General features: G+C 70.3%; 48 protein-coding genes and 2 tRNA genes (1 of these 50 running past the window's edge). 41 read left to right on the top strand and 9 right to left on the bottom strand.

Annotated elements, in window-relative coordinates:
- From Q1V88_RS05660 to Q1V88_RS05585, 16 genes are all read left to right on the top strand, one after another.
- A protein-coding gene (locus tag Q1V88_RS05660) for an ABC transporter permease subunit (protein WP_300679098.1) crosses the window boundary here: on the top strand, nucleotides 1-500 show its 3' portion. The gene continues 316 nt to the left of window position 1, outside the view; the window shows 500 of its 816 coding nt (coding positions 317-816); its start codon lies beyond the left edge, outside the window; the stop codon is at nucleotides 498-500.
- A gap of 51 nt (nucleotides 501-551) precedes the next feature.
- Nucleotides 552-1,265: a ribonuclease PH gene (rph, locus tag Q1V88_RS05655; RefSeq protein WP_300679096.1), complete on the top strand. Its 714-nt coding sequence runs from the start codon at nucleotides 552-554 to the stop codon at nucleotides 1,263-1,265.
- Nucleotides 1,266-1,269: 4 nt separating this feature from the next.
- The gene (locus Q1V88_RS05650; protein ID WP_300679093.1) at nucleotides 1,270-1,890 is read left to right on the top strand and encodes a non-canonical purine NTP pyrophosphatase; all 621 of its coding nucleotides are present in this window, start codon (nucleotides 1,270-1,272) and stop codon (nucleotides 1,888-1,890) included.
- A 50-nt stretch (nucleotides 1,891-1,940) separates the two neighbouring features.
- Nucleotides 1,941-2,801 carry an alpha/beta hydrolase gene (locus Q1V88_RS05645; protein WP_300679091.1) on the top strand — a complete coding sequence of 287 codons (861 nt, stop codon included), beginning with the start codon at nucleotides 1,941-1,943 and terminating at the stop codon, nucleotides 2,799-2,801.
- Nucleotides 2,802-2,875: 74 nt separating this feature from the next.
- Nucleotides 2,876-3,394, top strand: coding sequence for a ribose-5-phosphate isomerase (locus tag Q1V88_RS05640; protein ID WP_300679088.1), 519 nt, complete (start codon nucleotides 2,876-2,878; stop codon nucleotides 3,392-3,394).
- A 3-nt stretch (nucleotides 3,395-3,397) separates the two neighbouring features.
- Nucleotides 3,398-4,252, top strand: coding sequence for a DNA-formamidopyrimidine glycosylase family protein (locus Q1V88_RS05635; RefSeq protein WP_300679085.1), 855 nt, complete (start codon nucleotides 3,398-3,400; stop codon nucleotides 4,250-4,252).
- Complete coding sequence (locus Q1V88_RS05630; RefSeq protein ID WP_300679082.1) at nucleotides 4,252-5,280, top strand: PP2C family protein-serine/threonine phosphatase; 1,029 nt, start codon at nucleotides 4,252-4,254, stop codon at nucleotides 5,278-5,280. The genes Q1V88_RS05635 and Q1V88_RS05630 overlap by 1 nt, the downstream gene beginning before the upstream one ends.
- Nucleotides 5,281-5,392: 112 nt before the next feature.
- Nucleotides 5,393-5,463, top strand: a tRNA-Gly gene (locus tag Q1V88_RS05625).
- Between the two features lie 38 nt (nucleotides 5,464-5,501).
- A tRNA-Pro gene (locus Q1V88_RS05620) sits at nucleotides 5,502-5,574 on the top strand.
- A gap of 170 nt (nucleotides 5,575-5,744) precedes the next feature.
- Nucleotides 5,745-7,118 (top strand): trigger factor, encoded by a 1,374-nt coding sequence (tig, locus tag Q1V88_RS05615; protein ID WP_300679080.1) that lies wholly within the window; start codon nucleotides 5,745-5,747, stop codon nucleotides 7,116-7,118.
- Between the two features lie 99 nt (nucleotides 7,119-7,217).
- Entirely contained in the window at nucleotides 7,218-10,028 is a 2,811-nt protein-coding gene (locus tag Q1V88_RS05610; RefSeq protein WP_300679077.1) for a LuxR family transcriptional regulator, read from the top strand.
- Complete coding sequence (locus Q1V88_RS05605; protein WP_300679074.1) at nucleotides 10,028-10,876, top strand: hypothetical protein; 849 nt, start codon at nucleotides 10,028-10,030, stop codon at nucleotides 10,874-10,876. The genes Q1V88_RS05610 and Q1V88_RS05605 overlap by 1 nt, the downstream gene beginning before the upstream one ends.
- A 92-nt stretch (nucleotides 10,877-10,968) precedes the next feature.
- Entirely contained in the window at nucleotides 10,969-11,544 is a 576-nt protein-coding gene (locus Q1V88_RS05600; protein WP_300679072.1) for an ATP-dependent Clp protease proteolytic subunit, read from the top strand.
- A gap of 10 nt (nucleotides 11,545-11,554) precedes the next feature.
- Nucleotides 11,555-12,160 carry an ATP-dependent Clp protease proteolytic subunit gene (locus Q1V88_RS05595; RefSeq protein WP_300679069.1) on the top strand — a complete coding sequence of 202 codons (606 nt, stop codon included), beginning with the start codon at nucleotides 11,555-11,557 and terminating at the stop codon, nucleotides 12,158-12,160.
- A 121-nt stretch (nucleotides 12,161-12,281) separates the two neighbouring features.
- Entirely contained in the window at nucleotides 12,282-13,571 is a 1,290-nt protein-coding gene (gene clpX, locus Q1V88_RS05590; protein WP_300679066.1) for an ATP-dependent Clp protease ATP-binding subunit ClpX, read from the top strand.
- A gap of 118 nt (nucleotides 13,572-13,689) precedes the next feature.
- Entirely contained in the window at nucleotides 13,690-14,682 is a 993-nt protein-coding gene (locus tag Q1V88_RS05585; RefSeq protein ID WP_300679063.1) for a hypothetical protein, read from the top strand.
- Between the two features lie 130 nt (nucleotides 14,683-14,812).
- On the opposite strand, the gene valS is transcribed toward Q1V88_RS05585, so the two are convergent.
- Nucleotides 14,813-17,434, bottom strand: a complete 2,622-nt coding sequence (valS, locus tag Q1V88_RS05580) for a valine--tRNA ligase (RefSeq protein WP_300679061.1) — start codon at nucleotides 17,432-17,434, stop codon at nucleotides 14,813-14,815.
- Nucleotides 17,435-17,512: 78 nt separating this feature from the next.
- Here valS and Q1V88_RS05575 point away from each other — a divergent pair, with 78 nt between their 5' ends.
- From Q1V88_RS05575 to rodA, 9 genes are all read left to right on the top strand, one after another.
- Nucleotides 17,513-18,889, top strand: a complete 1,377-nt coding sequence (locus Q1V88_RS05575) for a folylpolyglutamate synthase/dihydrofolate synthase family protein (RefSeq protein WP_300679058.1) — start codon at nucleotides 17,513-17,515, stop codon at nucleotides 18,887-18,889.
- Nucleotides 18,889-19,344 carry a DUF4233 domain-containing protein gene (locus Q1V88_RS05570; protein WP_300679055.1) on the top strand — a complete coding sequence of 152 codons (456 nt, stop codon included), beginning with the start codon at nucleotides 18,889-18,891 and terminating at the stop codon, nucleotides 19,342-19,344. Before Q1V88_RS05575 ends, Q1V88_RS05570 begins: the two co-directional genes overlap by 1 nt.
- On the top strand, nucleotides 19,337-19,747 hold the full coding sequence (ndk, locus tag Q1V88_RS05565; protein ID WP_300679053.1) for a nucleoside-diphosphate kinase: 411 nt from the start codon (nucleotides 19,337-19,339) through the stop codon (nucleotides 19,745-19,747). Before Q1V88_RS05570 ends, ndk begins: the two co-directional genes overlap by 8 nt.
- Nucleotides 19,748-19,750: 3 nt before the next feature.
- Nucleotides 19,751-20,536 (top strand): hypothetical protein, encoded by a 786-nt coding sequence (locus Q1V88_RS05560; RefSeq protein ID WP_300679050.1) that lies wholly within the window; start codon nucleotides 19,751-19,753, stop codon nucleotides 20,534-20,536.
- 150 nt (nucleotides 20,537-20,686) lie between these two features.
- Nucleotides 20,687-21,628, top strand: a complete 942-nt coding sequence (locus Q1V88_RS05555) for a rod shape-determining protein (protein WP_300679047.1) — start codon at nucleotides 20,687-20,689, stop codon at nucleotides 21,626-21,628.
- The gene (mreC, locus tag Q1V88_RS05550) at nucleotides 21,628-22,572 is read left to right on the top strand and encodes a rod shape-determining protein MreC (RefSeq protein WP_300679044.1); all 945 of its coding nucleotides are present in this window, start codon (nucleotides 21,628-21,630) and stop codon (nucleotides 22,570-22,572) included. The genes Q1V88_RS05555 and mreC overlap by 1 nt, the downstream gene beginning before the upstream one ends.
- Nucleotides 22,569-23,129: a rod shape-determining protein MreD gene (mreD, locus tag Q1V88_RS05545; RefSeq protein ID WP_300679042.1), complete on the top strand. Its 561-nt coding sequence runs from the start codon at nucleotides 22,569-22,571 to the stop codon at nucleotides 23,127-23,129. The genes mreC and mreD overlap by 4 nt, the downstream gene beginning before the upstream one ends.
- A gap of 1 nt (nucleotide 23,130) precedes the next feature.
- Nucleotides 23,131-25,230 (top strand): penicillin-binding protein 2, encoded by a 2,100-nt coding sequence (gene mrdA / locus Q1V88_RS05540; protein ID WP_300679039.1) that lies wholly within the window; start codon nucleotides 23,131-23,133, stop codon nucleotides 25,228-25,230.
- Nucleotides 25,227-26,441, top strand: a complete 1,215-nt coding sequence (gene rodA, locus Q1V88_RS05535) for a rod shape-determining protein RodA (RefSeq protein WP_300679037.1) — start codon at nucleotides 25,227-25,229, stop codon at nucleotides 26,439-26,441. Before mrdA ends, rodA begins: the two co-directional genes overlap by 4 nt.
- Here rodA and Q1V88_RS05530 read toward each other — a convergent pair.
- Together Q1V88_RS05530 and Q1V88_RS05525 are read right to left on the bottom strand one after the other, a co-directional pair.
- A complete protein-coding gene (locus Q1V88_RS05530; protein ID WP_300679034.1) occupies nucleotides 26,438-28,255 on the bottom strand; it encodes a TIGR03032 family protein in 1,818 nt (605 codons plus the stop codon). The genes rodA and Q1V88_RS05530 overlap by 4 nt on opposite strands.
- A 101-nt stretch (nucleotides 28,256-28,356) precedes the next feature.
- A complete protein-coding gene (locus tag Q1V88_RS05525) occupies nucleotides 28,357-30,456 on the bottom strand; it encodes a carboxypeptidase-like regulatory domain-containing protein (protein ID WP_300679032.1) in 2,100 nt (699 codons plus the stop codon).
- Between the two features lie 168 nt (nucleotides 30,457-30,624).
- Between Q1V88_RS05525 and Q1V88_RS05520 the strand changes: the two genes are divergently transcribed.
- Nucleotides 30,625-32,577 carry a TIGR03960 family B12-binding radical SAM protein gene (locus Q1V88_RS05520; RefSeq protein WP_300679030.1) on the top strand — a complete coding sequence of 651 codons (1,953 nt, stop codon included), beginning with the start codon at nucleotides 30,625-30,627 and terminating at the stop codon, nucleotides 32,575-32,577.
- Between the two features lie 96 nt (nucleotides 32,578-32,673).
- Here Q1V88_RS05520 and Q1V88_RS05515 read toward each other — a convergent pair whose 3' ends face one another.
- Entirely contained in the window at nucleotides 32,674-33,291 is a 618-nt protein-coding gene (locus Q1V88_RS05515) for a DUF4190 domain-containing protein (protein WP_300679027.1), read from the bottom strand.
- Between the two features lie 151 nt (nucleotides 33,292-33,442).
- Between Q1V88_RS05515 and Q1V88_RS05510 the strand changes: the two genes are divergently transcribed.
- The 6 genes from Q1V88_RS05510 to proB all read left to right on the top strand — a co-directional run bounded on the left by Q1V88_RS05510 (nucleotide 33,443) and on the right by proB (nucleotide 41,193).
- Nucleotides 33,443-34,213, top strand: a complete 771-nt coding sequence (locus Q1V88_RS05510; protein ID WP_300679024.1) for a TIGR03936 family radical SAM-associated protein — start codon at nucleotides 33,443-33,445, stop codon at nucleotides 34,211-34,213.
- A gap of 387 nt (nucleotides 34,214-34,600) precedes the next feature.
- Entirely contained in the window at nucleotides 34,601-37,675 is a 3,075-nt protein-coding gene (locus tag Q1V88_RS05505) for an Rne/Rng family ribonuclease (RefSeq protein WP_300679021.1), read from the top strand.
- 173 nt (nucleotides 37,676-37,848) lie between these two features.
- Nucleotides 37,849-38,151 (top strand): 50S ribosomal protein L21, encoded by a 303-nt coding sequence (rplU, locus tag Q1V88_RS05500; protein ID WP_300679020.1) that lies wholly within the window; start codon nucleotides 37,849-37,851, stop codon nucleotides 38,149-38,151.
- Nucleotides 38,152-38,189: 38 nt separating this feature from the next.
- A complete protein-coding gene (gene rpmA, locus Q1V88_RS05495) occupies nucleotides 38,190-38,444 on the top strand; it encodes a 50S ribosomal protein L27 (RefSeq protein ID WP_300679018.1) in 255 nt (84 codons plus the stop codon).
- A gap of 83 nt (nucleotides 38,445-38,527) precedes the next feature.
- A complete protein-coding gene (obgE, locus tag Q1V88_RS05490; protein WP_300679015.1) occupies nucleotides 38,528-40,087 on the top strand; it encodes a GTPase ObgE in 1,560 nt (519 codons plus the stop codon).
- On the top strand, nucleotides 40,087-41,193 hold the full coding sequence (proB, locus tag Q1V88_RS05485; protein ID WP_300679013.1) for a glutamate 5-kinase: 1,107 nt from the start codon (nucleotides 40,087-40,089) through the stop codon (nucleotides 41,191-41,193). The genes obgE and proB overlap by 1 nt, the downstream gene beginning before the upstream one ends.
- A 9-nt stretch (nucleotides 41,194-41,202) precedes the next feature.
- Here proB and ppk2 read toward each other — a convergent pair whose 3' ends face one another.
- Nucleotides 41,203-42,093, bottom strand: a complete 891-nt coding sequence (ppk2, locus tag Q1V88_RS05480; RefSeq protein ID WP_300679218.1) for a polyphosphate kinase 2 — start codon at nucleotides 42,091-42,093, stop codon at nucleotides 41,203-41,205.
- Nucleotides 42,094-42,335: 242 nt separating this feature from the next.
- Between ppk2 and Q1V88_RS05475 the strand changes: the two genes are divergently transcribed.
- The 3 genes from Q1V88_RS05475 to Q1V88_RS05465 are packed head-to-tail and all read left to right on the top strand — an operon-like array spanning nucleotide 42,336 to nucleotide 45,639.
- A complete protein-coding gene (locus Q1V88_RS05475; RefSeq protein WP_300679012.1) occupies nucleotides 42,336-43,535 on the top strand; it encodes a cysteine desulfurase family protein in 1,200 nt (399 codons plus the stop codon).
- Entirely contained in the window at nucleotides 43,532-44,644 is a 1,113-nt protein-coding gene (mnmA, locus tag Q1V88_RS05470) for a tRNA 2-thiouridine(34) synthase MnmA (RefSeq protein WP_300679009.1), read from the top strand. Before Q1V88_RS05475 ends, mnmA begins: the two co-directional genes overlap by 4 nt.
- The gene (locus Q1V88_RS05465; protein WP_300679006.1) at nucleotides 44,641-45,639 is read left to right on the top strand and encodes a methionine synthase; all 999 of its coding nucleotides are present in this window, start codon (nucleotides 44,641-44,643) and stop codon (nucleotides 45,637-45,639) included. Before mnmA ends, Q1V88_RS05465 begins: the two co-directional genes overlap by 4 nt.
- A gap of 25 nt (nucleotides 45,640-45,664) precedes the next feature.
- On the opposite strand, the gene Q1V88_RS05460 is transcribed toward Q1V88_RS05465, so the two are convergent.
- Entirely contained in the window at nucleotides 45,665-47,305 is a 1,641-nt protein-coding gene (locus tag Q1V88_RS05460) for an MFS transporter (protein ID WP_300679004.1), read from the bottom strand.
- Between the two features lie 3 nt (nucleotides 47,306-47,308).
- Nucleotides 47,309-47,935: a TetR/AcrR family transcriptional regulator gene (locus tag Q1V88_RS05455; RefSeq protein ID WP_300679001.1), complete on the bottom strand. Its 627-nt coding sequence runs from the start codon at nucleotides 47,933-47,935 to the stop codon at nucleotides 47,309-47,311.
- Between the two features lie 216 nt (nucleotides 47,936-48,151).
- On the opposite strand from Q1V88_RS05455, the gene ligA reads away from it, so the two are divergent.
- The 3 genes from ligA (at nucleotide 48,152) to Q1V88_RS05440 (ending at nucleotide 51,827) form a co-directional block, all read left to right on the top strand.
- Nucleotides 48,152-50,374: an NAD-dependent DNA ligase LigA gene (gene ligA, locus Q1V88_RS05450; RefSeq protein ID WP_300678998.1), complete on the top strand. Its 2,223-nt coding sequence runs from the start codon at nucleotides 48,152-48,154 to the stop codon at nucleotides 50,372-50,374.
- A gap of 1 nt (nucleotide 50,375) precedes the next feature.
- Nucleotides 50,376-50,756: a DUF1801 domain-containing protein gene (locus Q1V88_RS05445; protein WP_300678996.1), complete on the top strand. Its 381-nt coding sequence runs from the start codon at nucleotides 50,376-50,378 to the stop codon at nucleotides 50,754-50,756.
- Between the two features lie 126 nt (nucleotides 50,757-50,882).
- On the top strand, nucleotides 50,883-51,827 hold the full coding sequence (locus Q1V88_RS05440) for a hypothetical protein (protein ID WP_300678993.1): 945 nt from the start codon (nucleotides 50,883-50,885) through the stop codon (nucleotides 51,825-51,827).
- A gap of 71 nt (nucleotides 51,828-51,898) precedes the next feature.
- On the opposite strand, the gene Q1V88_RS05435 is transcribed toward Q1V88_RS05440, so the two are convergent.
- Together Q1V88_RS05435 and Q1V88_RS05430 are read right to left on the bottom strand one after the other, a co-directional pair.
- Nucleotides 51,899-52,417, bottom strand: coding sequence for a GNAT family N-acetyltransferase (locus Q1V88_RS05435; protein ID WP_300678990.1), 519 nt, complete (start codon nucleotides 52,415-52,417; stop codon nucleotides 51,899-51,901).
- 59 nt (nucleotides 52,418-52,476) lie between these two features.
- Nucleotides 52,477-54,186 carry a hypothetical protein gene (locus tag Q1V88_RS05430; protein WP_300678988.1) on the bottom strand — a complete coding sequence of 570 codons (1,710 nt, stop codon included), beginning with the start codon at nucleotides 54,184-54,186 and terminating at the stop codon, nucleotides 52,477-52,479.
- 92 nt (nucleotides 54,187-54,278) lie between these two features.
- Here Q1V88_RS05430 and gatC point away from each other — a divergent pair, with 92 nt between their 5' ends.
- From gatC to gatB, 3 genes are read left to right on the top strand one after another with little or no spacing between them, the layout of a single operon-like run.
- Nucleotides 54,279-54,578 carry an Asp-tRNA(Asn)/Glu-tRNA(Gln) amidotransferase subunit GatC gene (gene gatC, locus Q1V88_RS05425; protein WP_300678985.1) on the top strand — a complete coding sequence of 100 codons (300 nt, stop codon included), beginning with the start codon at nucleotides 54,279-54,281 and terminating at the stop codon, nucleotides 54,576-54,578.
- Between the two features lie 5 nt (nucleotides 54,579-54,583).
- Nucleotides 54,584-56,098: an Asp-tRNA(Asn)/Glu-tRNA(Gln) amidotransferase subunit GatA gene (gene gatA / locus Q1V88_RS05420; protein WP_300679215.1), complete on the top strand. Its 1,515-nt coding sequence runs from the start codon at nucleotides 54,584-54,586 to the stop codon at nucleotides 56,096-56,098.
- Nucleotides 56,099-56,100: 2 nt separating this feature from the next.
- Nucleotides 56,101-57,606: an Asp-tRNA(Asn)/Glu-tRNA(Gln) amidotransferase subunit GatB gene (gatB, locus tag Q1V88_RS05415; RefSeq protein ID WP_300678982.1), complete on the top strand. Its 1,506-nt coding sequence runs from the start codon at nucleotides 56,101-56,103 to the stop codon at nucleotides 57,604-57,606.
- Nucleotides 57,607-57,671: the final 65 nt, after the last annotated feature.

Raw genomic sequence — 57,671 nt, 5'->3', positions numbered from 1 at the left:
CCTTCGCCCTGGAGCCGCGTCGTGGCCGGGTGATCCTGGCCAAGCTGGTCGTGGGCATGGTGCTGACCGCTGTCACCGTCGTGGTCGCGCTGGTCATCGGGCTGGTCTGCAACGCGATCTTCGCCGCCACCGGTGGGCACACCACCTGGTGGGACCAGGACTTCACCAACGGTCTGATCGGCTTCGCGATCAACCAGTGCCTGGCGATGTTCATCGGCTTCGCCCTCGCGGCGCTGCTGCTCAACACCGCCGCGGCGATCGTGGTCTTCTTCGCCTACTCCTACGTGCTCCCCGGCATCCTCGCCGTCGCTGCCAACGCGATCGGCTGGTTCGAGCACGTGGACAAGTGGATCAACCTCTCCAACGCCCAGGCGCCGCTGTACGACTTCTCCACGATGACCGGCTCGGAGTGGGCCCACTTCGTGGTCGCGACCCTGATCTGGGTGGGTCTGCCGCTGGCGATCGGCCTGCGCCGGATCCTGCGCGCCGAGGTCAAGTAGACCCCGCCACCCTTTCCGCCGGTCATGGCCCTCACCCCTAGGGTGGGGGCCATGACTATTCTCCGTGCCGACGGGCGTGCCAACGACGAGCTGCGCCAGATCACGATCACCCGCAACTGGCTCGACCACCCCGCCGGCTCGGTGCTGGTCGAGTTCGGCAAGACCCGTGTGCTCTGCGTCGCCTCGGCCTCCGAGGGCGTGCCGCGCTGGCGTAAGGGCTCGGGCCTGGGCTGGGTCACCGCCGAGTACTCGATGCTCCCCGGCTCCACCCACGAGCGCTCCGACCGTGAGTCGATGAAGGGCCGCGTCGGCGGTCGTACGCACGAGATCTCCCGCCTGATCGGCCGCTCGCTGCGTGCCGTGATCGACTACGAGAAGCTCGGCGAGAACACGATCAACCTCGACTGCGACGTGCTCCAGGCCGACGGCGGCACCCGCACCGCTTCGATCACCGGCGCGTACGTCGCCCTGGCCGACGCCGTGAAGAAGCTCGGTGTCGAGGGCGCCTTGACCGGCTCCGTCTCGGCCGTCTCGGTCGGCATCATCGACGGCCAGCCGCGCCTGGACCTGCCCTACGAGGAGGACTCGCGCGCCGAGACCGACATGAACATCGTGATGACCGGCACCGGCAAGTTCATCGAGATCCAGGGCACCGCCGAGGGCGCCGCCTTCGACCGCGCCGAGCTGGACTCGCTGCTGGCGCTGGGGGAGAAGGGGTGCGCCGACCTGACCGCACTCCAGCGCGCCGCCCTGGCGCAGGACTGACGTCATGCCGCAGGTCTTCGTCGCCTCGCGCAACGCCAAGAAGATCGCCGAGATGGAGCGCATCCTGGCTCCGCTCGTCCCCGGCGTCCAGGTACTCGGCCTGGGCGACCTCGACGCCAGCCAGCTCTACGACGAGCCGGTCGAGGACGCCGCCACCTTCGAGGGCAACTCGCTGCTCAAGGCGCGGGCCGGGTTCGCCGCCACCGGGCTGCCCTCGGTCGCCGACGACTCCGGGATCTGTGTCGACGCCCTCAACGGGATGCCCGGCGTCCTGTCGGCGCGCTGGAGCGGCAAGCCGAAGTCCGACGAGCGCAACAACACCCTGCTGCTCGAACAGCTCGAGGACGTCCCCGACGAGCGGCGTACGGCCCGGTTCCGCTCCACCGTCGCGTTCGTCTTCGGCGAGGGTCCCGAGGGCGAGATCGTGGTGGCCGGCGAGATGACCGGCCGGGTGCTGCGCGAGGCGCACGGCGGCGGTGGCTTCGGCTACGACCCGCTCTTCGTCCCCGACGCCGCCGACGGTCGTACGGCGGCCGAGCTGAGCCCCGAGGAGAAGGACGCGATCTCGCACCGCGGCACCGCCATGCGCGAGATCGCCCCGCGGATCGCCGCGATCCTTTCCTGAGACGCACATCCCAGTCGCGGGCACGCCCCGCGACTGGGATGCTGTCGGCCATGCACGTGGCCGAGGACGACGACTACCGCCAGACCCTCACCGACCGCGAGGAGCTGCGCCGCGACGCTGCCGGCCAGCAGCGCGAGCCGGTCGCCTGGGTCGAGGACCTGGACGCGTCCGGGGTGCGGGCCCGGCTCTACGTTCCGGCCGGCGCGGACGACCGCGACCCGTGGGCGCGCGGCGTGATCGTGCACCTGCACGGTGGTGGCTTCGTCTTCCACGACGTCGACACCCACGACGGCCCGGCCCGGCGGCTGGCCAACCGGACCGGGCGCAGCGTGCTCTCGGTGGACTACCGGCTCGCCCCCGAGCACCCGTTCCCCGCGGCAGTGCACGACGCCGATCATGCGGTGGCGTGGGCGGCCAGCCAGACCCGGACGGTGATCGTGCACGGCGACTCCGCCGGCGGCAACCTCGCCCTGGTCGCGGCACTGCGCAACCCCGGCCTGGTCAGTGCCGTGGTGCTGGTCTACCCGTTCCTCGACCCCGCCAGCGAGCAGGCCAGCTACCAGGTCCAGGACTGGACCTGGGACCGTGACGAGGCCCAGTGGTACTGGTCGCAGTACCTCGACCTGGCCGCCGACCCGACCCTGATCGCCCACCCCGACGCGGCGCCGCTGCACGCCCCGGGGCTGGCCGCGCTGCCTCCGACCCTGGTGATCACGGCCGAGGCCGACATCGCCCGGGACGAGGGCGAGCTGCTCGCTCAGCGGCTCCAGGAGCTCGGCGTGACCACGGTGGCGCAGCGCTTCGGCGGCGTACCGCACGGCTTCTGGCGCTCCCTGGACTTCCGTCGTGAGGGCGACCTGGCACGGGCCGCGACCGGGGCGTTCCTCGACGACGTACTGGACCGTTCCTGAGCCGCTGAGGCTCACCGCCGCCGTGCCGGAGACCGGGGTCGTCGTGCGCGGGCGGGACTGAGAGAATCGTCCCCATGCGCGTTCACCTCGGTTGCGACCACGCCGGTCTCGACCTCAAGAGCCACCTGACCACCCGCCTCACCGAGCTCGGCTACGACGTCGTGGACCACGGCCCGTTCGTCTACGACGCCCTCGACGACTACCCGGTCTTCTGCATCCGCGCGGCCGAGGGCGTCAAGCGCGACCGTGACGCCGGCCTGGACTCGCTCGGTGTCGTGATCGGTGGCTCGGGCAACGGCGAGCAGATGGCCGCCAACAAGGTCACCGGCATCCGCGCCGCCCTGGTCTGGAGCGACGAGACCGCCAAGCTTGCCCGCGACCACAACAACGCCCAGGTGGTGGCCGTCGGTGGCCGGATGCACAGCCTGGAGGACATGACCCGCTTCGTCGAGATCTTCCTCGCCGAGCCGTTCAGCAACGACGAGCGTCACGTCCGCCGGATCGGCCAGCTCGAGGCGTACGACGCCGACGGCGTCCGCCCCGCCCTGCCCGACTCCGCGAAGGGCCTCGGCCCGGCCGAGGACCAGGACTGACCGGTGCCCGAGGGGCACACCCTTCATCGACTCGCCCTGGACCTGTCAGACGCCTTCGCCGGCCGACAGGTCCGGGTCGGGTCGCCCCAGGGACGGTTCGACACCGAGGCGCGCCAGCTCGACGGCGCCCTGGTCGAGGGCGCCGAGGCCTGGGGCAAGCAGCTCTTCGTGGAGTTCACCGGTGAGCGCTTCGTCCACATCCACCTCGGGCTCTACGGCAAGCTCCACCTGACGTCGTACGACGACCAGCCCGAGCCCCCGGTGGGCCAGGTCCGGCTCCGGATCGTCGGCGCCGGGACGGTGGCCGACCTGCGCGGAGCGACCGCCTGCGACCTGTGGACCCCGGCTCAGGTCGAGGCCTGCGTGGCCAAGCTGGGGCCCGACCCGCTGCGCGCCGACGCCGACCCCGACCGTGCCTGGGCGCGGATCCACCGCACCGAGCGCTCGATCGCCAGCCTGCTGATGGACCAGAGCGTTCTGGCCGGGGTGGGCAACGTCTACCGCGCCGAGGTGCTGTTCCGGCGCCGTCTCGATCCGCGCCGACCGGGCTCGTCGCTGCGCAAGGCGCAGTGGCAGGAGATCTGGGAGGACCTGGTCGCCCTGATGGCGATCGGGGTCGAGCGCAACCGGATCGACACCGTCCGCGACGAGCACACCCCCGAGGCGATGGGACGCGACCCGCGCCGCGACGACCACGGTGGCGAGGTCTACGTCTACCGCCGCACCGGGCAGCCCTGCCACGTCTGCGCCAGCCCGGTCAGGACCGCAGAGCTGGAGGGACGCAATCTCTTCTGGTGCCCGGGCTGTCAGAGGCCCTACCGTTCGCGTACGAGTGGCCGGAGTGTGGGGAGGGCGTAATGCGGTGGCGCCGTGAGTTCGCGGGGGAGACCGGTCTGCTGATCGGGCTGTGGCTCTTCGCCGTCGTGTCGACGGTTCTGATCATCACCCAGGAGTCCTGGGCCTCGCTCAACCTGCTGTTGATCCCGATGGTGATCGGCAGCCTCGTGCTCAGTCCGCGACGGCTGTCGTGGTTCGTGATCGGGATGCTCGCCCTCGACGTGGTCGGGCTGGCGGGCCGGGACAACACCACGCCGTTGACCGCGACCGCGGTGATCTGCGTCTTCCTGGTCGGCCTGATCATCCTGCTCTCGGCGTTCCGTCGCACCCGTCTCGGCGTGGCCGGGGCGCAGGGGGAGTCGATGTTCGTCGAGCTGCGCGACCGGCTGCTGCGCCAGGCGAAGATCCCGGCGCTGCCCGAGGGCTGGCTGGTCGAGTCGGCGCTCACCTCGGCCGGCGGGACCCTGTTCGCCGGCGACTTCATCGTGGCGGCCCGCACCGAGGAGCGCTTCGAGGTCGCCCTGGTCGACGTCTCGGGCAAGGGCGAGGACGCCGGCCCGCGCGCACTGCTGCTGTGCGGTGCCTTCGGTGGCCTGATCGGCTCGGTCCCGCCGGCGGCGTTCCTGCCTGCGGCCAACGACTTCCTGCTCCGCCAGGAGTGGGACGAGGGGTTCGCCACCGCCGTCCACCTCAGCGTCGACCTGGGCACCGGGGACTACGAGCTGCGCACCGCCGGGCACCCACCGGCGCTGCTGCGCCACAGCGGTCGCTGGGACCGGATCGCCAGCGGCGGCGTCTTCCTCGGACTGATCCCGCACGAGCAGTTCGAGCCCGCTCGCGGCCGGCTCGACGAGGGCGAGGCGATCATGGTCTATACCGACGGCGTGGTGGAGGAGCCGACCCGTGACCTCGACGTCGGCATCGACCTGCTCGCCGCCGAGGCCGAGGAGCAGATGCGGGTCGATCTGGTCGGTGCCGCCCAGCGGCTGGTGACCAAGCTCGGTGCCCGCGACGACGACCGGACGATGGTGGTCGTGCACCGGCTCTGAGTCGACCGGCGGCCCGAACGGTGAGACACCGGGGTGCCGCTTTCAGGTCCCGGTGCGGCGTATGGCACGATTGGGCCGCTGTCAGGGGCGAGTGATCGGCCGGTGACGAAGCGGGGATGTAGCTCAATGGTAGAGCCTCAGTCTTCCAAACTGATTACGCGGGTTCGATTCCCGTCATCCCCTCGAAAGCGGGCGCTGCCACGCACGGAGCCCCGCCTTTCCGGGGCGTAGCGTAGTGGCTAGCGCGCCTGCTTTGGGAGCAGGAGACCGCAGGTTCGAGTCCTGTCGCCCCGACTCTGGTTCCTGGCGGCTCCCCTCGGTTCGTGGTGGCGGACACACCCGGGTAGGATCGGCCGACGGTCGGAGGACTAAGACGTCGTCTGGGAGGTCGGGCTGCTTCAGCCCGGTGTCGCGGTCGCGTCGCCCGACTGTCGCACCGTCCAGACCAACCAGAGGAGAAACCTGTGAAGAGCGCCGTCGAGACCTTGAGCCCGACCCGGGCCAAGCTGACCGTCGAGGTGCCCTTCGAGGAGCTCAAGCCGAGCCTCGACAAGGCATACAAGCAGATCGCGCAGTCGATCAACGTTCCCGGTTTCCGGAAGGGCAAGGTCCCCGCTGCGGTCATCGAGCGCCAGTACCCCGGCGCCGCCCGCGACCAGGCCCTCAACGACATCCTCAACGAGAAGTACGTCGAGGCTCTCCAGGCCAACGACATCACCCCGCTGGCTCAGCCCGAGGTCGAGGTCACCAAGTACGACGCCGACGGCCCGCTGGAGTTCACCGCCGAGGTCGACGTCAAGCCCGTCTTCGAGATCCCGGCCTACGAGGGCCTCGAGGTCTCCGTGGACGCCACCGTCGTCACCGACGAGGACGTCGAGGAGCAGGTCGAGGCGCTGCGTGAGCGCTTCGGCACCCTGAAGGACGTCGAGCGCGCCGCCGCCGACGGTGACTTCGTCGTCATCGACCTGGCCGCCACCAAGGACGGCGAGGCCGTCGAGGGTGCCGAGGCCGTCGGGATGAGCTACCAGATCGGCAAGGGCGGCATGCTCGACGGTCTGGACGAGGCCGCCACCGGTTTGTCGGCCGGCGAGGACAAGACCTTCACGTCGACCCTCGTGGGCGGCGACCTGGTCGGCCAGGAGGTCGACGTCAACGTCAAGGTGAACCAGGTCCAGGAGCAGGAGCTCCCCGCGATCGACGACGAGTTCGCCCAGCTTGCCTCCGAGTTCGACACCCTCGACGAGCTCAAGGCCGACATCCGCGAGCGCCTCGGCCGGGGCAAGCGCCTCGAGCAGGCCGCTGCCGCCCGTGACGCCGTCCTCGAGGCCCTCCTGGAGAAGGTCGAGATCCCGCTCCCCGAGGCGCTCGTCGCCGACGAGCTGACCCAGCGTCGCCAGCAGCTGGAGCAGCAGCTCCAGTGGGCCGGCCTGACGATGGAGAAGTACCTCGAGGAGGAGGGTCAGACGATCGACGAGTTCGAGGCCGACCTCGAGCGCCGCGTCCGTGACGCCATCGCCGCCCAGCTGCTCCTCGACGACATCGCCAAGGGCGAGCAGTTCGAGGTCACCCAGCAGGACCTGACCCAGCACATCATCCGCTCGGCTCAGAACTCCGGCCAGGACCCGCAGCAGGCGTTCGCTCACATCCAGGAGCACCCGCACCACCTCCAGGAGTACGCCGCTGAGATCGTCCGCGGCAAGGCTCTGGCCAAGGTGGTCGAGGCCGCCTCGGTGAAGGACTCCGAGGGCAACGCCGTGGAGCTGAAGAACCTGCTCCCCGACGGCACCATCGGTGAGCCGGCCGCCGAGGCCGACGCCGAGGAGACCGCCGCGGAGTGATCCGCGCGCAGCTCTGAGAGCTCACGACAACCCCCACGACCCGACGGTCGTGGGGGTTGTTCGCCTCTCCAGGGCGCCTGGGCTGCTTAGACTGCGCGCGTGACGGGCTCCCCGCAGCTCGCCGACGGCCTGCTCGAACGCGAGGCCGAGTGGCGACGGATGCAGGCCCTGCTGACCGCCGTGCAGGCGGGGCAGGGCGCCCAGCTCTGCCTGCTCGGACCTCCCGGCGCGGGCAAGTCCAGTCTCCTTGCCGCCCTGGTCGAACGCGCCCGCGCCGACGGCCTGCGGGTGCTGCTCGCCTCGGCCGGACCGTTGGAGTCGCGCTCGCCGTTCGGTCTGGCCCGCCGGCTCTTCACCCGTGAGCTCGAACGGCTCACCCCGGCCGAGATCGCCGGCGTCTCCACCGGACTGGCCCGCACCGCCGTCGAGCACCTGATCGGCTCCAGCGCCGAGCCGGTCGAGCTCGGCGACATGCTCGCCAGCCTGACCTGGCTGCTGCGAGCGCTGGCCCGGCTCGGTCCCGTCCTGGTGGTCGCCGACGACGTGCAGTGGGCCGACGAGGAGTCGGTACTGCTGCTCGGCTCACTGCGCGAGCAGCTCGACGGACTCACTCTCGGCGTCGTGCTCGCCGCCCGGGAGGTGAGCGCCGAGACCCGTCAGCCCGCCCTGGCCGAGGTGGTCGCCGCCGGTGAGGTACTGCGCCCCGAGGCGCTCACCGCCACCGCCGTCGGCGCCGTGCTGGCCTCCTGCTGGGGCGGCGAGGTCGGTGCGGAGGTGGCCCAGGCCGCGCACGAGGTCAGCGGCGGCAACCCCTTCCTGGTCACCGCCCTGGCCCGCCTGCTGGCCGAGCGGGCCCCCGGCGAGCGGGGGGTGGCGGCGCTGCGGGCCGCGGTACCGGGCACCGTGATCGACGCCGTCGTGCAGCGGATCGCTGCATTGCCTGAGCCCGCGCGCGACCTGGCCCGCGCCGTCGCGATCCTGGACGGATCCACGCTGACCCTGGCCGCCGCCCTGGCCGGGACCGACCTGGAGACAGCGGCGCTGGCTGCCGACCGGCTCCGGGCCGCGGGGATCTTCGCTGCCGAGGGAGCACCGACGTTCCGGCACGGGCTGCTGCGCTCGGCGACGTACGCGACGATCGGGCACGACACCCGTGAGGCGCTCCACCGGCGCGCGGCAGCGCTGCTCGCCGGGACCGACCTCAACGCCGCTGCCGCCCAGCTGCTCTCGGCCGAGCCGACCGGCGACTGTACGGCGGCCGACGTGCTGGCCCGGGCCGGGCGCGACGCCCTCGACGCCGGTGCCCCGCAGTCAGCGGTGGCACTGCTGCGCCGGGCGGTGGCCGAGCCGCCTACCGCCGCCGAGCTGCCCCGCCTGCTGCTGGACCAGGGGCTGGCCGAGATGCGGACCCTCGACGCGGCCTGCGTGGAGACCCTGGACCGGGCGCTCGCCGTGGTCACCGCACCCGAGGACCGGGCCGAGGCGGCGCTCGCCCTGGCCCGGGCCTACGCCTACGCCGGCTTCCATGCGCTCGCGGCCGACGTGCTGGCCGAGGCCTGCGACGCGCTGCGCGGCACCGACAGCGAGCTGGAGCTGGAGGTCGAGGCGGCCTTCGTCGGCACCGCGATGCTGGTCTCCGAGCGCCGGGTCGAGGCACGCCGCCTGCTGGCGGCCCGCACCGACCTGACCGGGAGCACCCGCGGGGAGCGGCTCTTCCTGATCCAGCAGATGATGGCGGCCTCGGCGGCCAACCAGCCCGCCACGGTGCTCTTCGACCTCGCCGAGAAGGTGATCGGCGACTGGCCGACCAGCGACCAGTCACCCGAGTCGACCGAGTGGGTCTGGCCGCGTCTCCTGCTGGCGGCGATGGGGCGGCTCACCGAGGTCCGCCGACTCACCGACGACGGCTTCGCCAAGGCCGCCGCCAACGGGTCGATGGTCGGCTTCCTCAGCGCCACCTTCGTCCGCGGCTCGGTCGAGCTGTGGAGTGGGGACCTGATCGAGGCCGAGAGCCGGTTCCGGGCGATGCTGGAGCACGGTCGCGCGCTCAACGGCGGCGTGCTGGTGGAGACCCTCGCCGGGGGAGGGCTGGCCCAGGCGCTGGCCTTCCAGGGCCGGGTCGAGGAGGCGATGGCGCTGCTGGCGCCGTTCCCCGAGGAGTCCGGCGCCGACGCCCCGATCGAGGGGATGTCGATGCTCGCCTTCTGCCGGGCCGTGGTCCGCCAGCTCGCCGGTGACGACGAGGGCGCGCTCGCCTCGGCGCTCTACCTCGGCCGCCTGGTCGCCGAGCTCGACTGCGACTCGCCCACCTGGGTGGCCTGGCGGGCCCCGGCGATCACGGCGCTGTGGACCTTGGGCCGGGTCGAGGAGGCCCGGGCGATGGCCGCCGAGCACCTGGCGCTGTGCGAGCAGGCCGGTGCGGCGACCCTGCTGGCCGAGGCGCTCCACCTGGCCGGCGTGGTCGGCGAGGACGCGGAGCACTCCCGGGCGATGCTGGAGCGCTCGGTCGAGGTGGCGCAGAGCGTCGAGGGGCGGCTGCACGAGGTGATGGCACGGATGGCGTACGGCGCCTTCCTGCGCCGCACCGGGCAGCGTGCCGAGGCCCGCGAGCACCTGCGCCAGGCGCGCTGGTGGGCCGAGCAGGTCCACGCCGGCCACTTCGTCGCCCTGGCTGACAGCGAGCTGGCGGCTGCCGGGGTCAGGGCAGGTCGGCTCGACCTCTTCGGCTCCGGTGCCTTGACCGCCTCCGAGCTGCGGGTCTGCGAGCTGGCGGTGCAGGGGCTGCGCAACCGTGACATCGCCCAACGGCTCTACATCACCACCAAGACCGTCGAGGTCCACCTCTCCCGGGCCTACCGCAAGCTCGGCATCGTCGGCCGTGCCGACCTCGCTCTGGCGCTGGAGGCGTGATGCGGCCACGGATCCTGGGCGCCCTGGATGCGCTCACCGCCCTGGTGCGGGTCGTCGGTGGCCCCGGTGACCCGCAGGGCCGTGCGATCGTGTGGCGCTGGGCCGGGCAGGACCGGCCGGTCGACGCTGCCGGACTCGCCGCGGCGTTCGGCAGGGCACCGGCACGTGAGTGTCTGGCCGTTTTCGTGCCGGCCTCGGGGGAGAGCGAGTCGATCTGGCGCCGCGGCGAGGCGGCCACCGGATCGTCGTACCCGGTGCGGGTGGCCGACGTGCTGGGTTGGCCGGTGCTGGAGCTGCGTCACCGTGCCGGAGCGGCGACGGCGGAGGCGGCGGTCGAGCTGAGTGCGCTGGTGCAGGCCGTCGTGGACGGCTGGCCGGGGCCGCTGCGCCGGATCGTCGTGGTGGCCCAGGGGAACGGCGGGCTGGTGGTGCGCTCCGCGCTCGGCGTACGGGCGCTCGCGCACCAGCCGTGGAGCGACCTGGTCTCCGAGGTGATCACGCTCGGCACCCCGACCGCCGGGACCCGGACCGACGCCGTCACCGGGGGCATGGCCCGACGCGCCGACGAGGTCCTGGCGGGGATCGCGGTGCTGCCCCCGGAGGTGCTCGACGCACCGGCGCTGGACCACGTCGACTACCTGGTGGTGGCCGACTCCCGGGTCGCGCGACCGCACCCGTGGGGGAGGCTGCTGGGCAACGTGCTCTGGTTCCGGCACCGGGCCTCACCGCGCGGACGGCGGCTGGTCGACCTGTTCCCGACCGGGGAGCGCTTCGAGGTCGACGGGCTCGAGCATCCGTTGACCAACCACCCCGAGGTGCACGACGCCCTGCTGCGCTGGCTGGTCTGAGCCTGCGCGTGGCGACGGACCGGGTGTCTGCTGTCGGCGAACAGGGGCCGAGATCCCGTGGAAGTGGGGGTCGGCCCGACTAGGTTGGGCTTGTGACTGAGACGAACTTCCTCGCCGAGGATCTGGACAACCGCCTGCTCAAGGAGCGCATCGTCTTCCTCGCCGGTGAGGTGCGCGACGAGAACACGATGAAGCTGCACAAGCAGCTTCTGCTGCTTTCGGCCGCTGACCCCAAGGCGGACATCTACCTGCACATCCACTCGCCGGGCGGCTCCGTCGACGCCGGCATGATGGTCTACGACACGATGAACTACATCCCCAACGATGTCGTCACCATCTCCGTCGGCATGGCCGCCTCGATGGGGCAGTTCCTGCTCTGCGCCGGTGCCCCGGGCAAGCGCTTCGCGCTGCCGCACAGCCGGATCATGATGCACCAGACCTCGTCGGGCATCGGTGGCTCGGCCTCGGACATCAAGATCCAGGCCGAGGAGTCCAAGAAGCTCAAGGCGACGCTCCTGGGCGTCATCGCCGAGCGCACCGGCAAGTCCGTCGAGCAGGTCCGCGAGGACGCCGAGCGCGACCGCTGGTTCTCCGCCGACGAGGCCAAGGACTACGGACTCGTCGACCACGTCGTCACCAACGCCGCCCAGGCCCAGACCCAGAACTGAGGGACCACCGATGAACTACTACATCCCGCAGTGGGAAGAGCGCACCTCCTATGGCTTCCGCCGGGTCGACCCCTGGGCGAAGCTCTTCGAGGACCGGATCATCTACCTCGGCACGCCGATCTCCGACGACGTCGCCAACGCGATCATCGCCCAGCTGCTGTGCCTGCAGTCGATGAACCCCGACCAGGACATCTCGATCTACATCAACTCCCCGGGTGGCTCGTTCACCGCGCTGACGGCGATCTACGACACCATCCAGTTCATCAAGCCCGACGTGCAGACGGTCTGCATCGGCCAGGCCGCCTCCGCGGCCGCGGTCCTGCTCGCCGCCGGTGCGCCCGGCAAGCGGCTCGCGCTGCCCAACAGCCGGATCCTGATCCACCAGCCCTACACCGAGGGCACGTTCGGTCAGACCACCGACATCGAGATCCAGGCCAACGAGATCCTGCGGATGCGGTCCCTGCTCGAGAAGATGCTCGCCGACCACTCGGGCAAGTCGGTCGAGGAGGTCAGCCACGACATCGAGCGTGACAAGATCCTCACCGCCGCCGACGCCGTCGAGTACGGCCTGATCGACTCGGTCCTCGACTCGCTCAAGACCCCGGCCCTGGCCTGAGACACGCACCCCGTGGGTGGACACCTCGGTGCCACCCACGGGGTACCGTCAGACGGCTGGGCCGAGGGCCCATCCCACTTCCCGCAGCACGACCGTTTTACCCATTCGAAGGAGTCCGACCGTGGCACGCATCGGTGACGGAGGCGACCTACTGAAGTGCTCCTTCTGTGGGAAGTCGCAGAAGCAGGTCAAGAAGCTGATCGCCGGTCCCGGCGTCTACATCTGCGACGAGTGCATCGATCTGTGCAACGAGATCATCGAGGAGGAGCTCTCCGAGGGCTCCGGCGTCGAGCTCGCCGAGCTGCCGAAGCCGCGTGAGATCTTCGAGTTCCTCAACTCCTACGTGATCGGCCAGGAGCAGGCGAAGAAGTCGCTCGCCGTGGCCGTCTACAACCACTACAAGCGTGTCCAGGCGGGGCTCCAGCCCCTCGCCGGCAAGCACTCCAAGGACGAGACCGTCGAGGTCGCCAAGTCCAACATCCTCGTGATCGGTCCGACCGGGTGCGGCAAGACCTACCTGGCCCAGACGATGGCGCGGATGCTGAACGTGCCGTTCGCGATCGCCGACGCCACGGCGCTGACCGAGGCCGGCTACGTCGGCGAGGACGTCGAGAACATCCTGCTCAAGCTGATCCAGGCCGCCGACTACGACGTCAAGAAGGCCGAGACCGGGATCATCTACATCGACGAGATCGACAAGGTGGCCCGCAAGGCCGAGAACCCGTCGATCACCCGGGACGTCTCCGGTGAGGGCGTGCAGCAGGCGCTGCTGAAGATCATCGAGGGCACCACCGCCTCGGTGCCGCCCCAGGGCGGGCGCAAGCACCCGCACCAGGAGTTCATCCAGATCGACACCACGAACATCCTGTTCATCGTCGGTGGTGCGTTCGCCGGTCTCGACCACATCATCGAGCAGCGGGTGGGCAAGAAGTCCCTCGGCTTCACCGCGGAGGTCAAGACCGCTGCGGAGAAGGAGGCCGAGGACCTCCTCCAGTACGTCCGCCCCGAGGATCTGACCAAGTTCGGTCTGATCCCCGAGTTCATCGGCCGTCTGCCGCTGATCGCGAGCGTCAGCAAGCTCGACCAGGCCGCCCTGGTGCAGATCCTGACCGAGCCGCGCAACGCCCTGATCAAGCAGTACCAGAAGCTCTTCGACATCGACGGTGTGGACCTGGAGTTCACCGACGACGCCGTCGCCGCGATCGCCGACCACGCCCTGGAGCGGGGCACCGGTGCCCGCGGTCTGCGCGCCATCATCGAGGAGGTCCTCCTCCACGTGATGTACGAGGTGCCCTCGCGTGGCGACATCGCCAAGGTGATCGTCACCCGCGCCGTCGTGGAGGGCGAGGAGACCCCGACCCTGGTCCCGATCGAGGCCAGCGACGAGAAGCCGAAGAAGAAGTCCGCCTGACGCACGACTAGAACGGCATAGTCCATCTGGGCTATTTCGTTTGGGCGGGGTTAGCGCCATCCGGTCACGCCTGGGACACTTGTCGTACATTGTCGTGACCACTCGGGAGGTGACCAGGATGACGACGGAGCAGCGTGGCCCACTCGCGGCCTTCTTCGTGCTCGCCGTGGTCACGCTCGGTCTGTTGGCCCACGCCTTGCGCACCGACGCGGCCAGCCTCTTCGTGGCTCCGGCGCAGTCGGTGATCGGGGGAGCGGTGCTCGCACCGTTGCCCCAGCAGGTGATCGACGCCCACGACGCGCAGCTGCGCTCGCGGCACGGGGGTCCCGGCTCGGTGATCACCGACCAGGTCGTGACCCACATGGTCGCCGTCGGCACCGTGGAGCGCAGCGCCGACCAGCTCGCCGCTGCCTCGGGGGTCCCGGGTGCCCTGGTCCACGACCCGGTCAAGATGGTCACCCAGACCCTCAACTCCGTCTCCGGCCTGACCGGTGAGGTGCTGACCGGCGCGACCACCCTGGTCACCCAGGTCGTCGATGGCGTCCTGACCAGCGTCGCCGAGCCGGCCTCCACCTCGGTGCACAGCGTCACCGCCCTGTTCAGCAGCAGCTACACCAGCCCGACCGCGCTGAGCACCGACACCACCTCCACCGCGACGCCCGAGGCGAGCGAGGAGGCCAGCCCCTCGACCTCCGACGACCCGTCGGCCTCGCCCTCGGACTCGGGCTCGCCCAGCGCCTCGAGCGACACCCGCTCCCAGAAGGGCAAGGAGAACTCGCGGGGCCGGCCGGGCCAGAAGGGCAGCGCCTCGGCGTCGCCGTCGGCCACCTCCGGCGCCAGCCCCAGTGCGAGCCCGAGCGCCAGCGCCAGCAGCGGCAACAACCGCGGTGGACGCTGGGGAAGCGACTCGACCAAGGCGTGGGGGAGCAACGGCTCGGACAAGGGCTCCTCACAGGGCAAGTCCCAGGGCAAGTCGAAGGGGAAGGGCAACGGCTCGTCCGCCTCGGCCAGCGCCAGCGCGACCCCCTCGGCCTCGGCCAGCAACGACTCCTCCACTGACTCGTGGCGTGGCCACGGACGCGGTAACGGCAAGGCCAAGGGCCGTAGCTGACGCCCCTGAGGGGCGCCACCCTCGCCGACGGTCTCGACGACCTGCCGACGACCTCTTAACGACAGAGGACCCTCTCAACGACACGAGGCCCCCACCCGAAGGTGGGGGCCTCGTCGTCGGACGGGGAGGCTCAGCTCTCCTCGGCCGGCACGATCTCGGCCGTGACGGCCAGCTCGGTCAGGCTGTCGTCGGTGACGAAGGTCAGCTCGCCCACGACCCGGGCGGCCTTGCGCAGGTCATCGACGGCCTTCTCGGCACCGGAGATCAGCGCGGCGGGGCCGGTGATGGTGGCCGAGGCGAGCTCGGTGCGCATCGAGACCTTCGCCTGCGACTTCACCCCGCGCAGGCCCTTGAGCGCTGCGGCGACGCCGTCGAGGATGCTGGCGTCGGCGGCTGCGGCCGAGCCCAGCTCGATCGCCTCGGGCCACGAGGCACGGTGCACCGAGCCCTCCTGCCACCAGGACCAGACCTCTTCGGTGGCGTAGGGCAGGAACGGCGCCAGCAGACGCAGCTGGACGTGCAGCGCCGCGGCGAGGGCGGCCTTGGCCGAGGCCGAGGCCCAGCCACCGTCGACGTCGTACGCACGCTCCTTGACCAGCTCCACGTAGTCGTCGCAGAACTCCCAGAAGAACTTCTCCGCGGCCTCCAGGGCACTGGTGTAGTCGTAGGCCTCGAACGCCGACGTGGCCGTCTCGATGACGTCCTTGAGCCGCGCGATCAGGGCGGTGTCGACCGCCTCGGCGATCGCGACGTTGTTCAGCTCGGTGGCGTTGACCGAGCCGAGCACGAACTTCGAGGCGTTGAGCACCTTCAGCGCGAGTCGGCGGCCGACCTTCATCTGGGTCTCGTCGAAGGGCGAGTCCAGACCCGGACGGGCCAGGGCGGCACGCCAGCGGACGGCGTCGGCACCGAACTTGTCCAGGATCTCGGTCGGGACGACGACGTTGCCCTTGGACTTCGACATCTTCTTGCGGTCCGGGTCCAGGATCCAGCCCGAGAGCATCGCCGTCTTCCACGGCACCACGCCGTTCTCGGCGTTGGAGCGGACCACGCGGCTGAACAGCCAGGTCCGGATGATGTCGTGACCCTGCGTGCACAGGTCCATCGGGAAGACCCGCTCGAACAGGTCGTCGTCGCTGCCCCAGCCGCCGGCGATCTGCGGAGTGAGGGAGGAGGTCGCCCAGGTGTCCATCACGTCCGGGTCGCCGATGAAGCCGCCGGCAACGCCGCGCTGGTCGGCGGTGAAGCCTTCGGGCACGTCGGTCGACGGGTCGATCGGCAGCTGCGCCTCTGTCGGCAGGATCGGGTTCGTGTAGTCGGGCTCGCCCTCGGCGTCGAGGGTGTACCAGACCGGGAACGGGATGCCGAAGTAGCGCTGGCGCGAGATCAGCCAGTCGCCGTTGAGGCCGCTGACCCAGTTGTCGTAGCGGTGCTGCATGTGGGCGGGCAGCCACTGGATCGTGCGGCCGGCCTCCAGCAGGTGCTCGCGCAGGTCGGCGTCGCGGCCACCGTTGCGGATGTACCACTGACGGGTGGAGACGATCTCGAGCGGCTTGTCGCCCTTCTCGTAGAAGTTCGCCATCCGCTGGGTCGGCTTCGGCTCGCCGTCGAGGTCGCCGCTCTCACGGAGCTTGGCGACCATCGCCTCGCGGGCGCTGTGCGGGGTCTTGCCCTTGAGATCGTCGTACGCCGTCACCGCAGCGTCGGAGGTGAGCCACTCGGGCGTCTCGGCGGTGAAGCGGCCGTCGCGGCCGATCAGGGTGCGCACCGGGAGCTGGAGCTCGCGCCACCACTGCACGTCGGTGAGGTCACCGAAGGTGCAGCACATCGCGATGCCGGCGCCCTTGTCGGGCTCGGCGGCGGGGTGGGCCACGACGGGGACCTCGACGCCGAAGATCGGCGAGGTGACGGTGGTGCCGAAGAGCGGCTGGTAGCGCTCGTCGTCGGGGTGGGCGATCAGGGCGACGCAGGAGGCGATCAGCTCCGGACGCGTGGTCTCGATGAAGATGTCGGACCCGTCGGGTGCGTGGAAGGCGACCCGGTGGTAGGCACCGGGGTACTCCCGGGCCTCCAGCTCGGCCTGAGCGACGGCGGTCTGGAAGGTGACGTCCCACAGCGTGGGGGCCTCCTGCAGGTACGCCTCGCCGCGGGCGACGTTGCGCAGGAACGCCTTCTGGCTGGCGACCTGGGACTTCTGTCCGATCGTCGTGTACTGGTAGTTCCAGTCGAAGGAGAGGCCCAGCGTGCGCCACAGCGCCTCGAAGACCGCCTCGTCCTGCTCGACCAGCTCGTTGCACAGCGCGACGAAGTTGGGGCGGCTGATCGAGACCTGGCGCGAGCCGGGCTTCTCCGGAGGGGTGAAGTCGGGGTCGTAGGGCAGCGAGGCGTCACACCGCACGCCGTAGTAGTTCTGCACCCGGCGCTCGGTCGGCAGGCCGTTGTCGTCCCAGCCGATCGGGTAGAAGACGGCCTTGCCGCGCATCCGGTTGAACCGGGCCATCAGGTCGGTGTGGGTGTAGGAGAAGACGTGACCGACGTGCAGTGAGCCCGACACGGTCGGCGGGGGAGTGTCGATCGAGTAGACGTTCTCCCGCGGCTGGGTGCGGTCGAAGGCGTAGGTCTCGTCGTCCTTCCAGGCCGCGGACCACTTCGCTTCGAGACCTTCGAGCGCCGCCTTGTCCGGTACGGCCGCGCCGCTGGTGGCGGTCGGGGTCCCAGACTGTTCGGCGGTCTCGCTCAGATTCTCGGTCATAAGGCGAAATCCTAGGGTCCTCACAGTGCTACGACGAATCAGGTTGCTCGCACGCGCGCACCTAGACTGAACCGCGTCATGACTGAACTTCCCGAAGAGCACGTCGCAGCACGCCCCGCTCAGACCTTCGCCGAGGCCGAGGAGGCGCTGCTCTCGCGCTGGCCCGAGACCCGGCTGGAGCCCTCCCTGGACCGGATCCGCGCCTTCACCGAGATCCTCGGTGACCCGCAGGCCGCCTACCCGGTGATCCACCTGACCGGCACCAACGGCAAGACCTCGACCAGCCGGATGATCGACTCCCTGCTGCGTGCCTTCGACCTGCGCACCGGCCGCTTCACCTCCCCGCACGTGGAGAAGATGAGCGAGCGGATCAGCATCGACGGCGAGCCGTTGAGCGACGAGGACTTCGTCGAGGCGTTCAACGACGTCGCGCCGTACACCCACGTCGTCGACGCCGACCAGCCGCACCCGCTCTCCTTCTTCGAGACGGTGGTGGGGATGGCCTACGCCAAGTTCGCCGAGGCGCCGGTCGACGTCGCCGTCGTCGAGGTCGGGATGGGCGGCGGCTGGGACGCCACCAACGTCGCCGACGGCACCGTCGCGGTGATCACGCCGATCGCCCTGGACCACGCCGCCTACCTGGGCTCCACCACCACCGCGATCGCGCGGGAGAAGGCCGGGATCATCAAGGCCGGCGCCACTGTCGTCGTGGCGGCCCAGACGCCCGACGTGCTGGAGGTGCTCACCGAGCGCGCCGACGAGGTCGGCGCCACCCTGCTTCTCGAGGGCCGCGACTTCGCGGTGCTCACCACGACCGCCGCCGTCGGTGGCCAGGTGACCTCCCTCAAGGGCCTGCGTGGTGAGTACGACGACCTCTTCCTGCCCCTCTACGGCGCCCACCAGGCGCAGAACGCCGCGGTCGCGCTGGCGGCCGTCGAGGCCTTCCTCGGTGGCGGCGAGACCGGCGCACCGCTGGGCGACGACCTGATCCGGGCCGCGTTCGCCGAGGTCACCTCGCCGGGCCGCCTGGAGCTGGTCCGGCGTTCGCCCACGATCATCCTCGACGCCGCGCACAACCCGCACGGAGCCGAGGCGACCGCCGCGGCCCTGGAGGAGTCCTTCACCTTCTCCCCGCTGATCGGTGTCATCGGCGTGATGGGGGACAAGGACGTCGAGGGCGTCCTGGCCGCCTTCGAGCCGCACCTGGAGCGGGTCGTCCTCACCCAGAACTCGCAGCCGCGCTCGATGCGCGCCGAGCGTCTGGCCGAGGTCGCCCTAGAGATCTACGGGGAGGACCGGATCACGGTCGTGCCCGACCTGGCCACGGCGATCGACGTCGCCGCCGCGCTGGCCGAGAGCGAGTCGAACGACTCGCTCAGTTCGGGAGCCGTGCTCGTCACCGGCTCCGTCGTCACCGTGGGCGAGGCCCGGGTGCTGTTGGGAGGGCCCAAGTAATGAGCGACCAGAGCAACGACCTGTCCCCGCTGGACTCGGCGGTCGACCCGGAGCGGAGCAAGAACCCGCGCCGCGGGATGTGCGCCGCGGTGCTCTCGCTGGAGGCGATCACGCTGGGGCTCACCACGCCGGTGATGATCTCGGTCAACGACGTCGCGGCCGGCTGGGCCGTGCTGATCGGCGTGGGGCTGTGCGTGCTGTGCGTGCTCGCCGCCGGGATGCTGCGCCGGCCCAGCGGCTACTACCTGGGCTGGGCGATCCAGGTCGCCGCGATCGCGCTCGGCTTCGTGGTCTCGATGATGTTCGTGCTGGGCATCATCTTCGGTCTGCTGTGGGCGATGGCCGACATCCTGGGCCGCCGGATCGAGTCCGACCGTGCTGCCGCGTTCGCCGCCTTCGACAGGGCTGTCGCCGAGACGTCCGCCGTGCCTGGATATGGTCAGTCCCATGAGTGAGCGCACCTTTGTCATCCTCAAGCCCGACGCGGTCAAGCGTGGGCTCGTGGGCCAGATCCTGTCGCGGTACGAGGCGAAGGGTCTGGAGATCGTCGCGCTCGATGCCCGCACCATCGACGGTGAGCTCGCCGACCGGCACTACGCCGAGCACGTCGAGCAGGAGTGGTATCCGCCGCTGCGCACCTTCATCACCTCGGGTCCGCTGGTCCCGCTGGTGCTCGAGGGCGACGAGGCGATCGCCGTCGTCCGTGCGATGAACGGCGCCACCGACGGCCGCAAGGCCGCCCCCGGCACCGTCCGCGGGGACCTGTCCCTGTCGGGGCGCGAGAACCTGGTGCACGCCTCGGACTCCACCGAGTCCGCAGCGCGCGAGATCGCTCTCTGGTTCCCCGGTCTGGCCTGAGCCATGACCGAGACGGGCGGGGCGGGCGTGGCCGGCGGAGCCGGTGGCATCGAGGTCATCGAGGTCACGGCGATGCCCGACGTCCGGGCCGTCTCGACGCTCTTCACCGACGTGTGGGGGCAGAGTGACGAGGGCGCCCCGCTGCACAGCGAGGTGATGCGGAGCCTGCTGCACGCCGGCGGAGCCGTCACCGTCGCCCGCTCGGGCTCTCGGCTGCTGGGTGCTGCGGTGCTCGCTCCCGCGACGCCCGCCGGGACGGCGTACTCGCTGCTGGCGGCCGTCGCCCCCGGCACCGCCGACCGTGGCATCGGTCGCGCGATCAAGCTGCGCCAGCGCGAGTGGGCGCTGGCGCGCGGGATCAGCCAGATCCGCTGGACCTTCGACCCGCTGGTGGCCCGCAACGCCCGGTTCAACCTGAGTGTCCTGGGGGCCACCGCGGCCAGCTACGAGGTCGCCTTCCTGGGCACCGCCGCCGACGACCCGTCTACGCCGGAGGAGGACCGCCTCGACGTGGTCTGGGACCTCACCTCCGAGCCGTCGGTCGAGGAGCTCTCCTTGGGCGGTACGCCGATCGCCTCGGGCCCCGACGGGGCGCCGTTCGTCCGCGCCGAGGGTGAGGGCCGCTGGATCCGGGTGCCCCACGACGTGGTCGCCCTGCGCCGCACCCAGCCCGCGCAGGCCGAGGACTGGCGGCTCGCGGTCCGTGAGCAGTTCCTCGACGCCTTCGCCGCCGGCCTGGTCGCCACCGGTGTCAGCCGGTCGAGCTGGTACCACCTCACCCCGGCGTAACTGAGTCACACCTGTCACACCCGTCACGGCGTGTCTGGGGCTTGTCAGCGGGGGCTCCCGCTTAGCCTCGGATAGACGCGTTGTCCTGTCGCGTCCCTTCCCCGAATACAGGACGGCGCAAGGTGAAGGTGCTGCGGTGATGTTCCAGTGATGGCCAATCCCATCCTCGGCCGCGACATGGCGGTCGATCTGGGCACGTCCACGACTCAGGTGTACGTGCGAGGCAAGGGCGTGCTCGTGAACGAGCCCACGTCCTCTGAGGGGTCTGCCCCGATCCGTGACGGCGTGATCGCCGACTTCGACTCGACGGTCGCGCTGCTGACCTCCCTGATCCAGCGGGTCCACCAGCGGCGCTACCTGGCCCGACCGCGGATGCTGGTCGCGGTGCCGTCGCTGACCACGGCGGTGGAGCGGCGTGCGATCAAGGAGGCCGCCTACCAGGCCGGCGCCCGGCACGTGATCCTGGTCGACGCGCCCCTGATGGCCGCGATCGGCGTCGGGCTCCCCGTCCACCGCCAGGCCGGCACGATGGTCGTCACCCTCGGCTCCGGCCTGAGCGAGATCGCGGTGCTGAGCCTGGGCGGCGTGGTCGCCTCCACCTCGGCGCGGGTCAACGGCGCCGACCTGGACCGCGCGATCGTGGCCTGGATGCGCTCCGAGCACGGCCTCGTGATCAGCGAGCAGACCGCCGAGGACCTCAAGCTCGAGCTCGGCACCGCCTGGCCGCTGGCCGACCGGGAGTCCCTCGAGATCGCCGCCCCCGACCTGAACGGCCTCAGCCGCACCATCAGCGTCTCCGGCGCCGACATCCGGCACGCCCTGGTCGAGCCGCTGGGCGACATCATCGAGGCCATCGGCGAGACCCTCGACGTCACGCCCGGCCTGGCCGGCGACATCCGCAACCACGGCCTGATGCTCACCGGCGGCGGCGCGCTGCTGCCCGGCATCGACGTGCTGCTCAGCCACGAGCTCAAGCTCCCCGTCCTGCTCGCCCCCTCGCCGATCGACGCGATCGTCGGCGGCGCCGGGCACTGCCTCGACGACGCCGAGCTGCTCCGCAGCGTCCTGGTCGCCGACCGGAGGGTCGCCTGATGACGTTGCTGGAACGCCCCACCCAGGAGCCGAGCGCGCCCCGCGGCGTCGCCCACCCGCGCTCCGGTGAGCCGCGCCCGCGCGGCCATCGGCGTTCCACCCTGATCGCGCTGCTGCTGGCCTGCGCGGTCCTGATCGTGCTCGACCTGACCAGTCCGACGCTGGACCCGGTCCGCCGGGTCGCGGGCGAGATCTACGGTCCGATGGAGGACGCCACCGCCTCGGTGGCACGTCCGGTGACCGACCTGCCCGAATGGTTCCGCACGCAGAAGTCGCTCCGTGCCGACGTACGGCAGCTGAAGGCCGAGAACGAGGCACTGACCCAGCAGCTGCGCACCGGCGCCTTCGATCGCAACCGGCTCGCCGAGTACGACGGCCTCACCTCGCAGGCGCAGAACCTCGGCTACGCGATGGTGCCGGCCCACGTGATCGCCTACGGCGCCGCGCAGAGCTTCGAGCGCACTGTCACCATCGACGCCGGTTCCGACTCCGGCATCGCCGCCGACATGACCGTCGTCGCCGCCCAGGGCCTGGTCGGACGCGTCCTGCGCGTCACCAGCACCACCGCGACGGTGCTCCTGATCGTCGACGCCGACTCCGTGGTCGGTGGCCGCACCGGCTCCTCGATGGAGGTCGGCTTCGTCCGCGGCAGCGGTGACCTCGGCGGCACCAGCAGGCTCGACCTGGAGCTGCTCGACCAGACCGACCGCCCGGCCAAGGGCGACACCGTCGTCACGTGGGGCAGCGGCAAGGGCGCTCCCTACGTCTCGGGTGTCCCGATCGGGTCGGTCGACTCGGTCTACTCCACGGTGCGCGACTCCACCCAGCGCGCCAAGATCACGCCGTACGTCGACTTCACCAAGCTCGACCTGGTCGGCGTCGCCGTCCCCAGCGGCACGAAGAGCGACCGCGCCGTGATCGGCGTCGACGGGAGTCTCAAGTGACCGGCATCGACCTGCGCAGGATCGCACCCTGGGTGCTCTCGGCGGTGCTGGTCAGCATCGCGTTCGTGCTCCAGGTGAGCGTCTTCGACACGTTCTCCTGGCACGGTGCGGTCCCCGACCTCGCCCTGCTCGTCGTGGTCGCCGCCGCCCTGGTGCGCGGCAGCCAGTTCGGCCTGATCCTCGGCTTCGCGACCGGGCTGCTGCTCGACGTCGCCCCGCCCGCCGACCACCTCGCCGGGCGCTGGGCGCTCGCGCTGCTGATCGTGGGCCTGATCGCCGGCCGCGTGGGGGAGTCCCTGCGCGAGGAGGAGCGGGAGCGTCCCCGCGTCAACGTCGTGGTGGCCACCGCCCTGGCCTGCAGCTTCGCGGGGACCAGCATCTTCGCCCTGCTCGGTCTGGTGCTGCGTGACCCGGCCGTCTCGGTCGGCGACCTGCTCGGCCCGGTCGGTGCCGGTCTGGTCTGGGACCTGATCGCCACCCCGTTCGTGGTCCCGGTCGTGATGCTCGCCTTCCGCCGGCTCGACGCCCTGCTCACCCCGGCCCCGGCGGTGGAGTGAGGTGGCTCGTTCCACCGGCACCACCTCGCGCCTGCGGCTGATCGTGCTGCAGGCGCTGGTCTTCTCCCTCTTCGCCACCCTCCTGGTGCGGCTGTGGTATCTCCAGGTCGACCAGGGGCCGACGTACACCGCCAAGGCCGCCTCGCAGTCGGTCCGCAACGTCACGGTGCAGCCCGACCGTGGCCTGATCGTCGACGACATGGGCCGCCCGCTGGTGACCAACACCAAGGTGTGGGTCGTCTCGATCGACAAGAACACCCTGGCCAAGCTCGACGACGCCGACGAGCCGATCCTGCTCAAGCGGGTCTCCAAGGCCGTCGGGGTCTCGGTGGCCGACATCCAGAAGGCGCTCGACGACTGGAACGGCTCGCGCTACGAGCCCGTCGAGATCGCCGAGGACGTCCCGGAGAAGGTCGCGCTGGCGATCCTGGAGCAGCCCGAGGACTACCCGGCCGTGGTCGCCACCCAGCAGTCCGTGCGCGACTACCCGCAGCCCTACGGGGTCAACCTCGCGCACGTGCTCGGCTACCTCAGCCCGATCACCGAGACCGAGTACGACGCCGCCAAGAAGGCCTCGGACCCCTCGCTCAACGCCACCTCGGCGGTGGGCCGGGCCGGCGTGGAGAAGCAGTACGACGAGTGGCTGCGCGGGATGCCGGGCCAGACCACCGTCCCGGTGGACTCGCTCGGTCGCCCGACCGGTGCGGGCACCACCACCGCCGCTCAGGCCGGCGACACCCTCGTCACCAGCATCGACGCCAAGGTCCAGGCCACCGTCGAGAAGCAGCTCGCCGGCGCGATCAGCACCGCGCGCAAGACCTACGACAAGGTCACCCACAAGAACTACGTCGCCGACTCCGGGGCCGCGGTCGTGATGGAGGCCAAGACCGGCCGCATCGTCGCGATGGCCAGCCAGCCGACGTACGACCCGAGTGTCTGGGTCGGCGGGGTGACCACCAAGCAGCTCAAGGACCTCACCTCCGAGGCGTCCGGCAACCCGCTGCTCGCACGGGCCACGCAGGGGCTCTTCGCCCCGGGGTCGACCTGGAAGCCGATCATGACCACCGGCGCGATCAGCGGCGGGATGAGCACCGGGACCCGGCTGGACTGCAGCAGCGGCCTGCAGATCGGCAACCGCTGGTTCAAGAACTACGAGTCCGAGTCCTACGGTGCGATCACCTTCGCCCGGGCGCTCGAGGTCTCCTGCGACACCTTCTTCTACCGGGTCGGCCTGAACTTCTGGAACAAGTACGGCTCGGACCCGGCCAACGCGAACGCCAAGGACCCGCTCGCCGCGGCGGCGCGGTCGTTCGGCTTCGGCTCCAAGACCGGCATCGACCTGCCCGGTGAGGCGGCCGGCCGGGTGGGGGACCGCAGGTGGCGTGAGAGCTACTACGAGGCCACCAAGTCGACGTACTGCGATATGGACAAGAAGGGCACTGCCAAGACCGACTTCATGAAGAGGTTCGCCCACGAGTTCTGTCTTGAGGGCAACTACTTCCGGCAGGGCGACTCGGCCAACTTCACCATCGGTCAGGGCGACACGATGGTCACCCCGCTCCAGCTGGCCCGCGCCTACGCCGCGATCTCCAACGGCGGCACGCTCTACCAGCCGACCATCGCCAAGGCCGTCGTCTCCGAGGACGGGCACGTGCTCTCGACGGTGAAGCCGACCGTGGTGCGCAAGGTCAAGGTCACCTCGAAGGCGATCGACTACGTCAACGAGGCGCTGCTCGGCACGCCCAAGGTCGGCACCCTGGCCTGGAAGTTCAACGGCTTCCCGCTCGACCAGATCAAGCTGCGCGGCAAGACCGGCTCCGCCGAGGTCGAGGGCAAGCAGTCCACCTCGTGGGTGGCCACCTACGACAAGAACTACGTCGTCATCATGATGGTCACCCAGGGCGGCACCGGGTCCGGCACCGCCGGTGAGCCCGTCCGCAACATCTGGAACGCCCTGTACGGCGTGCAGAGCGACGGCTCGATCGCGAGCTCGAAGTCCGCCATCCCCGGCGTCACGCCGCCCAAGGCGCTGCCGACGTTCGCCAAGGACGGCGCGATCCTGCCGCCCACCTCCATCGCGTCGGCGGGAGCCTCGAAGTGAACACCCCCACGTTCGGATCCCAGCAGTGGTGGCGTCGGATCGACTGGTTCCTTCTGGTCGCCGTCGGTGGCCTGGTGACCTTCTCGGTGCTGCTGGTCTGGTCGGCCACCTCCCACCGTGACCTGCTCACCGGCGGGGACTCCGGCCTCTTCTTCCGCAAGCAGCTCACCAACGTCATCATCGGCGCCGTCATGATGGCGGCGGTGTGGGTGGCCGGGCAGCGCTGGATGCGGATCGGGGTGACGCTGGTCTACCTGGCCGCGATCGTCGGTCTGGTCCTGGTGCTGGTCGCCGGCACCACGATCAACGGCTCCCGCTCCTGGCTCGACGTCGGCGGGATGTCGCTGCAGCCCTCGGAGTTCGCCAAGCTCGCCGTCGTCGTCGGGATGGCGATGGTCTTCGCCGAGCGCTCCCGGGGCACCTGGACGATCGCGTCGCGCGACGTGATCGCGATGCTGGCGATCGCGGCGGTGCCGGCCCTGCTGATCATCGCCCAGCCCGATCTGGGCACCATGCTCGTGCTGACCGCGACCGTGCTCGGCGTACTCGCTGCGGCGGGCACGCCGCGTCGCTGGCTCCTCGGCCTGGTCGTCGTCGGCGTGGCCGGGGCGACCGCCGCGGTGCTGGGCGGCGTCCTCAAGCAGTACCAGATCGACCGGTTCATGGCGTTCACGAACCCGGCGCTGGACCCGCAGGGGGCCGGCTACAATACCGTCCAGGCCCGGATCGCGATCGGCAACGGCGGCCTCTTCGGCCAGGGCCTCTTCGACGGCACCCAGACCAAGGCCGGCTTCGTCCCCGAGCAGCACACCGACTTCATCTTCACCGTCGCCGGCGAGGAGCTCGGCCTGGTCGGCGCGATGGTCCTGATCGGCCTGCTCGGCGTCGTGCTGTGGCGCGCCCTGCGCCTGGCCCGCCGCACCGACGACCCCTTCACCCGCGTCGCTGCCGCCGGGATCGCCTGCTGGTTCGGCTTCCAGGCCTTCCAGAACATCGGCATGTGCCTGGGCATCATGCCCGTCACCGGCGTCCCCCTGCCCTTCGTCTCGTACGGCGGCAGCTCGATGTTCGCCAGCCTGCTCGCTGTGGGACTCCTGCAGAACCTCTACTCCCGCGAGGTCCGCAGCGGCCGCCGCGACGACGCCGACCTGCGCACCGCCCTCTCACGGCGGCCCGTCGAGTCCGTGACAGGCTCGTCGCTCCGGGCTTAGGAAGGGAGCACGAAGGCGGTCTCCAACTCCTCCGAGGTCGGTTCGAAGATGTCGGGCAACGCGATCCCGGGCAGGAGTGCGACGTCGAAGATCTCTTCGACCTGGCCCTCGAAGCGGACGAACCCCATGATCTGGCCGGTCTCGATATCCACGATCCAGATCCCGCATTCGCGGTCCTCGAGCCGGGCGGTCAGGGGGAGGCCCCCGAACGTGGTCGCCTCGCGCACCTTGGACAGGCCGACGAAGGCGTAGCGGCCGGCGAAGGCAAGGCCACGGGTGAAGCCGGGCAGCGTGGCCACGGTGGTCACCTCTCCGGTCTCGACATCGACTCGGGCCAGGGAGCCCTGGCCGGACTCCAGCACCCAGAGGGTGTCCTGATACCAGCGCGGGGAGTGCGGCATGGAGAGCCCCGAGGCGACGATCCGGTCAGTCTCCACGTCGATGATGACGCCGCCGTCGGCCTTGGTCGGGCGCCAGCCGCCGGCGGTGTCGGTGGTGCCGAGCGCGGTCACGTACTTCACCCGGTCCTCGACGATCGCCATCCCGTTGAGGTGGCAGCGGTCCTCGGCGGCCAAGTCTGAGATGAACGACGGCTTCCAGCGGGGGACGAAACTGTGGAGCCCGTCGAAGGTGACCAGACAGGAGAAGCGGGTGTTGACCGCCCAGATCTGGTCGCCGATCCACCCGACGTCATGGATCCGAATGTCGCCGGTGGCGAGCATGGTCCGGGGCGCGAAGACGGCGTCGTTCTCCTCCTCGGTCCGGTCGGCGAGTCCGGGCACGTCGACCATCGTCCAGACCTCGTTGCGGGTGCCGAGGGCAAGCATGCCCGGGCGGTAGGCAATTCCCATCGGCTTGTCGAACTGGCGGAAGTGAGTGTTGAAGGTGCCGTTGAGTGCACGCATCATCACCACGCGGCCACTCTGGTACGTCGTGGCCACCAGCGAGCTGTGCAGCAGCGTGAGCAGTTGAGCGACGTTGGTGGTCGCCACGCTTTCGAAGCCGGTCAGGCCTTCCGTGGTGGGGGCCCCGGATCGGTTCTCCAGCGTCTCGCGAGCGTGTTGGGCGCTGGCCGCGACGGTGGCTAGGTGGGGGCCGAGGTCGTCGGGGCCCAGTGGTGTGACCGGCGTGGCGGGGGCGAGGGCCGGCGGCGTCGCCCAGGACAGCCCCAGGTCGTTGCCGAGCCGGGCGAGCTGCTCGGCGGGGCGGGCGATCAACTCATGCAGGCTGACCGACGTCCAGCGAGTACGGGGCAGACGCGCGAGGTCGGAGGTGGCCTGGTCGACGATCCGGCACCACTGGGCGGTGATGACCTGACGCAGGTCGGAGGGATCGAGGTCGCGCCACTGCGGCACCAGGGGGAAGGACCAGGCCGGTCCGGTCCACCCGGGTAGATCGGGCTCGCTGACGGCGGTTCCGTGGGTCCAGGCGTCCCGCATCAGCGCGAGGGATTCGGCCGGGTCGCGGTGGACGAAGACGAAGGAGGCATCTGGCCAGGCCTCGGCCAGGAACGGCACCTGGAGAGCCGCGGCGGGCCAGGTGCCGACGAGTCGGTTGCTCGGGTCGACCCCGAGGTCGTGCTCGAGGTCGGTGATGGTGACCCGCCGGGCATCGGAGGCAAAGAGTCGCGCGGAGTCGTAGCCTCGTTCGGCTGGCGTGAGTTTCGGCTGGCTCTCGGTCAGGCCGCGGCCACGAGGGAGGCCGGTGGCCCCCGAGGCCTGCGCCAGAACGGCAGCGACGAGGTCGCCGCCTGCTCCGGGTGCGGCGATGACGAAAACGGGGCGAACGAGGCCGTGGGGCCGGTCGGGTGACACGAGCAGGCAGAACTTTCAGTCGGATCGGAGTGAACAGGCCGTGGGGGCCCGGCCATCGAGGACAGTCGGGCCCCCACGACGCGATGCGTTGTGGCTGAAAACTACTTCTTCTTCTTCTTGGACTTCTTCTTCTTCTTGACCGGCTTCGGGATGGCGAACTGCTTGCTGGTCGCCGTGCCGGGCAGGAATTCACCGTTCGTGTCGCGAGCGCCGATCGTGAGGGTCAGCGTTTTGCCGACATCCGCCGTGGCGACCTTGTACATCGCGGCCCGGCTCACGACGGAGGTGCCGCGCTTCCAGGTGTAGGTGAAGGCGACATCGTCGGCGACGTTCCACGCGCCGACGGCCCCACGAAGAACGGCACCGGCCTTGGCCGTGCCGCTGATAGCCGGCGCCGACGTCGCCTTCAAGGTGCGGCCGAGGGTGAAGTTCAGGCCACTCACCTTGGCACCGGAGGCGACCTTGATCTTCGTCGCGGTGTCGGCCGAGAAGCCGGTCTTCCAGAACTGCGGGATGAAGGTGACCGCGTTGGGGTCGTAGTTGTTGCTCTGGTTGAACGGGTTCCAGCGGTAGCCGGTTGCCTGAAGCAGGTACGTCCCGGGAGCGACCCGCATCGTCAGGGTGTCGCCGGACTCTCCGTAGGTGTAGCCCGCCCGGTTCCCGTTGAGGGTGGTGAGCGTTCCCGTGACGCTGCTGTCTGCCGCGCGAGTGGAGGCGGGCAGCGTGATCTTGGTCGAGATGTAGCCATAGCGCTTGAGCTGGGATCCGCCGACGTTGATCGCACCCTTGACCGGCACGGTGAACTTGGTGGCCCCGTTGAAGGACGAGGCACCCTGGAAGGCGGAGACCGCATCGCCCTGTTCCGACTCGGCCCGCACCTTGTAGGTTCCGGGTGCCAGCGAGGACGCCAGGATCTCCCAGCCGCCATCGCGGTGCGTGTAGGTGCTGGCCACGTAGTTGCCGTAAACGTCGAAGACCGTCACGGCTCCGGGGTGGGCGATGTTGCGGTCGTCGGTGACGGTGCCGAAGATGCCGCTGCTGCGGTCGACCGGGCTCCGGTCCAGCGTCATGTTCTGGGTGACCGCACCGTCGGCCCCGAGGGCGAAGGTGGTCACATCCGGCGAAGGCAGACTCCAGGGGTAGTCCGGGTGGATGTCGCCCAGGAACTCCGCCTTGTAATCGTTCCAGCCGTCGTTGGCGCGGAGGGTGTAGGTGCCGGCCGCCAACGTCTGGTTGAAGACGAACGCACCCTTGTCGTCGGTGTACTCATACCCGCGTGAGTACCAGGAGCCGCCAACGTTCTGGAAGAGCGTGACGCTGACGCCGCTGAGCTTGGCGGCGCCCGTGCCGGTCACGGTGCCGGTCACACGGGTCGGGCCGACGGGAGTCGCCGGTGCGATCAAGGTGGCGGCAGGGGCCGCGGTCAGACCTTCGGCGGAGACCGTGAGGGTGGCGGCGTTGTCGGCGGTGTTGTTCGCACCGGTGCCGGCACCTACCCACACGCTGGTGCTGTAGTGTCTCCAGCTCTGCGTGTGGTCGGAGTTGTAGATGTAACTCGAGGAGTCGGAGTGTTCGTCCCCGAGTAGCACCTTGTAGGTGCCCGGTGCCAGGTTCCCTGACTTCCACTTCACGGTCGAGGTGTCGACGCCGTACTGGCCATCGTTGAAGTAGCCGCGGGCACTGCTGATCGGCATCACCGCGCCGCTGAGCACCGCCGCCTCGGTGGCCGTGGAGGGGAAGATCTCGGCGTAGCCGTGGACATGGCTACCGGCTTTCGAAACCGTGCCCTTGATCTTTCCGACCTGGGCCGTCTTCGGCACCGGGGAGACCGAGGCCGACGACGTGGTGTTGTCGGCATCGACGGTGGTGGCGGTGGAGAACTTCTCGTCGTACTTGGTCGTCCCGGCAACCTTGGCGGTGTAGGCACCGTCGTCGAGGCCGGTGAACTCGGCCTTCCCGTTGGCATCGCTGACCTGGGCCGAGCCGACGGTGGCACCGGTGAGGGTGTTGAGCAGTGACACGCTCATCGAGGCCAGCGGCTGGCCTCCGTAATAGTCACTGACGTAGACGTTGATGGTGTTGGCGCCGGCGGCGTGCGCCGGGACAGCCATCGTGAAGGGGGTCGCTGCGACGGCGAAGGCGGCGACGCCGGTGACGAGGCGGCGGCACGTCACGCGGTCGGGGGAGAGAGGACGGGTCATCGATGACCTTTCTTGGCCGGAGGTGTCGAAAGCGGCAAGTATCGTGTTCGGTGGGGCCGCGCGACCCGGAAAGCAAAAAAAGTCGGGCCTGCGGTCTAGACGTCCCAGGTGGGTGATCTCGCACGGGGAAATAAGTCCCTCTGGCGGTGTCCGCCTAGACTTACTCCTATGTCTGGCGAGTCTCTCTTCCCCCGCCTCGAGCCCCACCTCGGTCGGGTCTCCAAGCCGATCCAGTACGTCGGCGGTGAGCTCAACTCGACGCTCAAGGACTGGGGTGTCGACGAGGAGACCGTGCGCTGGGCCCTGATGTACCCCGACGCCTACGAGGTGGGTCTGCCCAACCAGGGTGTCGCGATCCTCTACGAGATCCTCAACGAGCGGGAGAACACCCTCGCCGAGCGCACCTACTCGGTGTGGCCCGACCTCGAGGCGATCATGCGCGAGGCACAGATCCCGCAGTTCACCGTCGACGGTCACCGCAACGTGGGGGAGTTCGACGTCTTCGGCCTGAGCTTCTCCACCGAGCTCGGCTACACCAACATGCTGACCGCGATCGACCTGGCTGGGATCCCGCTGCACGCCGTGGACCGGGGGATCGACGACCCGATCGTGCTGGCCGGTGGGCACGCCGCGTTCAACCCCGAGCCGATCGCCGACTTCATCGACGCCGCCGTGCTCGGCGACGGCGAGGAGGCGGTGCTGGCGATCACCGAGGTGATCCGCGAGTGGAAGGGCGAGGGGCGCCCCGGCGGGCGTGACGAGGTGCTGCGACGCCTCGCCGTCTCGGGGAACATCTACGTCCCGAAGTTCTACGACGTCACCTACACCGCCGTCGAGGAGGGCGCGCAGATCGAGGCCGTCGTGCCGAACATCCCCGACGCTCCGTGGCGGGTGAAGAAGCACACCCTGATGGACCTCGACGCCTGGCCCTACCCGGCCAAGCCGCTGGTGCCGCTCGCCGAGACCGTGCACGAGCGGTTCTCCGTGGAGATCTTCCGCGGCTGCACCCGTGGCTGCCGCTTCTGCCAGGCCGGCATGATCACCCGCCCCGTGCGGGAGCGCTCGATCAACACGATCGGCGACATGGTCGAGAACGGCCTGAAGATGTCGGGCTTCGAGGAGGTCGGGCTGCTCTCGCTCTCCAGCGCCGACCACACCGAGATCGGCGACCTCGCCACCGGCCTGGCCGACCGCTACGAGGGCACCAACGTCTCGCTGTCTCTTCCGTCCACTCGCGTCGACGCGTTCAACATCACCCTGGCCAACGAGTTCTCCCGCAACGGCCGGCGCTCGGGTCTCACCTTCGCTCCCGAGGGTGGCTCGGACCGGATGCGCAAGGTGATCAACAAGATGGTCGACGAGGACGACCTGATCCGCACCGTGGCAGCGGCGTACTCCCACGGATGGCGCCAGGTGAAGCTCTACTTCATGTGTGGCCTGCCCGAGGAGACCGACGAGGACGTCCTCGCCATCGCCGACCTGGCCAAGCGCGTGATCGCCACCGGCCGGGAGGTCTCGGGCCGCAGCGACATCCGTTGCACCGTCTCCATCGGCGGCTTCGTGCCCAAGCCGCACACGCCGTTCCAGTGGGCGCCGCAGCTCGACTCCGAGACCACCGACGAGCGGCTGCGCAAGCTCCGTGCCGAGGTCCAGTCCGACAAGAAGTTCGGCCGCGCCATCGGCTTCCGCTACCACGACGGCAAGCCCGGCACCATCGAAGGCCTGCTCTCGCGCGGTGACCGCCGCGTCGGCGCGATCATCGAGGAGGTGTGGCGCGACGGCGGCCGGTTCGACGGCTGGAGCGAGCACTTCTCCTTCGACCGCTGGGTTGCAGCGTCGGAGAAGGCCCTGGCCGGCACCGGCACCGACCTCGCCTGGTTCACCACGCGTGCGCGCGAGTACGACGAGGTCCTGCCCTGGGACCACCTCGACTCCGGCCTGGACAAGGACTGGCTGTGGGGCGACTGGGAGGACGCGCTGGCCGCGGCCAACGGGGAAGACATCGAGATCGAGGACTGCCGCTGGACGCCGTGCTACGACTGCGGCGTGTGCCCGGAGATGGGCACCGAGATCCAGATCGGTCCGACCGGCCAGAAGCTGCTCCCGCTGTCCGTCGTCTGACCAGCGGTCCGTTCCTGGAGCACCCGGAGGCGACACGCCGCGCTAGCCGGCGTGTCGCCGCCCGCGCGCGCAGGAACGGTCCGGCGAGTGCGCGACCTACATCGGGGAGAGGCTCGCCGAGTCGTCGGGCACGGGGCCGACGAGTTTGCCCGAGGCGGCGGTGACGTAGCAGACCATCCAGGCGCCGGTCTTGGGCTCGCCCCAGAACGTGTCGGCCCAGTAGTCGATCTGGTACGCCGTGGCGGCGGCCGTGGCGGCGTACTTGTCGGCGATGTCGGCCTGGGCGTAGCAGAAGTCGTCGACGTACTCCGAGGACTTCCACGCCACCATCTGGGAGGCGGTCATCTGGCCGGTCCAGATGATCTCGCCGTCGTGCTTGCCGGCGCACGAGGTCAGGCCCGGGGTGTCGGCCCAGTCGATGTCGACGCACTGACCCGCGTGGAGGTCGGCACCGTCGGGAGTGTCGTTCAGAGTGCTCCCGGCGACGACGACGCCGGCCACGAGGGCGGTGGCGGCCAGCAGGCACACCACCGACCCGATGATCAGTCCGGCCAGGGCGAGTCCGCGACCGCGGCGCTTGCCCGGTCCGGTGCGGGTGAGGCCGATCGCGCCCAGCACGATCGCCGCCGGGGCGGCGCAGCCGACCACCGCGCAGACCAGGGCGGCGATCGAGACCCCGTCGGTCGGTCCGGCCGATGGTGCCGGTGGGGCCATCGGTGCCAGCGGGGCAGGTGGGACCGGTGGCGGGTACGGACCAGGGGCTCCCGACGTCATGGCGGCACAGTAGCGAACGCTGCGGCGGCGCCGACGGTGACGAGCTTCCGGCGAATCTTCCGTCCCCGTCGCCGACTTCTATGCTGGCCTCGTGGCACGTGAAATGCCGGAGCAGCAGGCTCCGCCGGTCCAGCGACTTCGGCTGCGGTACGCCAAGCGTGGCCGCCTTCGCTTCACCTCGCACCGCGACTTCTCGCGGGCGTTCGAGCGTGCCCTGATGCGGACCCGTGTCCCGATGGCGTACTCGTCGGGCTTCAACCCGCACCCGCGAATCTCGTACGCCGGAGCTGCGCCCACCGGCGCCGCCTCCGAGGCCGAGTACGTCGAGATCGGCCTGGCCCAGATCGTGGAGCCCGAGGCGATCCTGGCCCTCCTGGCCGACTCGCTGCCCAGCGGCCTCGACATCGAGCAGGTCGCGGTCTCCCCGGGCGGCTCGCTCGCCGACCTGCTCCAGGCCTCCACCTGGCTGATCGAGGTCCCGGTCGCGATCGCCACCGTGCAGCCGGCGATCGAGGCCTTCCTCGCCGCCGACGAGGTCACCGTGGAGCGGATGACGAAGAAGGGGCTGCGCAGCTTCGACGCGCGCGCCGCCGTCGTCGCCCTCAGCGCCGAGGCCGACGACTCGGGGGAGGGGAGCAGGCTCCACCTGCTGCTGCGTCACGGCACCCCGGCGGTGCGCCCCGACGACGTCCTCAGCGGCCTGGCGAACGTCGGCCTGGAGACCGGCGCCGAGCACGGAGGACTGCCGCTGCTCGGCCTGGAGACCGGCGCCGAGCACGGAGGACTGCCGCTGCTGACCCGTCTCACGCAGGGCCCGTTCGACGAGGCGACTAGCACGATCGGCGACCCGCTCGCCAATTGAATCGCGCGTTGACCACAGGTGAACGCTCCAGGTGTGCGATACTGGCCCCGGTTAACCGACGGCGGAGTGGCGCCCAGTCACTCGCTTCGGAAGATCCGACGACTCATCCGTCATTCGAGCCCTGCACCCTAGGGCGGCGAGTGACACAGGAACGACACGTCCGTCACCCGACGCGACGCGGCCCGGCAGTCAGTGACAGAGACTGCCAGTGAGAGGGCCGACGACCGCGGCAGGTGGCAGGCGACACCGTTCTTGATGCGAGTGCGCAGGACGCGTCGTTGCCCTGACAAGCTTTTGTGCCCCCGGCGTGCTGCCTTACCAGGCCAGCGCCGGACGGTGCCGGACCTGCCTGGCCGTGCGCGGCCGGGCTGAGGAGAACTGCCACACATGGCTGACGACTTCACCCCTGACACGACTGAAACCACGACGGCTGCCGCTACGGCGCCCGAGGAGACGGCCCCCGCTGCGCCCGCCAAGAAGGCGGCCGCGAAGAAGACCGCAGCGAAGAAGGCTCCGGCCAAGAAGGCTGCGGCGAAGAAGACGGCGACCAAGAAGGCCGCCGCGAAGAAGACGGCCGCCGCTCCCGCGGACGAGCCGCTGATCGACGTTCCGGTCGCCGCGCCGGCCGAGGCCGCCCCGGCGGCCGACGCTGCCGAGACTGCCGAGCCCGCCGCGGCTCCGGCGAAGAAGGTCGCCAAGAAGGCTGCGACCAAGAAGACCGCCGCCAAGAAGACGGCAGCGAAGAAGACCACCGCCAAGCGCGCCACCAAGAAGGCCGCCGCTGCCGAGGTCGAGCCCGAGGCCGTCGTCGAGGCGCCCGCGCCGGCCGAGACCGACGAGCAGTCCGCCGCCTCCGTGCCGGCCGCCCTGTTCCAGGCCCCGGAGCCGGTCAAGGCCACCCGTCGTCGTACCCGCAAGGCGGCTGCGCCGGTCGAGCCCGCCCCGGTCGAGGAGCCCGCCGAGGACGAGGTCGTCGAGACGGCGGCCGAGACCGCGGTCGAGAGCCCTGCCGAGGTCGACGAGACCACCGAGGCCACTGAGATCCCCGAGGACGCCGCCGACGAGGCCGACGCCGTCGAGGCCGAGGCCGACGCCGACGCCGACCACGGTGACGAGGACGACGACGAGGACGGCAGCACGCCCGCCCGCCGCCGTCGCCGCCGTGGCGGACGCCGCCGCCGCAAGTCCGGCTCCAACGGTGCCAACGGCGACGCCGCGGACGGCACCCACGCCGACGCCGAGGACGGCACCGAGACCGACGGCGACGCCGAGAGCTCCGAGGCTGCCGAGGCTGCCGAGGAGGGCGAGGGCGGCACGTCGCGTCGTCGCCGCCGTCGTCGCCGTGCCGGTGAGTCCGGTGCCGAGGACGACGCCGAGCCCGGTGTGAACACCGTGGTCAAGGTCCGCGAGTCCCGCCCGCTGGAGCAGCAGATCACCGCCGTGTCGGGCTCGACCCGCCTGGAGGCAAAGAAGCAGCGCCGCCGCGAGGGCCGCGAGGCCGGTCGCCGTCGTGCCCCGATCGTCTCCGAGGCCGAGTTCCTGGCCCGCCGCGAGTCCGTCGAGCGGGTGATGGTCGTGCGCCAGCGCGAGGACCTCACCCAGATCGGCGTGATCGAGGACAAGGTCCTGGTCGAGCACTACGTCGCCCGCGAGTCGCAGACCTCCCTGATCGGCAACATCTACCTCGGCCGCGTCCAGAACGTGCTGCCGTCGATGGAGGCCGCCTTCGTCGACATCGGCAAGGGTCGCAACGCCGTCCTGTACGCCGGTGAGGTCAACTGGTCCGCGCTGGGCCACAAGGACGGCCAGCCGCGCAAGATCGAGTCGGTCCTCTCCAGCGGCCAGACCGTCCTGGTGCAGGTCACCAAGGACCCGGTCGGTCACAAGGGCGCCCGCCTGACCTCGCAGATCAGCCTCGCCGGCCGCTTCCTGGTCTACGTCCCCGACGGCACCACCTCCGGCATCTCCCGCAAGCTGCCCGACACCGAGCGTGCGCGGCTGAAGTCGGTGCTCAAGGAGATCGTCCCCGAGTCGGCGGGCGTCATCGTCCGTACGGCGGCCGAGGGAGCCTCCGAGGAGGAGCTGACGCGCGACGTCGAGCGGCTCAAGGCCCGCTGGGAGGACATCGAGGCGAAGGCAGCGTCCAAGGGCAACGCGCAGCTGCTCTACGGCGAGCCGGACCTCACCCTCAAGGTCGTCCGTGACCTGTTCACCGAGGACTTCGCCAAGCTCGTCGTCCAGGGCGACGAGGCCTGGGAGACCGTGCGCAACTACGTCGAGCACGTCGCCCCCGACCTGGCTGAGCGCCTGGAGAAGCACGAGCCCGGCGACGGCACGCCGGACCTGTTCAGCGTCTACCGCGTCGACGAGCAGATCTCCAAGGGCCTGGACCGCAAGGTCTGGCTGCCCTCGGGCGGATCGCTCGTGATCGACCGGACCGAGGCCATGACCGTGGTCGACGTCAACACCGGCAAGTTCACCGGCTCGGGGGGCAACCTCGAGGAGACGGTGACCAAGAACAACCTCGAGGCCGCTGAGGAGATCGTCCGCCAGCTCCGGCTGCGCGACATCGGCGGCATCATCGTGGTCGACTTCATCGACATGGTGCTCGAGTCCAACCGTGACCTCGTGCTCCGCCGCCTGGTGGAGTGCCTGGGCCGCGACCGGACCCGTCACCAGGTCGCCGAGGTCACCTCGCTGGGCCTGGTCCAGATGACCCGTAAGCGGATCGGCACCGGTCTGGTGGAGGCGTTCTCCGAGAACTGCACCCACTGCCAGGGCCGCGGCATCGTGGTGCACGAGCACCCCGTCGCCACCTCCGGCGCGCCCCAGGTCGACCCCGACGAGGCTCCGCGGAGCCGCCGCCGTCGTGGTGGCCGCGGACGCAACGGCGAGGGCGACGAGCAGCGCCACGATCAGCACGCCGAGCGCCACGAGCCGAAGGCGGAGGCCGCTGTGCCCTCGCCCAAGGACATCGCAGCGATGCCACGGCACGAGGAGCCCACCGAGGCCCCCAGCGCCGGGGAGAAGCCGGTCCAGGCCGTTCAGGAGGCCCCTGCGGAGGCACCGGAGCCCCCGAAGGTCGTCACCCGGACCCGTGGCCGTCGCGGCGCCAACAGCGCCGCGAAGACCGCACCGGCCCCGGAGACGAAGGCGTCCCAGGAGAGCACGGAGAGCGCGGCCTCGGTGGCCACGACCCCCGCTCCGACCCAGGCCGCTCCGGCCGCTCAGGCGGCCACTGAGACCCCCGCAGCCGACGCGTTGGCCCCTGCGGTGGTCACCCGTACCCGTGGCCGCCGAGGCGCCAGCACGTCGGTGATCTCCACCGGCACCGCTGCCGTCGTGGAGGTCGCCTCCTCGGAGGCACCGACGATCCCGGTCGCCGAGGTGGCGCCGCCGAAGGTCGTCACCCGGACCCGTCGTGGCGCCAGCCGCGACGTCGTCCACACGCGCGAGGACTGAAGACCCCGCTACGGGCCGCCGTTTTGCCCCGAGGGTGGGCGGCCCGTAGTATTCATCCTCGGTGTTCTTCATTCGAGGACACAGCGCGCAGGCAACCCACCTCCCCGACACGGCGGTGGTGAGGCGTGCCACGTCAAGCAGACTTAGACCAAGCAGGACAAAAGGAGACCGCGGTGTACGCGATCGTGAAGGCTGGCAGCAAGCAGCAGAAGGTTGCCGTCGGCGACGTCATCTCCATCGACAAGGTGGGGGCCGCCGTTGGCGAGTCCGTGACCCTCCCGGTCGTCCTCCTCGTGGACGGTGACAAGGTCACCGCCACGGGCCTGGACAAGGCGGGCGTCACCGCCGAGGTCGTCGGTCCCTGGAAGGGCCCGAAGGTCGTCATCCAGAAGTACAAGAACAAGACCGGGTACAAGAAGCGCCAGGGTCACCGCCAGCACTACACCCAGGTCAAGGTCACCGCGATCAGCGCCTGAGGCGTTGACGGACCCTTACACACTGAAGGACTGAACAGATGGCACACAAGAAGGGCGCGGCGTCCACCAAGAACGGCCGCGACTCGAACTCCCAGCGTCTCGGCGTCAAGCGTTACGGCGGCCAGGCCGTCAACGCCGGTGAGATCATCGTTCGCCAGCGTGGCACGCACTTCCACCCCGGCGCCAACGTCGGTCGTGGTGGCGACGACACCCTGTTCGCTCTGACCGCCGGTGCGGTCGAGTTCGGCACGCGTCGTGGTCGTCGCGTTGTCAACATCGTTCCGGCTGAGTGATCACGCTCTAGTCGATCGAGACTTCTTCTGAAGGGCGTTCCAGGTCTGGAACGCCCTTCAGGTCTTTTCTGAGGAGAAACATCATGGCTGTACCCACCTTCGTCGACCGCGTTCGTCTCCACGTCGCGGCAGGTCGGGGCGGCCACGGCGTCGCCTCCGTGCATCGCGAGAAGTTCAAGCCGCTGGGTGGCCCCGACGGCGGCAACGGCGGCCCCGGCGGCTCGATCATCCTGCGCGTCGACCCCGACGTGACCACCCTGATCGACTACCACCACTCCCGCAAGCGCCAGGCGCCCAACGGCGGCCAGGGCGCGGGCGACTTCCGCAACGGCGCCCACGGCGCCGACATGATCCTGTCCGTCCCCGACGGCACCGTCGTGACCGACGAGCGCGGTGAGGTGCTGGCCGACATGGTCGGCGCCGGCACCGAGCTGGTCGTGGCCGAGGGTGGTCGCGGGGGACTGGGCAACGCCGCCCTGGCCAGCTCCAAGCGCAAGGCCCCCGGCTTCGCCCTGCTCGGCGAGCCCGGCGAGGAGCGCGAGATCGGCCTGGAGCTCAAGGTCGTCGCCGACATCGGCCTGGTCGGGTTCCCCAGCGCCGGCAAGTCGAGTCTGATCGCCTCGATCAGCCGCGCCCGGCCCAAGATCGCTAACTACCCGTTCACCACCCTGGTGCCGAACCTGGGCGTCGTACGCGCCGGTGACACCACCATCACCGTGGCCGACGTGCCCGGCCTGATCGAGGGTGCCAGCGACGGCCGTGGCCTGGGCCACGAGTTCCTGCGCCACATCGAGCGCTGCGCCGCCCTGGTGCACGTCCTGGACGCCGCCACCATCGAGCCCGGCCGCAACCCGGTCGACGACCTCGACGTGATCGAGCACGAGCTCGCCCGGTACGGCGGTCTCGAGGACCGTCCGCGCCTGGTCGCGCTCAACAAGATCGACGTCCCCGACGGCCGCGACATCGCCGACATGACGATCGACGACCTCCAGGCCAAGGGCTACCGGGTCTTCCCGATCTCGGCAGCCAGCGGCGAGGGCACCAAGGAGCTCATCTTCGCGATGGCCGAGATCGTCGCCGCCTCGCGGACCGAGACCCCCGTCGTGGAGGCCAAGCGGATCGTGCTGCGCCCCACCGGGGTCAAGGGCGCCGCCGAGTTCGAGATCACCTCCACCGCCGACGGCTGGCTGGTGCGCGGTGAGAAGCCCGAGCGCTGGGTGCGCCAGACCGACTTCAGCAACGAGGAGGCCGTGGGCTTCCTGGCCGACCGGCTCAACCGGATCGGGATCGAGGACCAGCTGCTCAAGCTCGGTGCCCAGGAGGGTGACGGCGTCATCATCGGCGACCCCGGCAAGAACGCGGTGGTCTTCGACTTCAAGCCCTCGATCCAGGCCGGTGCCGAGATGCTCGGCCGTCGTGGTGAGGACCAGCGCTTCACCGAGGACCGTCCCGCCGCCCAGCGGCGTCGCGACATCCAGGAGGCGATGGAGGACCGCGGCGAGAACGAGACCCGCGCCGACGTCGCCCGCCGGCTGGACAAGAACAACTACGTCGACGGCACCTACGGCTACGAGATCGGCTCCGAGGAGGACCCCGACGCGGAGTTCTTCGACCTCTCGGAGAACGACCCCGGGGAGAAGTAATGCGCGACCAGGTCACCCGGGCGCGCCGGATCGTGGTCAAGGTCGGATCGTCCTCGCTGACGACCGCGGCCGGTGGCATCGATCCTGACCGGGTACGTCGTCTCGTCGACGCCCTGGCCGCCGTGCGCGCTCGGGGGGCCGAGGTGGTGCTGGTCTCCTCCGGCGCGATCGCGGCGGGCCTGGCCCCGCTCGGCTTCCGCCGCCGGCCCCACGACCTGGCCTCCCAGCAGGCCGCGGCCAGTGTGGGCCAGGGGCTGCTGGTGCACCGCTACACCGAGGAGTTCGCCCGCCACGGGCTGACCGCGAGCCAGGTCCTGCTCACCGTCGAGGACGTCACCCGGCGCAGCCACTACCGCAACGCGCGGCAGACCTTCGCCAAGCTGCTCGAGCTGGGGGTGCTGCCGGTCGTCAACGAGAACGACACCGTCGCCACCTCTGAGATCCGCTTCGGCGACAACGACCGGCTGGCGGCCCTGGTGGCGCACCTGGTCCGGGCCGACCTGCTGGTGCTGTTCAGTGACGTCGACGGGCTCTACGACGCCCCGCCGTCGCTGCCCGGCGCGACCCGGATCGCCGAGGTCCGCTCGGCCGACGACCTCGCCGGGGTCACGATCGGCAGCGTCGGTGCTGCCGGGGTGGGCACCGGTGGCATGGTGACCAAGATCGACGCCGCCCGGATCGCCGTCGAGGCGGGCATCCCGGTGGTGCTGACCTCGGCCGAGCAGGCCGCCGAGGCACTTGCGGGCTCCGACACGGGCACGCTCTTCCATGCGCTCGGCAAGCGGGTCGGCGTACGGCAGCTGTGGCTGGCGCATGCCACCGAGCCGTCGGGTGCCGTCACCGTCGACGCCGGGGCCGTGCGTGCCCTGGTCGAGCGGGGTGCCTCGCTGCTGGCGGCCGGGGTGACCGGTGCCAGCGGCGGGTTCCATGCCGGTGACCCGGTCGACGTGCTCGGTCCCGACGGGGCCCTGGTGGCACGGGGCCTGGTGGCCTTCGACGCCGACGAGTTCGAGGAGATCCTCGGCAAGTCGACCGACCAGCTCGACCCCGATCACGCCCACGAGGTGATCCACCGCGACGACCTGGTGGTGCTGGCGCCGCGCTAGGGCCGGGCGCTAGTCGCCGACGGCGTCGCGGCCGCGGATCACGATCAGCGGGTCGGGTACGCCGACCACGGCATCGTCCTTGCCCTCGTAGTCGACCTGGGAGAGCAGGTAGCGCATCGCGTTGAGGCGAGCCCGCTTCTTGTCGTTGGACTTGATCGTGATCCAGGGGGCGGTCCGGGTGTCGGTGCGCCGGAACATCTCCTCCTTGGCCGCGGTGTAGGCGTCCCAGCGGTCCAGGGACTCCAGGTCCATCGGGGAGAGCTTCCACTGCCGGACCGGGTCGATCTGGCGGATGATGAAGCGGGTGCGCTGCTCGGACTGGGTGACGGAGAACCAGAACTTGGTGACGTGGATGCCGGACTCGACCAGCATCTTCTCCAGCTTCGGTGCCTGGGTCATGAAGGTCTCGTACTCCTCGTCGGAGCAGAAGCCCATCACCCGCTCCACCCCGGCGCGGTTGTACCAGCTGCGGTCGAACAGGACGAGCTCCCCGGCGGCGGGCAGGTGGGCGACGTACCGCTGGAAGTACCACTGGGTCTGCTCGCGCTCGGTCGGCTTCACCAGGGCGACGGTGCGGGCGTAGCGCGGGTTGAGGTGCTCCATGAAGCGCTTGATGGTGCCGCCCTTGCCGGCGGCGTCGCGTCCCTCGAACAGGATCACGTGACGTTCGCCGGTGCGCTGGAGGTGGTTCTGGAACTTGATCAGCTCGACCTGGAGGGCGTACTTCTGCTGGTCGTAGAGGTCACGCTCCAGCCGCTCGCCATAGGGGTAGTTCTCCCGCCAGGTGTCCACCGCGCGCCCCGACGGGTCGATCAGCACCGGGTCGTCGTCGTGGTCCTCGCCGATCGTGTGCCCGTCGATCTGGAGGCTGTCGATGTAGGCGCGCAGGTCGTCGATCACAGTGCCCACGCTAGTGGCTCGTGTCAGAAGTTGTTGGTCGGTTCGCGCACTCGGGGCACGCACCTGGCTGCGTTGTCGAACACTCGACGGGCCTCCGGCCCGCCTTCGGTCCTCCGCCTTGCGAGGCACGCACCCCGAGCACGCCAACCATCCCAAAACTTCTGACACGAGTCACGAGGCCAGATCGGTAAACGGACGGTGAAGTCGGGAATCAACGGCGTGCGCCGTAGGCTGGATTCGTTATGGCCCCCGCCACCGATCACCGCGACACGCCCCCGCGCGTCGTCTATCTCGACCATGCCGCCACCACACCGATGGTGCCTGCGGCGTTGGACGCGATGACGGCGCACCTGCGCGAGGTCGGCAACGCCTCCTCGCTGCACGGCTCGGGTAGGCGCGCTCGTCGGGTGGTGGAGGAGTCGCGGGAGACGATCGCCTCGGTGCTGGGCTCGCGTCCCGGCGAGGTGGTCTTCACCTCCGGCGGCACCGAGGCCGACAACCTCGCGCTCAAGGGGATCGCCTGGTCGCGCCGCCAGGCCGACCGGGCCCGGGTGCGGATCCTGGCCTCGGCCGTGGAGCACCACGCGGTCCTGGACCCGCTGCACTGGCTCGGTGAGGAGGCCGGCTTCGAGGTCGCCCTGATCGACGTCGACGACCTCGGACGGATCCGGCTGGACCACCTCCGCGAGCTGGTCGAGGCCGACCCGGCCTCGGTCGCCGTGGTGAGCGTGATGTGGGCCAACAACGAGGTCGGCACCGTGCAGCCCGTCGCCGAGGTGGTCGAGCTGTGTTCGGCGTACGGGATCCCGGTGCACTCCGACGCTGTCCAGGCCGTCGGCGCGGTGCCGGTCGACTTCGCCGGCGTCGGCGTCGACGCCCTCACCCTGACCGGCCACAAGGTCGGCGGCCCGTTCGGGGTCGGCGCCCTGGTCGCCCGTCGCGACCTCGCGATCACTGCCCTGGTGCACGGCGGTGGGCAGGAGCGCGACATCCGTTCGGGCACCATCGACGTGCCCGCCATCGCCGCCTTCGCTGCGGCCGTCGAGCTCGCGGTCAAGCAGCAGGGCGAGTACGCCGATCGGGTTGGCGCCCTGCGTGACCGGCTGGTCGCCGGGGTGCGCGACGTGGTCCCCGACGCGGTGCTCAACGGCGACCCGGTGCACCGCCTGCCCGGCAACGCCCACTTCTCCTTCCCCGGCTGCGAGGGCGACGCCCTGCTGATGCTGCTCGACGCCCAGGGCATCGAGTGCTCGACCGGCTCGGCCTGCTCGGCCGGCGTGCCGCAGCCCTCCCACGTCCTGATCGCGATGGGGCGCAGCGACGCGCTCGCCCGTTCCTCGCTGCGCTTCTCGCTGGGCCACACCTCCACCCAGGCCGACGTGGACGCCCTGGTGCGCGCCCTCGGGCCGTGTGTGGAGCGCGCCCGGATGGCGATGCGATGACCCGGCTCAGGGTGCTCGCGGCGATGTCGGGCGGGGTCGATTCCGCCGTGGCCGCCGCCCGGGCAGCCGAGGCCGGCCATGACGTGACGGGCGTCCACCTGGCCCTGTCGCGCAACCCGACGTCGTACCGCTCGGGGGCGCGCGGCTGCTGCACGATCGAGGACTCCAACGATGCCCGGCGCGCCGCCGACATGATCGGGATCCCGTTCTATGTGTGGGACATGTCCGACCGGTTCCACGAGGACGTGGTCGAGGACTTCATGGCCGAGTACGCCGCCGGCCGCACGCCCAACCCGTGCCTGCGCTGCAACGAGAAGATCAAGTTCGCCGCCGTGCTGGACCGGGCCCGCGCACTCGGCTTCGACGCGGTGGCCACCGGGCACTACGCCCTGACCCGCGTCGGCGCCGACGGCCTGGTGGAGCTGCACCGGGCCAACGACGACGCCAAGGACCAGTCCTACGTGCTCGGTGTGCTCACCCAGGAGCAGCTGGCGCACTCCCTCTTCCCGCTGGGGGACACCCCCAAGCCGCAGGTCCGTGAGGAGGCGGCCCGCCGCGGGCTGCTGGTCGCCGACAAGCCCGACTCGCACGACATCTGCTTCGTCGCCGACGGCGACAACGCCGGCTGGCTCAAGGAGAAGCTCGGCGAGCGCCAGCCCAACACCTCGGGGACGATCGTGTCCGAGGACGGGGAGGTCGTGGGCACCCACGAGGGCACGGTGGCATTCACCATCGGCCAGCGCCGCGGACTCCATCTCGGTGTCCCGGCCGCCGACGGCAAGCCGCGCTTCGTGCTCGACATCGAGCCGGTCTCGGGCACCGTCACCGTCGGTCCGCGCGAGCACCTCGCCGTCGACGGGCTGAGCGGCATCAGGCCGCTGTGGGCGGGCACCCTGCCGCCGTTCGGGGTGCCGGTGGAGTGCACCGTCCAGCTGCGCGCTCACGGCGACGAGCACCGCGCGGTGCTGGTGGCCTCGGCCGACGGGGTGGAGATCACGCTGCTCGATCACGCCTTCGGGATCGCTCCGGGTCAGGCCGCGGTGATCTACGACGGCACCCGGGTCGTCGGCTCGGCCACCATCTCCGCGACCCGCCGCGTCACCGGATGAGCGCCGCCGCCTTCTCGGCGACCGGGGTCGGGTCGATGCCCGGCGGTGACCTTGCCGAGACCCTCAAGCTCGTCCTGAGTGAGCTGGAGGAGCTGCCGTTCCTGCCCGAGCTGCCCGCGCGTGGGGCTGGGGCCTCGATGATCGGACGCACCCTCGCGGTCCTGCCGCTCGACGCCGACCTCCAGCCCGCCGGGTGGCGCCTGACCGGCACCGAAGGGGCGCCGGGCCGCGATCAGCGCCGCGCGGCCTCGCTGCTGGCCCAGGACCTCGACCTCCTCGAGGAGCTCAGCCAGGGGTACGTCGGCACCTTCAAGGCCCAGCTGACCGGACCCTGGACGCTCGCGGCGACGGTCGAGCGACCGCGGGGGGACAAGCTGCTCGCCGACCACGGCGCCCGGCGCGAGCTGGCCCAGGCGCTCGCCGAGGGCGTCCGCACCCATCTGCGGGACCTGCGTCGCCGCCTGCCGGGCGTGGACCGGCTGATCCTGCAGATCGACGAGCCCGCGCTGCCCGGCGTCCTGGCCGCCCAGATCCCGACGGCCAGCGGCTTCGGCAAGCACCGCCGGATCGACCCGCCTGAGGCCTCGGAGCTGCTCGGTCTGGTGCTGGGCGCGATCGCCGACGAGGGTGCCGAGCCGTGGGTGCACTCGTGTGCCCCCGGCACGCCGTGGGACCTCGTCCGCGGAGCCGGGGCCCGCACGCTGAGCCTGGACCTGTCGCTGGCCGGGGCCGCCGAGCTCGACCTGCTCGGTGCCGCCGTCGATGCCGGGGTCGGGCTCGCCCTGGGCGTGGTGCCCACGGTCGGTGCGCTGCCCTCGGACCGCCAGGTCACCGAGTCGGTGCTGCGCTGGCTCGACATGATGGGCTTCGACCCCGAGGAGGTGGGGGAGCAGATCGTGCTCACCCCGACCTGCGGGCTGGCCGGCGCCGCGAGCACCGCCGACGCACGAGCGGCGCTCGCCCTGGTGAGGACGAGCGCCGCATCGTTGCACTGACGCACCGGGGTGCGGCGGGTCGGAGTCAGCCGGCGTGGACACCTTCGGGAGCGCCGTCGGCGGCGATCTCCTGGTGCTTGACCGAGAGCAGTGCCCAGATCAGGGCCGACGCGACCAGCATCAGCAGCGAGCCGACCAGGAACGCGTGCGTCGCGCCCTCGGTGAAGCTGGCGTAGAACGTCGACCCGGCGAGGTTGGTCTGGCCGCTGGCCGGGTTGATCGCGTTCGGGTCGAGCCCGGCGCCGGTGAGGCCCTGGGCCAGCTGCGGTCCGACCTCGGCGGCACGGCTGTGGATGAAGTGCAGCGAGACGGTGGAGAGCATCGCCAGGCCGAGGGCACCGCCGACCTGCTGCATCGTGTTGAGCACACCCGAGCCCGCGCCGGAGTCCTCGGGCCTGACGGCGTGGACCGCGGTCAGGGTGAGGGTGACGAAGGTGAGCCCCATGCCGAACGCCATCGTGACGACGTACGGGAAGATGTGCACCCAGTAGTTCACGTCGTGTCCGGGCGCCTGGCCGGCGGCCAGGGCCTTGAGCACCGCGGCCGGGGAGTCGTCGACGCTGAGCCGGCTGAACATGAAGAGCGACGCGGCGGCGATCAGGGTGCCGGTGCCGGCCAGGAAGCGCGGGTCGTACTTCGAGATCAGCTTCGAGGACAGCGTCGCGCCGAAGACCATGCCGAAGCTGAACGGCAGGAAGGCGAAGCCCGCCTTGAGCGAGGAGTAGCCGACGATCTGCTGGATGAAGAGGCTGAGGAAGTAGAACATCGCGAACATCGCGGCCGGAGCGATCATGAAGGCCAGGAAGCTGACCGCTCGGGTGCGGTTGGCGAAGATGCGCAGTGGCATCAGCGGGTGCTCGACCCGGGTCTCGATCACGACGAAGACGGCGAGCAGGAGGACTCCGGCGACCAGCGGGAGGATGGTCTGGGCCGAGCCCCAGCCGTAGGCCTCCTCACCGGCGCGGGAGAGACCGAAGACGATGCCGAGCAGGCCCAGGGTCGCGGTGATGGCGCCGGGGATGTCGAGCCAGCCGCGATGCTTGTCGGACTCGGCGAGGACCCGCGGCGCGAAGGCGGCGGCGAGGAGACCGATCGGGACGTTGATCAGGAAGGTCAGACGCCAGCCGTGGATGTCGATCCCGGCCACGCTGTTCAGGCCGGTGAGCCAGCCGCCGAGGATCAGGCCGACGGCCGCACCGACGCCGGACATCATCGCGTAGACGCCGAAGGCGCGGTTGCGCGGCGGACCGGCGGGGAAGGTGGTGGTGATCAGGGCGAGCGCGGCGGGTGAGGCCATCGCGGCACCGGCACCCTGCAGGCCCCGGGCGCCGAGCAGCATCGGCTCGTTCTGAGCCAGACCACCGAGCAGCGAGGCGACCGAGAAGACGATCAGACCGGTCATGAAGATCCGGCGGCGGCCGTAGAGGTCGCCGAGGCGACCGCCGAGCAGCAGCAGGCCACCGAACGCGAGCGCGTAGCCGGTGACGATCCAGGTCAGGTTGGCCTCGGAGATGTCGAGGTCCTTGCCGATGTAGGGCAGCGCGATGTTGGCGATGGTGCCGTCGAGGACGACCATCAGCTGGGCGACGCAGATGAGGGCGAGCGCCCACCCGAGATGGCGATGGCCGCTCTCGGGTGTCGAGGCTTGCTGTGCTGGAGCAGACATGGACTAGTCCTTGGAGTCGGCGCTCGCCAGGATCTCTGGCTTGAGCGCGGCGGGAAGGATGATCTGATCGACCACCCGAGCGATGAAGTCCCGGCTCGGCGGTTCTCCGAGCAGGAAGGTGCGGTGCAGCACGATCCCTGCCAGAGCCGGGGTGAGGAGATCGAGGTCGAGGCCGTCGCGGAGCTCCCCGCGAGCGGCGGCTCGGGTCCAGGCGATCTCGGATCGGGCGATCTTGGGTGCGATGAAGCGTTCGCGGAAGACGTCGGCGAACTCGGGGTCGCGCATCAGAGCGATCAGGACCGCGGCGAACTGGGCGGCAGCGCCCGGATCGTCGAGGCCACCGTGACCGCACATCACGGAGAGGAGGTCCTCACGGAGGGTGCCCGAGTCGGGCACCGGACCGTCGACGTCTCCCTTGAGACTGGCGAGGGCGTCGACGATCAGGTCGACCTTGCCCTCCCAGTGCCGGTAGAGCGTGGCCTTGGAGACCTTCGCCCGCTTGGAGACGGCGTCCATCGTGAAGCGGTCGTAGCCGACCTCGGTGAGCACCTCGCGGGCGGCGTCCAGGATCTCCTGCTGACGGTCGCCCTCGACCCGTGGCCGGGTCAGCCGGGGGAGAGGGAGAGTCATCGCAGGACTCCTTTCGGGAGGGCGCCGGACAGCAGAGGATCGGATGGAACGAAACCGTTTCGTTCCATCCTCAAGACGCTACGAGATGCTTTCATTCCGCACCGACAGTTTTTCTCAACTGGTCTAGACCAGTTGAGTTCGGCGGGAGATCGCGGTGTCGGCGGTGTGATGACGGGGGCTCGCAGAACTGTCGGCGGGGGAGGGCAAGATAGGACCGTGACAGAAGCTCGCGACCCTCGGGCCCGGCACCACGATCTGACGCTCCAGATCGAGGAGGCCCGTGCGCAGTACTACGGCCAGGACGCCCCTACCCTCTCCGATGCGGCGTACGACCTGCTCTGGCAGGAGCTCGTCGCCCTGGAGGAGACCCACCCCGAGCTCGTCACCCCCGAGTCGCCCACCCAGACCGTCGGCGGGCAGGCCGTCTCCGGGCTGACCTCGGCCGACCACCTGCAGCGGATGGAGTCGCTGGACAACGCCTTCTCCCTGGAGGAGATCGACGCCTGGTTCGCCCGGGTCGCGGCCGACTTCCACGACGGCGACCAGCTCGAGCTGCTCTGCGAGGTCAAGGTCGACGGCCTGGCGATTAACCTGCTCTACCGCGACGGGGTGCTGGAGCGGGCGCTCACCCGTGGCGACGGCACCACCGGCGAGATCGTCACCGAGAACGTGCGCCACATCGCCGCGATCCCGCAGACGCTGACCGGCACCGAGCAGTTCCCGGTGCCCGCCCTGGTCGAGATCCGGGGCGAGGTCTACATGCCGATCGCGGAGTTCGAGGCGCTCATCGCCGAGCAGCGCGAGGCCGGCATCAAGGAGTTCGCCAACGCCCGCAACACCGCCGCCGGCTCGCTGCGGCTCAAGCTCGACGGTGTCTCCATCACCGCCGACAAGCGTGCCGCCGCGATCACCCGGCTCCAGCGGCTCTCGATGGTCTGCCACGGCGTCGGCGCCCGGGAGGGGTTCGAGCCCGACTCCCAGTCCCACGCCTACCAGGCGCTGGCCGCCTGGGGGATGCCGACTGCCTCGACCTACCGGGTGGTGCCCGACCGCGCCGGCGTGATCGAGTTCATCGAGTACTTCGGCGAACACCGCCACGACCGTACGGTGCTCGTTCACGAGATCGACGGCGCCGTGGTCAAGGTCGACTCGATCGCGCACCAGCGGGCACTGGGCTCGACCTCGCGGGCGCCGCGTTGGGCGATCGCCTACAAGTACCCGCCCGAGGAGGTGCACACCCTGCTCAAGGCGGTGGAGGTCAACACCGGTCGGACGGGTCGGGTGACGCCGTACGGCGTGATGGAGCCGGTCAAGGTCGCCGGGTCGACCGTGGAGATGGCGACCCTGCACAACTTCTACGAGGTCGCCCGCAAGGACGTGCGTCCGGGTGACACCGTGATCCTGCGCAAGGCCGGCGACGTCATCCCCGAGATCCTCGGGCCGGTGCTCGCGCTGCGCCCCGAGGGGCTGCCGGAGTGGGTGGCGCCGAGCGTCTGTCCCGCCTGTGGGACGCCCCTGGTGGAGCAGAAGGAGGGCGACCGTGACATGCGCTGCCCCAACCACCAGTTCTGCCGCGCGCAGGTGACCGAGCGGGTCAACCACGTCGCCGGGCGCGGGGCGTTCGACATCGACGGGATGGGCTACGAGGCCGCCGTTGCGCTGCTGGAGGCCGGGGTGATCGCCAACGAGGGTGAGATCTTCTCCCTCGACGCCGAGGCCCTGATGAAGGCTCCGCTCTTCACCCGTGCGCCGAAGAAGGGCGAGGAGGGTCCGCAGCTGTCGGCCAACGGCGAGAAGCTGCTGGCCAACCTGCGCGAGCGGCTCGACGTGCCGCTGTGGCGGGTGCTGGTCGCGCTCTCGATCCGCCACGTCGGGCCGACCGCCTCGCGGGCGATCGCGACCGAGTTCGGCTCGATGGAGGCGTTGCGTGCCCTGGTCGCGACCGCCGACGAGGCGCTGGCGGCCGAGGGTGCCGAGGGTGGCGAGAACGTCGACGCCCCCGACGCCGCCACCGCTGCCCGAGCCCGTCTGGCCGAGATCGACGGCGTCGGCGGCGTGATCGCCGATGCCGTGATCGAGTGGTTCCGCGAGCCGTGGCACGTCGACATCGTCGACCAGTGGCGCGACGCCGGAGTGGTGATGGCCGACGAGCGCGACGCCTCGGTCCCGCTCACGTTGGAGGGCCTCACCGTCGTCGTCACCGGCAGCCTCGAAGGCTTCAGCCGCGACGGTGCCAAGGAGGCGATCATCAGCCGCGGCGGCAAGGCCGCGGGGTCGGTGTCGAAGAAGACCGACTTCGTGGTGATCGGTGCCAATGCTGGCTCCAAGGCGGCCAAGGCGGAAGAGTTGGGTCTGACCATCCTCGACGAGGAGGGTTTCGTGACCTTGCTGAACGAGGGGCCGGAGGCATTCGCCGCGGCCGAGGAGACGGAGGACTGAGATGGCGGCACCGGAGGGCTCGACTGCGAGCGAGATGATCGACGAGCGGATCGCCGAGCTCGGTGACTGGCGCGGCGAGACGCTGGCGCGGGTGCGCGCCATCGCGCACGACGTGGTCCCCGACCTGCACGAGGACTGGAAGTGGCGTGGTGTCCCGACCTTCGAGTCCCACGGCCTGATCTTCACCGGGGAGACCTACAAGAAGGCGGTGAAGCTGACCTTCCACAAGGGGGCGGCGCTGCCCGACCCCGCGGGTCTGTTCAACTCCTCCCTGGAGGGCAACACCCGCCGCGCGATCGACATCGCCGAGGGCGAGTTCCCCGACGCCGACGCGCTGGCTGCGCTGATCCGGGCCGGCGCCGAGGCCAACCAGAAGAAGTAGTGCGATCGGTGTAGTGCCACCGTCACCTGGTGACGGTGGCACTACACCGATGAGTTATCCACAGCCGTTCGGCAGGCCCTCGCGCACTGCCTCGCGAACCGTCACGATCGTCGGATGGATCGGAGCGTGCAACAGCGCCGCGCGTTGCTGCAGGTGCAGCGCCGTGAGCAGGAGGGCGTGGTCAGCTGGGCCCAGCTCCAGGCGGCCGGGTGGAGTGACGGCGACGTACGTCGAGCAGTGCGGCATCGGGACCTGACCCGCGTCCACCCACGGGTGTACGTCGACCACACCGGGGAGCTGACCCGAGCGCAACGGGTCTGGGCGGCCCTGCTGTGGGCCGCCCCGGCGGCGGTGTGCCACCTCCCGGCCGCGGGACGGACCGGCGAGGATGCCCCGATCGACATCGTGATCGACGGCACCCGCTCGCTGTCCTCGCGCCCCGGGATCGTGGTCCATCGCTGGGCGGGGTTCGACGAGTTGGTCGCGCGCGACACCATCCCGTTGCGGCTGCGCTGGGCACCTGCGGTGCTGCTGCGGCTGCGCCAGGCCGGCAGCGAGACCGACGCGGTGGCGATCCTCGCCGACACCGTGGGCCGCGGCAAGGTCAGCGCCGCCGCCGTCCGCCAGGTCGTGGAGGGCGCGCCGAAGCTGCGCCGACGGGCGCTGATCCTGGCCGTGCTCGACGACCTCGCCTGCGGCACCGAGTCGGTCCTCGAACACGGGTTCCTGGTCCGGGTCGAGCGTGCTCACGGGCTCCCCACCCCGCAGCGTCAGGCGGTGCGCCGCGACGGGCGCGAGCGCCGCGATCTGGAGTACGGCGCCTACGGCCTGGTGGTCGAGCTCGACGGACGGATCAACCACGACTCGTGGCAGGCCGGCAACCGCGACGCCGCACGAGACCTGGCCGACATCGCCGCCGGCCGGTCGGTGCTCCGGCTGCGCTGGGCCCAGGTGATGACCACGCCATGCGCCACCGCAGGGCTGCTGGGTCGGGCGCTCGCAGCGCGGGGGTGGGCCGGGGTGCCGACGCGCTGCGGTCCGGCGTGCGGCCTCGACGCCTGGCGCAGCTGACGTGCCTGATCGGTGTAGTGCCACTGTCACCAGGTGACGGTGGCACTACACCGATCACAGTGCGTGGTCGATCAGCCCGGGGGAGTGGGCACCCAGGAGCGGCGGACCCCGTCGGTCACGTCGGCGAGCACGCCACCATTGGCCTCGATCACCCGGATCGAGCCGGCGTTGGTGTCGTCGCAGGTGATCAGCACCCGGTCGAGTCCGAGACCCCGGGCGTGCACCAGCGCCAGCCCGAGTGCCCGGGTGGCGTGCCCCTCGCCCTGGCGGGAGCGGCGCACCGAGTAGCCGATGTGTCCGCCGCGCACGCGCAGTCGGTCGTTGAGCGCGTGCCGGACCTGGACGAACCCGACCAGCAGGTCGGCGTCGTCGGTGATCCAGAACTGGTCGTAGTGGACACCGCGGGGAACGGGGCGGTCCGTGTCGGCGTACAGGGTGGACCAGGACAGGTGTGCGGCGAACCCCTCCGGTGTCGCGCCCTGCGGCACCTGCCACAGGCCGCTCCCGGGCGGTTCGGAGTCGTCGTTGTCGGCGACCAGGGCGATCCACTCAGCGCAGCGGTCGGGGTCGGGCGGCACCAGTCGGGTCACCACGTCACGATCTGGGATCGGTGGTTGGCGGGCAAGTGGTTTTCGCGCCCCTGGCGCCGTTATCCGTTGCGGTACGACGCTCGTAGAGCGCGGCTGGCGACGATGAAGACCCCGGTCCCGACTTGCAGAGTCCACCCGACGCCGCGGGCGATACCCAGACCGTCTGACATCCAGGCGCCGAGGGCGAGCGCGGCGGCCGCGAGCAGGATCATCAACGTCCAGAACACGCTGCCGGTGAGGCGTCCTGCCCATTGGCTCCAACCGCCGATCAGGCGACCGAACCACCCGACCGGCTCGAAGTCATCGATCGGGTCCTCGGTGGGGACAAAGGCGGAGGCGGGCAGCTGACGTGTGAGGAAGTCGCGAACCTCTTCCGCGGGGTAGGCGCCGACGCTGAAACTGAATCCGTACCCGGCCCGGTCGATGAAGCGCCACTGTTCCTGCTCGCGACCGCCGTGCACGCCTCGATGGATCAGCACGGCGTGGAGGGACTCGACCGGCCACACCCTGATCTGGTGGCCGAGGTCGGTCACGACCGCCCCGGCCGCGAGGCCGAGTCGTGTGGTGTCGAGCGGAGCATTGGCATGTGTCCACCACCGGGTTCCTGGGGGTTCGACCTCGACCATCCCTGCCTCGAGGAGATCGATCGTGTCGGCCCGTCCGGCTGTCTCCGGAGCCCCGATCAGGAGAGTGGCTCGGAACTCCTGCAATCGGTCTCGGACGTCGGCTGCGGTGACGCTGTCGAGGCGGGCGATCATCTCCTCGCGCGTCTCGGGCGTGATGCCATCGAGATGGTCCCGGGCAGCGGCACCGGCAAGCCAGATGGTGTTCGTCTCCTCAAGGATCGCCCGTCGGCGCTTTTCGCGCAGCACGTCGACCGCCGCCTGATCCACTGGCGCCGTCAACTGCGCGTCCAGCCACGCGATCGTGGCCTGGACGATGTTCGTCGCCGTGCCGTCAGCGAGGTCGGCCCCGAGCGTGAGGACCAGGCGGTCGGGAAGGAGGTCGGCGGGATCACTGTGCACTTCGTAGGTCGCCCCGGTGTCGTGGCGCAGCAGTTGGGTGAGGCCCCGTTCCAGGTACTCCAGCGCGAGCATCCCACCTGGCCGGGTGGACACCTCGCCGGAGAGGACGAGGACCGGGTCGACGTACTGCGCGGGAAAGGTCTCGACCGGGGTGAAGGTAGGTGTCGCGGTCCGGACACCGGAAGGCAGGCCGAGGCGGAGTCCGTCGGGGACTGGGCCGTCGAAGAACATCACCGCGTTGGCTGTCGTGAAGACGTCGGCTATCCGAGCCTGCAGACCTTCGGGGGTCGCGGTGGCCAGGCCGGGTTCGTCGAAGGCACGGAGTCCGGTCCCGACCGGGCCCCACCGGGTCAACGCCGCCCGAGCGACCGGCCCGCCGCCCATACCTCCGGACTCGGCGCGCAGGACCCGGCGTTCAACGTCGAGGTCGCCGAAGTCCGGGCGGTTGAGCCAGGCGATCACCTGATGAAAGTGTTCGACGACCTCTGCAGGGCGACCGTGAGCGATGAACTCGGTGACATACGGGTCGACCAGACCGTTGATATCCAGGATGCCTTGGTCCCGGCCGTGCAGGCAGAGATGTTCGATCAGATGCTGCCAGCCGGCCTCGTTGAAAGGTTCGTGGGCGTAGCCGAAGCCGAACCGGAGGACCGCTGTCAGCGAGGGGCGGTCCGAGTCCACCCAGAAGCAGGTGACGCCGTCGATTACGACAGATTCAACGATGGGGGGTGTGGTGAGAGCCATGGTGAACCTTCCGGGAGGAGCGCGCGGCAACGCTAGCCGACGGCGGGCCAACCGGATGCCCGGGGCAGCGCAGCCGCACCTAGACTGGGGGTATGCCTGAACTGTCCCGTGACGAGGTGCGCCATCTGGCCGACCTCGCCCGGATCGACCTGTCCGATGCCGAGCTCGACCACCTGGCACCCCAGCTCAACGTGATTCTTGAGTCTGTGGCGTCGATCCAGGGTGTCGCCGGTGACGACGTCGTCCCGACCTCGCACCCGATCCCGATGACCAACGTGTTCCGCGACGACGTCGTGGTGCCGGGCCTCACCCCGGAGCAGGCGCTCGCCGCCGCCCCGGAGTCGGAGGACCAGAAGTTCTCCGTGCCGCGGATCCTGGGAGACGAGCAGTGAGCAACGTGAGCAACTGGATCTACACGACCGCCGCCGAGCAGGCAGATGCGCTCGCGGCCGGGACCGTCACCTCCGTCGAGCTGGTCCAGGCCTACCTCGACCAGATCGCCGCCACCAATGGCGAGATCAACTCCTACCTCCACGTCGACGCCGAGGGCGCCCTCGCCCAGGCGAAGGCCTCCGACGAGCGCCGCGCGGCGGGTACCCCGCTGCACCCGCTCGACGGCGTGCCGATCGCGATCAAGGACGTGCTGGCGACCGAGGGTCTGCCGACCACGGCCGGCTCGAAGATCCTCGAGGGCTGGATCCCGCCGTACGACGGCACCGTGACCGCCAAGATCAAGGCGGCGGGTCTGCCCATCCTCGGCAAGACCAACATGGACGAGTTCGCGATGGGCTCCTCCAACGAGAACTCCGCCTACGGCCCGGTCAAGAACCCGTGGGACCTCACCCGGATCCCCGGTGGCTCCGGCGGTGGCTCGGCCGCCGCGGTGGCGGCCTTCCAGGCTCCGCTGGCGATCGGCTCCGACACCGGCGGCTCGATCCGCCAGCCGGGTGCGATGACCGGCACCGTCGGGGTCAAGCCGACGTACGGCTCGATCTCGCGCTACGGCGTGATCGCGCTGGCCAACTCGCTCGACCAGCTCGGCCCGGTGACCCGGTCGGTGCTGGACTCGGCGCTGCTGCACGAGCTCATCGGCGGCCACGACCCGAAGGACTCCACCTCGGTGCCCGGCACCGTCGAGGGCCTGGTCGAGGCGGCGCGCAGCGGTGCCGCCGGTGACCTCACCGGCGTGAAGATCGGTGTGGTCAAGGAGCTCCAGGGTGACGCGTGGAGCGCGCCGGTCGTGGAGCGGTTCCACGAGTCGATCGAGATCCTCAAGGGTCTGGGCGCCGAGATCACCGAGGTCAGCCTGCCGAGCTTCGTGCATGCGATGGCGGCCTACTACCTGATCCTGCCGGCCGAGTGCTCCTCGAACCTCGCCAAGTTCGACGCCATGCGCTACGGCCTGCGCGTCACGCCCGCCGGCTCGCCGTCGGCCGATGACGTCATGCGGGTCTCGCGTGACGCGGGCTTCGGTGCCGAGGTCAAGCGCCGCATCCTGATCGGGACCTACGCGCTCTCCTCGGGCTACTACGACGCCTACTACGGCCAGGCGCAGAAGATCCGCACCCTGATCATCGAGGACTTCCGCAAGGCCTTCGAGTCCGTCGACGTGCTGGTCAGCCCGACCGCGCCGACCACGGCGTGGGCGATCGGCGAGAAGTCCGACGACCCGCTGGCCAACTACCTCCAGGACCTCGCCACCATCCCGGCGAACCTGGCCGGTGTGCCCGGCATCTCCATCCCCTCGGGGCTCAGCAGCGAGGACGGCCTGCCGACCGGCATCCAGTTCCTCGCCCCGGTGCTCGAGGACGCTCGGCTCTACCGCGTCGGTGCCGCTTTGGAGAAGGCGCTGACCGACCAGTGGGGTGGACAGATCGCCCCGGCGGCGTACGCATCGAAGGAAGGCAAGTGACCATGTCGACGCAGAACGCCACGACTGAGCTGATCGACTTCGACGAGGTGATCGCGAAGTTCGACCCGGCGATGGGCCTGGAGGTCCACGTCGAGCTGAACACCAACACCAAGATGTTCTGCGGCTGCCCCACGACGTTCGGCGGCGAGCCGAACACGCAGGTCTGCCCGACCTGCCTCGGCTTGCCCGGCGCGATGCCGGTGGTCAACGCCAAGGCGGTCGAGTCGGCGATCCGGATCGGGCTCGCGCTCAACTGCGAGATCGCCGAGTGGTGCCGCTTCGCCCGGAAGAACTACTTCTACCCGGACATGCCGAAGAACTTCCAGACCTCCCAGTACGACGAGCCGATCTGCTTCGACGGCTACCTCGACGTGGAGGTCGACGGCGAGACGTTCCGCGTGGAGATCGAGCGCGCTCACATGGAAGAGGACACCGGCAAGCTGACCCACCTGGGCAGTGACACCGGCCGGATCGCCGGCGCGACCACCTCGCTGGCCGATTACAACCGGGCCGGTGTGCCGCTGATCGAGATCGTCACCAAGCCGATCGAGGACACCGCCGAGCGGGCACCGGAAATCGCCCGCGCCTACGTAACCGCGCTGCGCGACCTGCTGCGTGCGCTTGACGTTTCGGACGTCCGGATGGATCAGGGCTCGATGCGCTGCGACGCCAATGTCTCGCTGAAGCCCAGGGGCGCCGCCGAATTCGGCACCCGCACCGAGACCAAAAACGTAAATTCGCTGAAGAGCGTCGAGGTCGCCGTCCGCTACGAGATGCGGCGCCAGGCTGCTGTTCTGGAGTCGGGCGACCGAGTCATCCAGGAGACCCGGCACTTTCATGAAGACGGCTACACCAGCCCGGGCCGCACCAAGGAAACCGCGGAGGACTACCGCTACTTTCCCGAACCCGACTTGGAGCCGGACTCGCCCAGCGGTGAGCTCGTCGAGAGGCTGCGCGAAACCATCCCCGAACTACCGTGGTTGCGCCGCAAGCGGATTCAACAGGACTGGGGCATCTCCGACGAGGTGATGCGCGACCTTGTCAACGCAGGTGCCGTCGAATTGGTCACCGCGACCGTCGAGCACGGCGCCTCCAGCGAACAAGCGCGGGCTTGGTGGGGCAACTTCTTGGTGCAAAAGGCCAACGAGGCCGGACTCGAACTCGACCAATTGCCAATCAGCCCAGCCCAAGTCGCCGCCGTCGTGGCGCTGGTGGATGACGGCACGCTGACCACCAAGCTGGCCCGCCAGGTCGTCGAGGGCGTGCTGGCCGGTGAGGGCGAGCCCGACCAGGTGATGACCGCGCGCGGACTGGCGGTCGTGCGTGACGACTCGCTGATCCAGGCCGCGGTCGACGAAGCGCTGGCGGCCAATCCCGATGTGGCCGAAAAGATTCGCGGCGGCAAGGTACAGGCGGCGGGCGCGATTGTCGGCGCCGTGATGAAGGCGACCAAGGGCCAGGCCGACGCCGCGCGGGTACGCGAGCTGGTGCTCGCGGCCTGCACCTAGAACAAGCTGCTGAATTCGCCCAACAGGTTGGTGAGGGGCGAACCCACGCCGTCCCAGCCGATGGA

The sequence above is a fragment of the Nocardioides sp. genome (genome assembly GCF_030150155.1).
GTDB lineage: Bacteria > Actinomycetota > Actinomycetes > Propionibacteriales > Nocardioidaceae > Nocardioides.
Note: the sequence above shows the minus strand (reverse complement) of the source record. Positions and strands in the feature narration are given on the sequence as shown.

What these genes read in the sequence shown, in the direction of transcription:
- rph (WP_300679096.1), top strand. Translation starts at nt 552, where the DNA reads ATGACTATTCTCCGTGCCGACGGGCGTGCCAACGACGAGCTGCGCCAG.
- Q1V88_RS05650 (WP_300679093.1), top strand. Translation starts at nt 1,270, where the DNA reads ATGCCGCAGGTCTTCGTCGCCTCGCGCAACGCCAAGAAGATCGCCGAG.
- Q1V88_RS05645 (WP_300679091.1), top strand. Translation starts at nt 1,941, where the DNA reads ATGCACGTGGCCGAGGACGACGACTACCGCCAGACCCTCACCGACCGC.
- Q1V88_RS05640 (WP_300679088.1), top strand. Translation starts at nt 2,876, where the DNA reads ATGCGCGTTCACCTCGGTTGCGACCACGCCGGTCTCGACCTCAAGAGC.
- Q1V88_RS05630 (WP_300679082.1), top strand. Translation starts at nt 4,252, where the DNA reads ATGCGGTGGCGCCGTGAGTTCGCGGGGGAGACCGGTCTGCTGATCGGG.
- Q1V88_RS05605 (WP_300679074.1), top strand. Translation starts at nt 10,028, where the DNA reads ATGCGGCCACGGATCCTGGGCGCCCTGGATGCGCTCACCGCCCTGGTG.
- Q1V88_RS05595 (WP_300679069.1), top strand. Translation starts at nt 11,555, where the DNA reads ATGAACTACTACATCCCGCAGTGGGAAGAGCGCACCTCCTATGGCTTC.
- Q1V88_RS05585 (WP_300679063.1), top strand. Translation starts at nt 13,690, where the DNA reads ATGACGACGGAGCAGCGTGGCCCACTCGCGGCCTTCTTCGTGCTCGCC.
- valS (WP_300679061.1), bottom strand. Translation starts at nt 17,434, where the DNA reads ATGACCGAGAATCTGAGCGAGACCGCCGAACAGTCTGGGACCCCGACC.
- Q1V88_RS05575 (WP_300679058.1), top strand. Translation starts at nt 17,513, where the DNA reads ATGACTGAACTTCCCGAAGAGCACGTCGCAGCACGCCCCGCTCAGACC.
- Q1V88_RS05570 (WP_300679055.1), top strand. Translation starts at nt 18,889, where the DNA reads ATGAGCGACCAGAGCAACGACCTGTCCCCGCTGGACTCGGCGGTCGAC.
- ndk (WP_300679053.1), top strand. Translation starts at nt 19,337, where the DNA reads ATGAGTGAGCGCACCTTTGTCATCCTCAAGCCCGACGCGGTCAAGCGT.
- Q1V88_RS05560 (WP_300679050.1), top strand. Translation starts at nt 19,751, where the DNA reads ATGACCGAGACGGGCGGGGCGGGCGTGGCCGGCGGAGCCGGTGGCATC.
- Q1V88_RS05555 (WP_300679047.1), top strand. Translation starts at nt 20,687, where the DNA reads ATGGCCAATCCCATCCTCGGCCGCGACATGGCGGTCGATCTGGGCACG.
- mreC (WP_300679044.1), top strand. Translation starts at nt 21,628, where the DNA reads ATGACGTTGCTGGAACGCCCCACCCAGGAGCCGAGCGCGCCCCGCGGC.
- Q1V88_RS05525 (WP_300679032.1), bottom strand. Translation starts at nt 30,456, where the DNA reads ATGACCCGTCCTCTCTCCCCCGACCGCGTGACGTGCCGCCGCCTCGTC.
- Q1V88_RS05520 (WP_300679030.1), top strand. Translation starts at nt 30,625, where the DNA reads ATGTCTGGCGAGTCTCTCTTCCCCCGCCTCGAGCCCCACCTCGGTCGG.
- Q1V88_RS05515 (WP_300679027.1), bottom strand. Translation starts at nt 33,291, where the DNA reads ATGGCCCCACCGGCACCATCGGCCGGACCGACCGACGGGGTCTCGATC.
- Q1V88_RS05505 (WP_300679021.1), top strand. Translation starts at nt 34,601, where the DNA reads ATGGCTGACGACTTCACCCCTGACACGACTGAAACCACGACGGCTGCC.
- rpmA (WP_300679018.1), top strand. Translation starts at nt 38,190, where the DNA reads ATGGCACACAAGAAGGGCGCGGCGTCCACCAAGAACGGCCGCGACTCG.
- obgE (WP_300679015.1), top strand. Translation starts at nt 38,528, where the DNA reads ATGGCTGTACCCACCTTCGTCGACCGCGTTCGTCTCCACGTCGCGGCA.
- proB (WP_300679013.1), top strand. Translation starts at nt 40,087, where the DNA reads ATGCGCGACCAGGTCACCCGGGCGCGCCGGATCGTGGTCAAGGTCGGA.
- Q1V88_RS05475 (WP_300679012.1), top strand. Translation starts at nt 42,336, where the DNA reads ATGGCCCCCGCCACCGATCACCGCGACACGCCCCCGCGCGTCGTCTAT.
- mnmA (WP_300679009.1), top strand. Translation starts at nt 43,532, where the DNA reads ATGACCCGGCTCAGGGTGCTCGCGGCGATGTCGGGCGGGGTCGATTCC.
- Q1V88_RS05465 (WP_300679006.1), top strand. Translation starts at nt 44,641, where the DNA reads ATGAGCGCCGCCGCCTTCTCGGCGACCGGGGTCGGGTCGATGCCCGGC.
- Q1V88_RS05460 (WP_300679004.1), bottom strand. Translation starts at nt 47,305, where the DNA reads ATGTCTGCTCCAGCACAGCAAGCCTCGACACCCGAGAGCGGCCATCGC.
- Q1V88_RS05455 (WP_300679001.1), bottom strand. Translation starts at nt 47,935, where the DNA reads ATGACTCTCCCTCTCCCCCGGCTGACCCGGCCACGGGTCGAGGGCGAC.
- Q1V88_RS05445 (WP_300678996.1), top strand. Translation starts at nt 50,376, where the DNA reads ATGGCGGCACCGGAGGGCTCGACTGCGAGCGAGATGATCGACGAGCGG.
- Q1V88_RS05430 (WP_300678988.1), bottom strand. Translation starts at nt 54,186, where the DNA reads ATGGCTCTCACCACACCCCCCATCGTTGAATCTGTCGTAATCGACGGC.
- gatC (WP_300678985.1), top strand. Translation starts at nt 54,279, where the DNA reads ATGCCTGAACTGTCCCGTGACGAGGTGCGCCATCTGGCCGACCTCGCC.
- gatB (WP_300678982.1), top strand. Translation starts at nt 56,101, where the DNA reads ATGTCGACGCAGAACGCCACGACTGAGCTGATCGACTTCGACGAGGTG.